We start from the raw sequence: 57265 nt of genomic DNA, 5'->3' as shown, positions 1-57265 counted from the left end.
GGCTCCGACGGCTATCCACGACGCGAAAGACCACGACGAAGGGTTTCGATGGCATAGCGCACCTTGGCCGGCTGCGCATCGCGCCGAGGGGTGACGATGTAGAGCCCCACAGGCTTGGGCTGCCACTCAGGCAGCAGCGCCAGCAGCCGACCGCTGGCCAGTTCTTCCCGGACCTCCGGCTCCGGCTGCAAGGACAGGCCCAGCCCTGCCAGGGTGAAGCTGCGCACGGCGAGGATGTTGTTGCAGGCCACTCGCGGCTCCAGGCGCAGCCGCTGCTCTTCCCCACCAGGGCCGGTGAAGCTCACCTGGTGTTGCTGGCGTTCGCCGTTGAGACTGATCCAGTCCAGCTCCAGCAGGCGTTCCGGGCGCTGGATCGGCCCACTACGGGCCAGGTAGGCCGGGGCACAACAGAGCACCGCCGGCCAATCAGCGAGGTGGCGGGCCACGAGGCTGGAGTCTTCCTGGCGGCCGACGCGGATAGCCAGGTCGATGCGCTGCTCCACCAGGTCGATCTGCTCGTCATGGAAGAACAGCTGGAGGCTCAGGCCCGGATGGGCCTCCAGCAACGGCGCCAGGGCCTCGGTGAGCATGCCGTTGGAGAAGCCGACCGGAGCGGCGATACGCAACTCACCCACCGGCGCATCACGCAGTTCGGCCAGACGCTGTTCGGCCTGCTGCGCCAGTTCCAGTACCTGGGCGCAACTCTTGTAGAACACCGCGCCCGCTTCGGTCAGGGTCAGCTTGCGGGTGGTGCGGTGCAGCAGGCTGACCTGGGTTTCTGCTTCCAGCTTGCGGATCTGCTGGCTGACCGCCGAAGCCGTCATGCCCAGCACCTCTGCCGCGGCCACCATGCTGCCGCGCTCCACTACCGTGGCGAACACGGCCATGCGCTTGAGCTGTTCCATTCGTAAGCTCCGCTTAATTGTGAAAGCGCTTTCAAGCACTTTTTCCATCGATTATCCAGCAGCGATTATGCGCCACCTCGCAACCCGCCTTGGAGATGCTCATGAAAATCGCCCTGATCGGCGCCAGCGGTTTCGTCGGTTCCGCCGTCCTCGACGAAGCCCTGCAACGCGGCCACCAAGTGACCGCCATCGTCCGCCACCCGGAAAAACTCCCCCAGCACGCCAACCTGACAGTCCTCAAGGGTGACGCCTATGACGCCGCCGCCATCGCCCAGGCCGTGGCCGGCCATGAGGCGGTGGTCCACGCCTTCAACCCCGGCTGGGGCGAGGCGAAGATTCGCGAGCTGTTCATCCAGGGCACCCAGGCCATCTTCGCCGGGGTCAAGCAAGCCGACCTGAAACGCCTGCTGGTGGTGGGCGGCGCCGGCAGCTTGTATGTCGCACCGAACCTGCAACTGATCGACACACCCGACTTCCCCGCCGCCTACAAGGAAGGCGCCGAAGGCGCGCGCCAGGCGCTCAACCTGATCCGCGAAGAACACAGCCTGGACTGGACCTTCCTCTCCCCACCCGCGCTGCTGGAGCCGGGCGAGCGCAGCGGCCGTTTTCGTATCGGCGGCGACCAGTTGCTGATGAGCGGCGATCACCCGGCACGCATCAGCGTGGCCGACCTGGCCGTGGCCATCATCGACGAGCTGGAACAACCCCAGCACATCCGCCAACGCTTCACTGTCGGCTACTGAGGAGAGTTCCCATGACCCTGACCGCATCCGCCCATGTCACCACCGCCACCCCGGCGCGCTACATCAGCCGCCTGTGCAAGCACTTCGCCCACCGTGTGCCAGTGAGTTACGACGAACAGCAGGGCCGCATCGAATTCGACCTGGGCCTCGGCCTGCTGCGCGTCGAAGGCGACGGCCTGGCCCTGGCCGTGGAAAGCCAGACGCCGGAGGGCCTGGAGCGCCTCAAGGATATCGTCGGCAGCCACTTCGTCCGCGTGGCATGGCAGGAGGAACTGAACCTGGAATGGAAGGCCTGAAGCGGCGGCTGCGTCCTTAGGGGGGACGCAGCCCAGACCTTCAGTAAAACCGGATCGCCCCGATACCGACCGACCCGAGCACCGCTGTAGATTCCCCCGCCCGTCCTCCCCCCCATTCGGTGTGCGGCTTGCCCCACCCCTGAGTGCAAATCCCCACTCCAATCACCTGAGAACCGCCGAAGCCCTTTGAAACGCGTGGGTTAGAGCACCCTAGGCGGTATGGCATAGCCATTGCTGAGACACGACTGCAACTGCGCGGTACCCAGGTGCAGGCCGGGAAGGCTGCAAGCGCGCGCACACGCTGGCGAGCAATAGGGAGGTTCTTTCGAATGACAGACGCAAGACTTCAGGCCGCCCCCGACCACCCCCAGGCCGACCATCCCTGGATCGAGTACGTGGCAGGGCAATGGGTCTTGGTACGCAAGCGCCGGGCTCCGGATGAGCGACGCTGCTATCACGCCATGCGCGCCCACATCGACTTGCTGCTCTATCTGGGATGGAGCATCACCGGACGCGACCCGGTGCGGCTTGAATTCGACCAGATGGTGAAGATCGTCAGGCGCGGCGCGCTGATCGACGGATAAGCGGGTAACGGCCCCAAGACCTGGCGCAAGGCAAAAAAAAGGGCGGCCCCGACATTGCGGGCCGCCCTAAATCACGGAGTTGCTTACATCACGTGGCGGCGATGACTTGCCGCCACGGGTATTGGATTACTTTTCCAGGATCGCAGTCACACCTTGGCCGCCGGCGGCGCAAATCGAGATGAGGCCGCGCCCCTCTCCGGCCACCGAAAGCAGCTTGGCCAGGTTGGCGACGATGCGCCCGCCCGTTGCGGCGAAGGGGTGGCCAGCGGCCAGTGAGCTGCCCTTGACGTTCATCTTGTTGCGGTCGATGGCGCCCAGCGGTTTGTCCAGGCCGAGGCGGGTCTTGCAGTAGTCGGCGTCCTCCCAGGCCTTGAGGGTACAGAGCACCTGGGCGGCGAAGGCTTCGTGGATCTCGTAGTAATCGAAATCCTGCAGGCACAGGTTGTTGCGCGCCAACAGGCGCGGCACGGCGTAGGCCGGCGCCATCAGCAGGCCCTCATTGCCGCTGACGAAATCCACCGCCGCCGCCTCGCCATCCTTGAAGTACGCGAGGATCGGCAGCCCGCGTGCCTTGGCCCATTCCTCGCTGGCCAGCAGCACCACCGAGGCGCCGTCGGTAAGCGGAGTGGAGTTGGCCGCCGTCAGGGTCCCGCGCGGGCCGCGTTCAAACACCGGTTTCAAGCTCGCCAGCTTCTCGGCATTGATGTCCGGGCGCAGGTTCTGGTCGCGATTGAGGCCACGGAAGGGACTCATCAGGTCGTTCTGCCAGCCTTCGGCATAGGCGGCCGCCAGCTTGTGGTGACTGGCGATGGCCAGCAGGTCCTGTTCATCACGGGGAATGGCCCAGGTCTGCGCCATCAGCTCGCAGTGCTCGCCCATGGACAGCCCGGTGCGCGGCTCGCCGTTGCGCGGAATGTGCGGCGCCAGGTGGCGCGGACGCACCTTCAGCAACGTCTTGATCTTGTCGCCTGTGGTCTTGCCGCGATTAGCTTCCAGGAGAATCTTGCGCAGCTCTTCATGCACGCCGATGGGCGCGTCGGAAGTAGTGTCCACGCCGCCGGCGATGCCGCTCTCGATCTGCCCCAGGGCGATCTTGTTGGCCACCAGGATGGCCGCCTCCAGTCCCGTACCGCAGGCCTGCTGGATGTCGTAGGCCGGCGTTTCCGGTGCCAGGCGCGAGCCCAGCACACACTCGCGGGCCAGGTTGAAGTCCCGGGAGTGCTTGAGCACTGCACCGGCCGCGAACTCCCCAATGCGCACGCCATGGAGGTTGAAGCGTTCCACCAGGCCTTCGAGGGCGCTGGTCAGCATGTCCTGGTTGCTCGCCGTGGCGTAGACCGTATTGGAGCGGGCGAAAGGGATGCGGTTGCCGCCGACGATGGCGACCCGGCGAAGCTGGGTCATGGTGACTCCTTGCGATGAGGGTTGGCAGGTTGCAGTGTCGGATACAAGACTAGACGCCTGGATTGGCCGCCTTGCCGGGCGGCAGGTCAGCGCGGTCAATTGCGCGCAACCTGCGTCTGCGTAGAGTGAGCCCACTTTCGATTTTCCAGCAGGAGCGCTACCCCATGAACGACCGTTACCTCGCCTTCGCCAACTCCAACGCCGGCCGGCGCCTGGTTGGCGCCCTCGGCCTGCCGGCGCCGGTGCGCCTGGAGCGCTGGATGGCGGGCCGCGCACGGCCGGTGGACGGTGCCCTGCTGATCGGTGGCCAGGGCGCCCTGGCGGAAGCCGCCAGCACCGTGCTGAACAGGATCACCGACCAGAACTTCGCCGATGAAGACGGCCGCTTCGGCCTGCCACGCTGGACCGCCGAGCACGGCCCGAAACTCAAGGCGCTGATCTTCGATGCCAGCAGCCTGACCCGCTTCGAGCAACTGATCGAGCTGCGCAACTTCTTCCAGCCGGCCATGAAAGGCCTGGGCAATTGCCCGAAAGTGGTGGTGCTGGCCCGCGCTCCGGAAACTACCAAAGACCTGGTGGCTGCCAGCGTGCAGCGCTCCCTGGAAGGCTTCACCCGCTCCCTGGGCAAGGAAATCCGCCGTGGCGGCAGCGTCCAGCTGGTTTATGTGGGCAAGGGTGCCGAGGACCAGTTGGAAGGCGCCCTGCGCTTCTTCCTCTCGCCGAAGTGCGCCTACGTCTCGGCCCAAGTGCTGCGCCTGACCGTTTGTGCCGAAAAGGTGCAGGACTGGACCCGCCCGCTGGCCGGCAAGCGCGCGCTGGTCACCGGCGCCTCCCGCGGCATCGGTGCCGCCATTGCCGAAACCCTGGCCCGCGACGGTGCCGACGTAGTGCTGCTGGACGTGCCCCAGGCCAAGGACGCCCTCGACGGTCTCGCCGCTCGCCTGGGCGGCTGGGGTATCGCCATGGACATCACAGCCGACGACGCTGCTAGCCAATTGGTAGAAGCCCTGCCCGAAGGCGTCGACATCCTGGTGCACAACGCCGGCATCACCCGCGACAAGACCCTGGCCAAGATGAGCGACGACTTCTGGAACTCGGTGATCAACGTCAACCTGCGCGCCCCGCACGTACTCACCCAGGCCCTGCTGGACGCCGGCAAGCTGCACGACAACGGCCGCGTGGTGCTGATCGCCTCCATCAGCGGAATCGCCGGCAACCTCGGCCAGACCAACTACGCAGTGAGCAAGGCAGGGGTGATCGGCCTGGCGCAGAACTGGGCGCCGGTCCTGGCCAAGCGCGGCATCAGCATCAACGCCGTGGCGCCGGGCTTCATCGAAACCCAGATGACCGCAGCCATCCCCCTCACCATTCGCGAAGCCGGCAGGCGCATGAATTCCATGAACCAGGGCGGCCTCCCCCAGGACGTGGCCGAAGCCGTGGCCTGGTTCGCCCAGCCGGGCTCTGGTGCCCTGACCGGGCAGGTGATGAGGGTGTGCGGGCAAAGCCTGATGGGGGCCTGACCACAAGCACTCCACGTGGATCAAATCCTTGTGGGGGCGAATTCATTGGCTATGTCTGCGTTAAGTGTTGCTAGAACGTCCTGAGCCAAGCTGCTTGCCGAGTTCTGCGGATGTTTCTGTTTTCGCCTTCCCAGGCGAGTCCCTTTCTCAAACGCCAGAAAGGAACCAAAGGGCTTGCCCCTGCATCCGGCGCCGGCTTCGCCGGGGTTCCCTCCCTCCATCGTTGCTACGGGGGCACGGCGCGAGGGGCCATCCATGGCCCCACACGCCTCTCGCGGCATCCATGCCGCTCGTCCCCCTGCGCAACGATTCCGCTCGGCCTCCTGAAGGGGCGTAGTCGCTGCCCCACCTCGTCTGCCCGGGTTCAGGCCCGTGTGGGCTTCAGGATGACTCATGCCTCGCCGACGCAAGTCACCCCTCGCCCTCTGGGGTGAAGAGGCACGCTTTCGGAAGCATTGCTTCCGGTGGCGATGAACGCATGAGCGCGAAGCGATCAGGCCGGGGCGCAGGGCGGGGACGGGGGTGAGGGTTGTATCCGGCTGGCGCGGAAGCCTAGAGGGCCCGCGCTAGAAGGCTTCACTCAACGTTGCAACAGCTAACGCAGACATAGCCAATTCATTCGCCGAAGGGCAGCGCAGCTACCCCAATAGGCTCCGCAGGGCAGACCTGCGGCCTGCTTGGCGAATGAATTCGCCCCCACAAAGGCATTAGCCCCGACCGGACGCGCGCGGGTTTCAACCCTCGCCCTTCCCCTTCCGCCGGAACTCCACCGGCGTCTCTCCGACCCAGCGCTTGAACGCCCGGTAGAAGGTACTCGGCTCGGAGAAGCCGGTGCGTTCGACAATCACCTCGATGCGCTCGTCGGTCTTCAGCAGCAGCTCCTTGGCCAACCGGCAGCGGTAGTCGGTGACCAGGTCGTTGAAGCGCACGCCGGCCATGGCCAGGCGTTCGCGCAGGCGGCGGGCCGGCATGTTCAGGCGGGCGGCCACTTGTTCGAGGGTGGCACCGCTGTCCACCAACAACTCACCGATCAGCTCGCGCACCTGGCGCACCAGGTCCAGGCGTTCCACCTCGACCAACTGGCGACGGGCCAGGGATTCGTGCATGCGCAGCAAGTCTGGCGCGGCGTGGCGCGAGGGTTTGTCCAGTACTTCGGCATCGAAAATCAGCGCATAACGCTCGGCGCCCAGGGTCGCCGGGCAGCCGTACACCGCCTGATAGCGCTCGGCGGGCGCGCCTTCGGCATGCATCAGTTGCACTTCACGGGCTTTGAACTGGCCCTCGGTGAGGGCGTGGAACAGGCGAATCACCGCACCGGCGAGCATTTCCGGGAAGTGGCGGTTACTGCCGGCGTGTCGGCCGAGGGACAACACGGCACGGTCGTCCTCCACGTCCAGATGGGCGTTCAGGGTATCGGAGAGCAGGCGCACATAGCGCAGGGCGTGGCGCAACCCCTCACCGAAGGTCCCACTGGAGAGGAACAGGTATTCCAACAGCAGCCCATGGAAGGCAGGCAGGTGACCGGCCAGGTAGAGGCCGACATGCTCCTCGCCGCATTCGTCGGCGGCAGCCTTCCAGAACTGGGTTTGCGCAGCATGGGGAAAGCGACCTGCGGGCAGCCCGCCAGGCGGCAGGCCCACGCGCACCAGTACCTTGTCCGGATCGGTGCCGCTGGCACGCAGGGCGTCGATCACCGGGCGCATCAGCGCCACATCGTCGGTCAGATCACGCATCATTTTCGGATAATTCTTATTGTCTGCGAGGCGCGGCCATCTTATGCAGCTTTGTCCCCGCCGCTCAAGGCCGTGATTGACTGCCCTGCCGTTGCCGCTGGACGCTCGGCCAATGTGCGTTGTACTGCGCTGGCTATGCTGAGCCCCATTCGCCTCCAGGAGATCATCCATGGCCACCGACTGGCTCGACCTGTCCGCTCCCCCCGCCCTCCCCGGCCTGTTCGCCCGTGCCGCCGTGCGCCGTGGCACGCGCGGCAAGGCCCTGCCCGAACTGGGCGTGCGTTGCCAGGTGAGCGTCGACCCCGGCCACCTGGCGCGCTACCGCGCCGTCTGTGGCTTCAGCGACAAGGGGCTGCTGCCGGCGACTTATCCACACATCCTCGCCTTCCCGCTGCAGATGCGTCTGCTTACCGACCCGCGCTTCCCCTTCCCGCTGCTGGGGCTGGTGCACCTGGAAAACCGTATCCGCGTATTTCGTGCGCTGGGCGGCCTCGGCCCCTTCACCGTCAGCGTGCAGCTGGATGATCTGCAGCCCCATGAAAAAGGCGTCACCTTCAGCCTGATCACCCGCCTGGAAGACCAGCTCGGCCTGGTCTGGGAAGGCGACAGCCGCATCCTCTTCCGTGGCCTGCGCCTGACTGGTCAGGCTGAACCGCGCGCCGCCGTGGAGACTTTGCCGCTGAACCATCTGGATCAATGGTATGCCTCCGGCGACATCGGCCGGCGCTACGCCCGCGTGGCCGGCGACTACAACCCCATCCACCTCTCGGCCATCAGCGCCCGGTTGTTCGGCTTCCCTCGCGCCATCGCCCACGGCCTGTGGAACAAGGCCCGCAGCCTCGCGGCGCTGGAAATTCACCTGCCCGCAGCCGGGTACGAGCTGGAAGTGCGCTTCCAGAAACCCGTGTTGCTGCCGGGCGAAGTCACCCTGCTGGCCAGCGCAGCGGCGCCGGAAGGCCAACTCGTCCTGCGCGGCCAGGGCGACACCCCGCACATGGCCGGGAGCTGGCGTCCCCTCGTCTGACCCTTGCGCCGGCGGGCGGCCGGCGGGACCATTAGCGGCTCCAAGGAGAGCCCAATGAACCTCGACGAACTCACCTCCCGCCTGCACGCCATTCGCGACCGCAACGACTGGCGGCAATTCCACAGCCCGAAGAACCTGGCCATGGCTGCCAGCGTGGAAATGGCCGAGCTGGTGGAAATCTTCCAATGGCTGACCGAAGACCAGTCGCGCCAGCTACCCCCTGAAAAACTCGCCCACGCCGGCCAGGAAGTGGGCGACATCATCCTCTACCTCCTGCTGCTCTGCGCCGAACTGGGCCTGGACATGGATGCCGTGGTGCGCGCCAAACTCGCCGACAGCGAAAGGCGCTTCACATGACCGACCGCCACTTCGACGAACTGGCGACACGCTTCGCTGAGAAGATCTACGGCGGCGCCAAGGGCGCCATCCGCCTCGCGGTACTCCAGGCCGACCTGGCCGAAGTGCTGCCCGAACGCCCATTGCGCGTGCTCGACGTCGGCGCCGGCCTCGGCCATATGTCCCTATGGCTGGCTCAGCGTGGTCACCAGGTAACCCTGGCCGAGCCCGCCGAACCCATGCTCGAAGGCGCTCGCCAGCGCTTCAACGAAGCCGGCCAGAACGCCACCTTCCTCCAGGCGCCTTGGCAGGAGCTGCTCGGCCAGCTCACCGAACCCTACGACCTGGTGCTGTGCCACGCCGTGCTGGAATGGCTCGCCGAACCCGAGGCCATCCTTCCGGTGCTGCACCAGCTCACCGCCAAAGACGGGTTGCTGTCGCTGGCCTTCTACAACAAGGACGCGCTGATCTACCGCAACCTGCTCAAGGGCCACTTCCGCAAACTGCGCAAACACAAGTTCGCCGGCGAAGGCCAGAGTCTGACCCCGCAGCAACCCCTGGACCCGCGTGGCCTGGCCGCGCAACTCGAAGGCCACTGGCAGGTCGAAAAACAGAGCGGCGTGCGGGTGTTCCACGACTACATGCCCCAGGAGTTCCAGGCCAAGGCCGAACTGGTGGACCTGCTGGAAATGGAGTTGGCCTATCGCCGCCACCCCAGCTATCAGGGACTGGGCCGCTATCTGCACTGGATTTGCCGCCCTCTATAAACGGAGGCCCTATGAAACTGCCCGCGCTGCTCGCCCTCGCCCTGCTGCTGTCCGCCTGCCAGAGCCCCAATCCGTACAAGGCCGAGTCCCGCCCGCTGCCGCCCGCGCCGCCGGGCGCGGCGACGACCTTTGATAGCAGCGCCTACCCTGCGCCGCCGCGCGACTTCGGCCGCTACCGCAGCTGGACCTGGTTCGACGGCCAGCTCCCCGCCGGCAACAACTGGGCAACCCCAGAGCAGATGGCCGACATGGTCAACGCTGGCCTCGACCAGCACGGCCTGCGCCAGGCCCGCGACCCCAGCCAGGCCGATCTCAAGGTCAGCGCCCGCCTGCGCTACGAAAAGCGCCTGCGGCAGTACGACGACTACGGCGGCGCCTACTACGGCAGCGGCCCCTGGCACGACCAGTACGGTGCCTGGGCCACCGTCCCCATCGTCCGCACCTACGAGGAGCAGGTGGCCGTGGTCTATCTGGAGTTCTATGACGCCCACGACAACCAGCCGGTGTGGAGTGGCAGCGGCGAGGCCTACGCCAATGGCGACCGCTCCAACAGCGTCAACGCATTGCGCCGGGCGGTGAAGGACGCGCTGGGCGACTATCCACCGAATTGAGACGCCCTCGCCCACCCCCCCAAAATCTCCTTGCCGGCGGCCCGGCCTTGCGCTTCGATAGAGGTCCAGGCAGAGGAGATCCGATCATGATCCGCCGCACGCTAGTCCTGTCCGCAGCACTGCTCCTGGCCGCCTGCCAGAACTACAACCTCAACCGCGATTACGACAGCACCCGCGACTTCGCGGCCTATCACAGCTGGAGCTGGAAAGAGCCTGCCCTGCAGTACAGCCCTGACGACCCACGCATCAAGAGCGACCTCACCGAGCAACGCATCCGTGAAGCCGTCGGCCAGCAACTCGACCAGCGCGGCCTGCGCCCCGCCGCCAGCGGCAAGGCCGACCTCAACGTCCAGTCCTGGCTGATCGTCGATGAACGCCAGCAACAGACCAGCTACAACTACGGTGGCGCCTGGGGCGGTTATTGGGGAGGTTACTGGGGCGGCCCGGCCTACACCGAAACCCGCATCTACAACTACAAGGTCGCCACCATTCAGGTGGACCTGTACGACGGCAAGGACGGCAAGCTGGTCTGGCGCGGCAGTGCCGAGCAGGTCATGACGAGCGCACCGCCAAGTCCTGCCGAACGTGAAGCCGCCATCCGCGAGACGGTCGCCAAGGTGATCGCCCAATACCCGCCGCACTGAGGACCTCATGCCCGCTGTTAATCCCCTGCTGCAACACCGCACCGCCAGCGCCGAAGACCTCCACGAGATCGTCCGCTTCCCCCAGGATGCGGACGAACTCTTCTTCGCCTATCCCAAGGCCAGTTGGCCGCTCACCGTTGGCCAGCTCGCCGCAGCCATGGCCGAGCGCCGCGGCAGCACCGTCGCCCTGCTGGAAGGCAAGGTCGCCGGCTTCGCCAACTTCTACCAATGGCAGAACGGCGAGTTCTGCGCCCTCGGCAACATGATGGTGGCCTTCTGGGCTCGCGGTCAGGGCGTGGCCCAGTACCTGATCGAAACCATGGAGCGCCAGGCCCGCGAGCAGTACAAGGCAAGGCTGATGAAAGTCTCCTGCTTCAATGCCAACGCCGGTGGCCTGCTGCTCTACACCCGCCTCGGCTACCAGCCCCGCGCCATCGTCGAACGCCACGCCCCGGACGGCCGCCGCATTGCCCTGGTGCAGATGGACAAGTCTCTCGCGGACTGAGCCTCATGACCCACTGCGAAACCATGGGCCACAACCCCGGCTGAACCGGTCGGCACCTGCCGCCCCCACTCGCCCGCCTCTCACTAAACTTATCCACAAGGCACCGGCCAACGTCGATGCCGGGTGGGGAGCGGGAGGCTCCTCCTTGCGTGCCGGCCCCACCGGCTTATCGGGAGCGACAAGCCGGCGCCTGGCAGGAGGTGTCTCATGACCATGATCACCCAGCTGCAAAGCAGTCTGATGCAGCACAAGACCCGCTTCGACGTGCTCAACCACGCCGCCTCCATGACCACCCGTGAAGCCGCCCGCCGCGCGGGCATACCACCGCAGCAGATGGCCAAGCCCGTCATCCTCGACGACTTCCAGGGCCACTGGCTGATGGCCGTGATTCCCGCCTCGCGCCATGTCGACCTGGAAAAGGTCCACAAACTCACCCACCGCCACTGGCGCCTGGTGCACGAACGCGATTTCGGCAAACGCTTCGGTGACTGCGATGTCGGCGCCATCCCGGCCGTGGGCAATCTCTTCGGCCTGGAAACCCTGGTCGACCAGTCCCTCACCGAACAGCCGGACATCTACTTCGAATCCGGCCGCCACGACGAACTGGTGCACATGAGCGGCAAGCACTACATGGCACTGATTCCAGAAGCGAAAAGCGGGCGGTTCTGCGAGTAGCCGCGCGCTCACACCTCCCTCCAGGGAGCCAGCCGCGGCGCTTCTGCAGGGGCGACTTCAATCGCCAGGCAGGCCAAGGGCCTGCGCCTCAAGCCGTCCTCACGCCCAATCCAAAAGGCTCCTTACCGGGAGCCTTTTCCAATGGCATGGCGCGTGCCTTACCGGATATCCCCACAGAAAATATCGTAACTGCCGTCCGCGGGCGTCGTGCGCAACACGAGGGAGTAATCGCCCGCGCGAAGCGTCGAGAGGGGAACCGGTACCGACTTCGACATTCGCCAGACATCACCCCGAAAGTGGCGGTCCGTCGTGACCGTTCTGTTCAGCTCATAGGCTGGAGAAGCCCCCGGATGCGCACAGCTTCCCGGGTAAATGAAGGTGTAAAGGCGAACAGGCCTGGTCGTGTTCGACGGTACGCCGCTGATCACCAGCGAAATGCTCGTCTCATCAGCCCGCGGCACCAGCGTCGCCTGGGCGATGCGCCCGGCGTTCTTCGGCGTAGCATTCAACCTGACTTCAAGCATCTCGTTGCTGGTGTCGCCTGCCGGGTTCGCGCATCCGCACAATCCGCAAGCAGCCATGATCAGTGCCAGATATCTCGCTGCGTTCATCGCTGGCCTCCTGCGGTAAGAAGCGCCGTTGCGAGGGTCACCTATCCACTATAAGCGCGAGATTGGCAGCAGCCGTGCGTCTCTACCCAGCGGTCGAGAGCGCAAAAAAGAGGGCGGAAAGCCCCATAAACTGGGGCTTTCAGAGGCAGGGCCGGCGGGGTGGAGGCCGATACGGACTCAGGGCTTGTACTGACTCTGCGCCACGCACCACTTGCTTGACGGGTCTTTCGACCGGGTGCAGGAGTTACGGAACACCACCTGCGCATGCTTCTGGCAATTACGGAACTGCGAGGAGCCTTTCTCGTTCTTGCTGCAGACGGAGTCCAGGGCGATTGCGCCGTTACGTTCCTGCCAGTTCAGGTAGTAGTTGTCGCTTTCTTTCTTGGCGGCAGGGGTGGCGGCAAACGAAACGCTTGCCATGAGTACCAGCATGCTACCCAGTGCGAATCGAATGGTCATATCAACTCCTGATAGTCGCTTGTGCGTAAGTCCGCCTTCTAAGAGGCGCTTTTCCTGATGCGGTGTTGCCCGTGAAGCTGCGTTACTTGAACAACCAGGTGGAAAGCCAATCGGGCTGCCCCCTGCTCATTAAAGCAACCGCCGAATGAACTGCAGCGCATAGTGCTGAGCGCCCTTGGAAGCCGCAAGGGCTCAGGGCCAATCTGGACTGACCGTCTGTCGAAACGTCCAGCTTACGAAGACAGTTCCCCTGCATGGCCCAGATCGTAGCCCGGATAAAATCCGGGAGCGGCGATTGGACTTTCCCCGGATTTCATCCGGGCTACTGAAAATTTGACTTCATCCTGCAAATCACGCATTTCGATCGTCACAGGCAGCGCCGATGACTCATGAACATGCCCTAAGGACGTGGTTTCCCACGTTCAAATGAAGAAATCGAACAGGCCAGCACTGGGCTCTATCGACGCCCTGGAGCGGAGCTACAAGCGCATCAGCCGGCATCCTGAATCGGGCTCATAGAGATACGCCCACGAGCTCGATCTGCCGGGACTGCGCTCCTGAGCGCTGAAGCGCTACCCCAACCTGGTCTTCTATATCGAGCGAGATGACCACATTGATGTGTGGCGTGTACCGCATGAGATGAGGGAGAACCCATCGCGGATGCTGGGCAACGACAGAAAATAGACTCGTCCCCGTTCCCCTCAGATTCGGGATTTCGACACTTTTTCGACACCTCGGCCAAGCCGGGGTCGGTCGATGCGCTGAAAGCCCCGTAATCCGGGGCCTCCAGAGGGGCGAATTGGCGGAAGGCAGTGGGAGTCGAACCCACCCAGGAACGGCTGCCGTCCCCCACCGGGTTTGAAGCCCGGCCACGCCACCGGGCGTGCTTGCCTTCCATGTTGATTTATAAGGCTTTTTCCATGCCTACCTGCTGTGCAAGCGGGGAGGTGTCGAAGAACTGTCGAAAATCCCTCGATGGGCCGAACTCTAGTACATCCTGGAAGTGCCCTGGTGCTAGGTGGGCATAGCGCATCGTCATCGACAAGGACGAGTGCCCCAGGATTTTCTGCAGAGACAGGATGTTCCCGCCATTGGCCATGAAGTGTGATGCAAAGGTGTGTCGCAACACATTCGCCCTTTGGCCAGTTGGCAGATTCAGACCTGTCTTCTCCACGGCCTCATCAAAGCTATTCCGGCAATTGGTGAATAGCCCACGCTTCGCGAAGTGGTCAAGGATGCGGGTTTCCAGCTCGGACGTGATCGGGATCGATCTGCGACGCTTTGACTTGGTTTCAGACGAAAAAGGGGACGGCGGATTCAACCAGTCAGTGCAACACCTCTCGATTCAGCTACTGATGAAGAGGGTTTAGCGAGGCGGTGTGCCCATATGCTGCTGATGCTGCATCATCTGATCCATCATCATCTGTTGCATGCCCATGTACCTGTCCATCATGTATTGATGTTGCCTCATCTGTTCAGGCGTCATCTTGGAGTAGTGGCTGCCCATTTGGCCCCAGCCCATCATGTGGCCGCCTGCCTTCATATGTCCGCCCATCTTGCCAGCTCCGCAGCACCCCATCATTCCGTCGCCCCACATCCCGTTCATCATTTGCATTCCATGCTGCATCATCGCTTGGTGCTGTTGCATCAGTTTCTGACGCTGCGCAGGGTCGGTCGTCTTCTGGATTAGGCTCATCTGCTCCTGCATGTTCTTCAGGTTTTCCTGCGCTTTCGCCATCTCTTGGTCAAATTGCTCGATGCTCATCGACTGCTGCATCGGCTTGGCGGGGTTAGCGTCCTGTTGCGCAAAAGTTAAGGCGGGGAAAAGCACAACTGCCAACGTGAGGACGGCGAATATGGATGCTTTCATTATTCAGTTCCTTGCAGCGGATGGTGGGCAGGGTATGGATCGCCACTATCAAATATAGGCCTCGATTGAGGGCACAAACTGATGTGAGTCAAACGAAAGCCCATAACGACGGGCTTTGTGCAATGCAATGAGCCGGCAATTTTCAGGGTTTGAAGCCCAACCCCGCCACTGGACGTGCTTGCCTTCCAAAACTTGTGATCAGGGCGTTGGCACTTGGGCCAATGCTGAGTCTTCCCTGATCTTGCGTTGGTCGCCGATACGGCGGGTGAAGCCGATGCGGTCGAAGTATTCGAGTAGCTGGATGCTGCGTTTGCGGCCGATGGCGAGGCAGTCGCGCCAGCGGGCGGCTTTGATGCTGCCGTGTTCGTCCTGCAGTTGCCGGGCCAGTGCGGCCAGTTGGCGGATGGTCGCATCCGGGTAAAACAGGTCCTTTACCACCTGGTGCAGTTGGCCGAGGCGGGCGAGCTTGCGTTCCAGCAGGCGTATGGCGCCCTCTTCCACAGTCAGTTCGTGGGCGAGTTCGCGGACCCAGGGTGGGTCGAAGCCGCCCGCTTCCAGCAATGGCCAGATGCGTTGGCGCAGGGCTTCGTCCTCAGGGCTGAGTTGTACGCGGTGGTCGGGCAGGTGCAGCCAGGGGCCGCTGGCTTGCACGGCGCCGCTGGCGAGGTGTTGTTCCATCAGGGCGATGAAGATGGGGCGTTCCAGTGCGCAAAACGCATAGCGACGCAGGCGGTCACGGTCGGGGCCAAGTTCGTCGGGCTGTTCAGCGTGGAAGCGTGCGAGGCCTTCGACCAGCTGTTGCGCCAGGGCCTGCCAGCGTTGTTGTGCAAAGAGGCGCGGGCCGATGCGGGTGGGGATTTCCACAGCGCCTTCGGGCAGCGCCCAACCTGTGCGGGGGCGGTTGAACTGGCGTTCCAGCCGTTGCGGGTCGAGGCCATTGTGGGCCGTGCTCAGCAAGGCTGGCAGGGCGGCTTCCAGCTTCTCTCCGCACAGGGCTTCAAGTTCGGCCAGGCGTTCGGGCGTGCGACGGTTGCGGGCGGGCGCGAAGGGGTCGAGTACGCGGCCACCGCCAAGGGTGCGTTGGGCGGACTGGTCGCGCAGCACCAGGCGATCGCCGTGGACCGCGTGTGCAGGCGCGTTGAGCAACAGTTGGGCGAAGGTGCGACGGCCGGGGGCAAGGCTGTTGTCCTCCAGCAGGGCTACTCGGCCAGTGACATCCTGGGCGCCAAGGTGGACGTGCACGGGCGTCCAGTGGGCGAGGTCGTGGGGCTCGCCGGGGAGCAGGCGCAGGTCGATGTCCAGTCGGGTGCTGGGTGCCAGCAAGGGCGGCGCCAGCAGCCAGTCGCCACGATGCAAATGTTCCAGCGCCAGGCGTTCTCCGGCGATGTTCAGGGCCACGCGCTGGCCGGCGCAGGCTTCTTCTGCCTGTTGGTTGCGGGCGTGCAGACCGCGTACGCGCACTGTCCTGCCGGATGGGCTGAGCACGAGTTCGTCGCCCACTTTTACCTGCCCGGCAAAGGCGGTGCCGGTGACCACCACGCCCGCACCGGACACGCTGAAGGCCCGGTCGATGGGCAGGCGGAAATGGCCGTCAGCCCCGCGCCCAGCCGTAAGGTTCGCCTCGGCCAACAAGGTGCTGCGCAAGGCGTCGATGCCCTTCCCGCTCAGGCTATCCACAGGGAAGAGTTCAGCCCCGGCCAGCGCACTGGGCGCCAGCAGCGCGACGACTTCGGCGCGCGCCTGATCGACGCGCTCGGGTGCCACCCGGTCGATCTTGGTCAGCGCCACCAGGGCGCGGCGAATGCCGAGCAGTTCTGCGATGGCCAGGTGCTCGCGGGTCTGCGGCATCACGCCGTCGTCGGCGTCGACCACCAGCAGCAGCAGGTCGATGCCGCAGGCGCCGGCCAGCATGTTGTGGACGAAGCGCTCGTGGCCGGGCACGTCAATGAAGGCGGTGGGCTGGCCGTCGCCGAGGTCGGCATGCAGGTAGCCGAGGTCGATTGTGATACCGCGCTCGCGCTCGGCCGGGCGGCGGTCGCCGTCCATTCCGGTGAGCGCTTTGAGGAGGGCGGTCTTGCCGTGGTCGATATGGCCCGCCGTGCCGACTATCACTCAACGGCCCCCTGCAAGTGCGGCAGTTGGGCGATGAAGGCCGGTTCGTCGTCGAGCTGGCGCAGGTCGAGCCAGAGGGCGTCGTCATCAAGTCGGCCAATCACGGGAATGGGCAAGGTGCGCAGGCTCTCTTCGAGTTGGCGCAGCGCGCGGCCGCGCAGGCGCTTGGGCTGCTGCGGACGCAGGCACAGGGCTGCGCTGGGCAGGCGCGCCACGGGCTGGGCGCCGCTGCCGATCATGCCCAGGGCCGGCTCCACGCTCACCCGCCAGGTGGCGCCGAGCTGGGTCGCCACTAGCGGGGCGATGCGTTCGGCCTGGGCGCGGATGTCGGCCTGTGGGCGGCTGAGCAGGCGCAAGGTGGTAAGGCGTTCGGCGAGGCGCTCCGGGGCGCGATAGAGGCCGAGCACCGCTTCGAGGGCGGCAAGGGTCAGCTTGTCCACGCGCAGTGCGCGTTTGAGCGGGTTTTTCTTGATCCGCCCGATCAGTTCCTTGCTGCCGAGGATCAGACCGGCCTGGGGGCCGCCGAGCAATTTGTCGCCGCTGAACGTGACGATATCGGCGCCGTCGCGCAGCGCTTCCTGCACGGTGGGCTCCTTGGGCAGCCCCCAGCGGGTGAGGTCGACCAGGGTGCCGCTGCCAAGGTCTTCCAGCAGCGGCAGACCGTGGCGGTGGGCGATGGTGGAGAGCTCTGCCGTGGGCACGCTGGCGGTGAAACCCTGCACGCTGTAGTTGCTGGTGTGCACGCGCATGAGCAGGCCGGTGCGTGGGCCGATGGCGGCCTCGTAGTCCTTGGGATGGGTGCGGTTGGTGGTGCCCACTTCCACCAGCTTCACGCTGGCGCGGGCCATGATGTCGGGGATGCGGAACGCGCCGCCGATCTCGATCAGTTCCCCTCGGGAAATCACCCCTTCCTTGCGTGCGCCCAGGCTGTTCAGCGCCAGCAGCACGGCGGCGGCGTTGTTGTTGACCACGGTGACCGCCTCGGCGCCGGTGAGCTCTCGGATCAGCCCGGTGATGAGGTCGTCGCGGTCGCCGCGCTTGCCGGTGGCGAGGTCGAATTCCAGGTTGAGCGGGAAGCGTGCGGCGAGGGTGATGGCTTCGATGGCCTCCTCGGGCAGCAGGGCGCGGCCGAGGTTGGTGTGCAATACGGTGCCGGTGAGGTTGAACACGCGCCGCACCCGACGGGTATGCCAGGCGGCGAGACGTTCGCCAGCGCGACCGGCGAGCACGGAGTCGGTCAGTTCGATGGCAGCGAGCTGGCCATGACGCGCCGGTTCGCGCAGCTCGTCGAGCAGGTCGCGCAGGGTCTTGAGCAACGCCTCGCGGCCGTATCGCTGTTGCAGGAGCGTGCAGGCCGGGCTGCGCAGCAGGCGGTCGACGGAGGGCAAGCGAGCGGCCGACATGGGCATTCCTTAGCGTGGGGCAATCAGGTCCGTTGTTGAGTCTAGGTGCTTAATCCGATCCGGGGGACAGCAAGAGGTTGGGCGCGCGGCGCAGGTAGCCCTCTTCGCTCAGGCGCAGGTCGAGATCGAGGCTGGCCAGGTCGTCGGCCTGGGCTTCGGCGCCTGAGTCGAACTCCAGGTAGCACTGCTTGAGGTAGCCCTGGCAGTTGGGGCAGGCCTCGGCACGGATCGGCGCCTGTTCGCCCTTCACGCCGTCACGGTCGAGCGAGAGATGGGCCAGGTGCTTGCTTTCCTGGCAGTGGCTGCATTTCAGCCGCACGTAGTGCCATTCGCAGGAGCACAACGAGCAGGCGAGATAGCGCAGGCCGTTGTACTTGCCGCGATGACGGACCATGCCGGCCACTGGGGGTGAGCCACAGGCCGGGCAGAGGACCTTGGCCTCGCTCTCCACGATCACGTCATTGGGCAGGGCCAGCAGCCAGTGGCTGAAAGCGACTTGCAGGGCGGCGCCAACGAAGGGGGCGATGGCGGGTGGCAGCAGGTCGAACTGGCCACTGAGCAGCGCCACGCCCCAGGTCTTGCGTTGGGCTGTGTCGGCGATCTTGAGTTGCTGAACGGCTTCGGCAACGGCGGGATTGGTGATGGCCTCTACGCGAACCAGCAGCGCGTCCAGAGCGGCCAGCCAGCCATCGGCGCGCACCAGGGCTTCGAAGGCAATGGGCGGCATGCCGTGTTCGCGGCTACGGGCGAGGGATTCGGGGGCCGGACCGGGAAGCGGCGGCGGGTTATCCAGCACCTGCTGCTGGGCCTCGCAGAGTGCCGCTACCAGCAGCAGGTAGCCGGCCAGCGGATGGTCCTCAGCGAGCTGGCGCAGGCGTATCGCGCGGACGCGGAACAGGTCGCGTCCGGGCAGGTGGAGGAAGGGTGGGATGTTCGCCGCGGCCTCGATCTGGCCCGGTTCGAGTATCTGGCCTGACACGCAGGACTCCTTGTGTCGGTGGAAAGGGGGGCAGCTTGCGCTGCCCTTGGCGAATGAATTCGCCCCTACAGGAAGCCGCCCGTGAGCCAGCGGCTCAGCGTTTGCCGCCCTCCTCCTTGCTGACTTGCTTGTACCAGGCGCCGTGGTGCTTGCGGGCCCAGCCCTTGCTGACCCAGCCGTGAAGCATGGCGCTGATGGAGCCCTTGATCCAGATGCCTGCGTAGATGTGGACGATGATGCTGAGGATGAGCACCCAGGCGGCGAAGGCGTGCAGCAGGGCGGAGATGCGAATCAGCTCGATGCCGAACAGGTGGCTGAAGTACTCCCGCCAGATCACCAAGCCAGTCAGCAGCAGCACCAGCATGCAGAGCAATAGCACCCAGAACAACAGCTTCTGGCCTGCGTTGTAGCGGCCGACTTCGGGCAGTCTGTCCTCGCGGTTGTTGACCACGTCCTTCCACTGTTTCAGCCATTGGCTGTCGGATTTTTCCCAGCGGTTGTGCCCGGCGAAGCGCATGGCCAGCCAGATGAAGAAGAGGAACATGGCCACGCCGAGAAAGGGGTGCAGGATGCGCGTCCAGGGGCCGCCGCCGAAGAAGTTGCTCAGCCAGAACAGGGACGGGTGGAACAGTGCCAGGCCGGAGAGCCCGGCAAGGAAGAACAGGATGGCCACCGCCCAGTGATTGCTGCGCTCGGAGGGGGTGTAGCGTTCGATGTCTTTGTTCATGTCCAACTCCTGATCAGGGTGACGTTCCCTCACCCCGGCCCTCTCCCAGAGGGAGAGGAGGCGTTTATCTCAGCTCGGCGATTTCGGGTCGACTTTGTGCACCGCCGTATCGCCACGTGGCGCTTCGTCTTCTTCCACCTTATTCGGGCCGACCCGCACGTAGTGGAAGAAGCCGAACAGCGCCACCACGCCCATGGCCAGCAGGCCCAGGGGTTTGGTGACGCCTTTCCACAGGCTGACCATGGGGCTGATGGCGGGCTCGTCAGGTAGGCCGGCGTAGAGCGAGGGCTTGTCGGCGTGGTGCAGCACGTACATGACGTGGGTGCCGCCGACGCCCGCCGGGTCATAGAGTCCAGCGTTCTCGAAGCCGCGTGATTTCAGGTCGACGATGCGCTCGGCGGCGTGTTCCTTCATGTCTTCCTTACTGCCGAAGACGATGGCGCCAGTCGGGCAGGTTTTCACGCAGGCCGGCTCCAGCCCCACGGATACGCGGTCGGAACACAGCGTGCACTTGTAGGCCTTGTGGTCCTTCTGCGAGATGCGCGGGATGTCGAAGGGGCAGCCGGTGATGCAGTAGCCGCAGCCGATGCATTTGTCCTGGTTGAAGTCGACGATGCCGTTGGCGTATTTCACGATGGCGCCGGGGCTCGGGCAGGCCGCGAGGCAGCCCGGTTCGTCGCAGTGCATGCAGCCGTCCTTGCGGATCAGCCACTCCAGGTTGCCGGCCTCGGTCTCATGCTCGGTGAAGCGCATCAGGGTCCAGGTGTTGGCCGTGAGGTCTGCCGGGTTGTCGTAGGTGCCGTGGTTCTGGCCGACCTCGTCACGCAGGTCGTTCCATTCCGAGCACGCCACCTGGCAGGCCTTGCAGCCGATGCACTTGGAGACGTCGATGAGCTTGGCCACCTCGTCCATCTGGCGCACGGATGGCATGGGCGTGGTGGTGGCGGAGCGGGCGATGATGTCTTGTGATGCCATGGCTCAGCTCCTCATGCCTTTTCCACTTTCACCAGGAACGACTTGAACTCCGGTGTCTGCGTATTGCCGTCGCCGACGAAGGGAGTAAGCGTGTTGGTGATGTAGCCGGGGCGCGCCACACCGGAGAAGCCCCAGTGCAGCGGAATGCCGACCTGGTGCACGGTCTTGCCGTCCACGGTCAGCGGTTTCAGGCGCTTGGTCACCACTGCCACGGCCTTGATAAAGCCGCGGTTGGAGGAGACCTTGACCCGATCACCCGCCGCAATGCCCAGTTCCTTGGCCAGCACTTCGCTAATCTCGACGAACTGCTCCGGCTGGGTGATCGCGTTCAGCCGGCAGTGCTTGGTCCAGAAGTGGAAGTGCTCGGTGAGCCGGTAGGTGGTGGCGGCGATGGGGAAGTCGGCCGCCTTGCCGAACGCTTCCCAGTCGCCCTTGAACACCCGCGCGGCCGGGTTGCTCGTGACCTTGGCGTGCTCCGGGTGCAAGGGGTTGCGCCCGATGGGGGTCTCGAAGGGTTCGTAGTGCTCGGGGAACGGGCCTTCGTTCATCTTGTCGAGAGCGAAGAAACGCGCCACGCCTTCGGGGTTCATGATGAACGGGCTCATGCCCGCTTCCGGCGCGACGTCAGCCTTGTAGTCCGGCACATCGGTGCCGGTCCAGGCCTTGCCGTTCCACCACACCAGGCGTTTCTTCTCCGGGTTCCACGGCTTGCCGGAGGGGTCGGCCGAGGCACGGTTGTAGAGGATGCGCCGGTTCGCCGGCCAAGCCCAGGCCCAGCCGAGGGTCTGGCCCATGGCATAGGGGTCGGCATTGTCGCGGCGAGCCATTTGGTTACCGGCGGCGGTCCAGCAGCCGGCGAAAATCCAGCAACCGCTGGCGGTACTGCCATCGTCACGCAGTACGGCGAAGCCCGGCACTTGTTCGCCGGCCTTGAGCAGCACGGCACCGGTGGTCGGGTCGGCTAGGTCGGCCAGGGCCTTGCCGTTGAACTCACGGGCGATCTCATCGGGGCCTGGTTCATCCGGCCGCAAGTAATTCCAGTCCAGCCCCAGGATCGGGTCGGGGAAGGCTCCGCCATCTTTCGCGTAGGCGGCGCGCAGCCGATGCAACAGGCCGCCCATGATGGCGATGTCGGTACGCGCCTGGCCCGGTGGTTCAGCGCCCTTCCAGTGCCATTGCAGCCAGCGTCCGCTGTTGACCAGGGAGCCGTCTTCCTCGGCGAAGCAAGTGACGGGCAGGCGGAACACCGTGGTCTGGATGCTGGCGGTGTCGACGTCGTTGAACTCGCCGGCGTTGCGCCAGAACTCGGAGGTCTCGGTGGCCAGCGGGTCCATGACGACCAGGTACTTCAGCTTGCTGAGGCTTTCAGTGACCTTGGCCTTGTTGGGGAAGGAGCCGATTGGGTTGAAGCCCTGGCAGAAGTAGCCGTTCACCTTGCCCTGGTGCATCAGGTCGAAGTAGCGCAGCACGTCGTAGGCCGGCACGTCGAGCTTGGGCAACCAGTCGTAGCACCAGTTGTTCTCGGCAGTGGCCGACTTGCCGAACCAGGACTTCATCAGGCTGACGTGGAACTTGCCGTAGTTCTGCCAGTAGGACATCTGCCCCGGCCGCACGGGCTTGGCCGCACGTTTGTCGATGTACGCGGCGTAGTCCTGCTCGGCATCAGCCGGCAGGGTCAGGTAGCCCGGCAGGGAATTGGAGAGCAGGCCGAGGTCGGTCAGGCCCTGGATGTTGGAGTGGCCGCGCAAGGCGTTCATGCCACCGCCCGGCATGCCGATATTGCCCAGCAGGAGCTGCACCATGGCGCCGGTGCGGATCATCTGCGAGCCCACCGAGTGCTGGGTCCAGCCCAGGGCATACATGATGGTCATGGTCTTGCGCGGGTCGGAGGTTTCCGCAACCTGGCTCCATACCTTTTCCAACTGTTCCTTCGGCGTACCGCAGATGCTGCTGACCAGGTCCGGCGTGTAGCGGCTGTAGTGCTGTTTCATCAGCTGGAACACGCAGCGCGGGTCCTGCAGGGTCATGTCGGAACGAACGTAGCCGTCCTCACCCTTGGCATAGCTCCAGCTGGACTTGTCGGGATAGGCGCGCTTGGCCTCGTCGTAACCGCTGAACAGGCCGTCCTGGAAGGTGAAGCCGTCGTTCACGATGAAGGGCGCGTCGGTGTAGTTGCGCACGTACTCGTGCTGGATCTTGTCCTGGCTGATCAGGTAGTTGATCAGGCCACCGAGGAAGGCAATGTCGGTGCCAGTACGGATCGGCGCGTAGTAATCGGCGACAGACGCCGAACGGGTGAAGCGCGGATCGACCACGATCAGCCGGGCATTGTTATGCGCCTTGGCTTCGGTGACCCACTTGAATCCACACGGGTGGGCTTCGGCGGCGTTGCCACCCATGATCAGCACCAGATCGGCATTCTTGATGTCGGTCCAGTGGTTCGTCATGGCTCCACGGCCAAACGTCGGGGCAAGACCTGCCACCGTCGGGCCATGTCAGACACGCGCTTGGTTATCGAACCCCAGCATGCCCAGGGAACGCACCACCTTGTGGGTGATGTAGCCGGCCTCGTTGGAGGACGCCGACGCCGCGAGGAAGCCCGTGGTCAGCCAGCGGTTCACCGTCTGGCCCTGGTCGTTCTTCTCGACGAAGTTGGCATCGCGGTCGGCCTTCATCAGCTTGGCGATGCGATCGAGGGCGTCATCCCACTCGATACGCTTCCACTCGCTGGAGCCGGGCTCGCGAATCTCCGGGTATTTGAGGCGGTTGGGGCTGTGGACGAAGTCCAGCAGACCGGCGCCCTTCGGGCAGAGGGTTCCACGGTTCACCGGGTGATCCGCGTCGCCTTCGATATGGATGATGTTCTGCGCGACGTTTTTCGCCGCGTCGCCCTGGCTGTACATGATCAGGCCACAGCCGACCGAGCAGTAAGGGCAGGTGTTGCGCGTCTCGACAGTACGCGCCAGTTTGAAATGGCGCACCTGGTCGGCGAAGGCTTCCGGGGGCGCTACCCCCAGAGCCGCCAGGCTCGATCCTCCAAGGCCCACGGCACAGACCTTGAAGAACTGACGACGATTCATGTCCATCGTGTTCTCCCTCATCAGGCAGGCCCTGCCCAGTACATAGCTGGACAGGCATATCCAATAAAAGGGTAGTCAGGTTCGGGGGTAATGCCAGAAGGCGGGCCTGGACTTCCGCGGGTGGACAACCGATTCGCAGACTGTCGAATCCCGCCAGGTCTGCAACCGAGCGCCAACATACCCAAGGGAGAAACGCAGTGGCCTTGAAGGAACTACCGGCGACGATCGGGCATACTACGCGCCCCTATTTTCCCCGGAGATCGCCATGCCCAAGGCCTGGTGGCTGCTCGCCCTGCCCTTCGTCGCCGGCTCATTCCTGCCCTTGCAGGCCGGCATCAACGGCCAACTCGCCAAGCAGGTATCCAGTGTCATGAGTGCGGCGCTGGTGTCCTTCATGGTGGGCACCCTTGCGCTGCTCACCGTGGTGCTGATGCAACGCGACCTGCCAACGTTCGAGGCGCTCAAGGGCGTGACCTGGTGGCAGTGGAGCGGCGGCCTGCTGGGCGCCGTGTTCATCGCGACCGCCGCCTTCGCCGGGCCGCGCATCGGTGCGCTGCTGTTCATGGCGCTGGTGCTGGCCGGCCAACTGAGCATGGCGCTGATGCTGGATCACTTCGGCTGGGCCGGTTACCGCGAAGCACCCATCAGCATGGGCAAGCTGGCCGGTCTGGCGCTGATCATCTGCGGCGTCTGGCTCATTCGTCGGGGATAAACGAAAGCAATATCAATCTGATGTCATTGACGCAATGGAACGGCTAAGCTCAGCCGACCTCTGCTGTATCTGTGATCACAAAAAGATGACCGACGCCGATCTACCTCATTCCCCAGAGCGATTCAGCCTCTGGCGCGAAGTGCAGGACACCCGCACACGCACAAGGCTTGGCGGCGTCTACTACTTGCTGGCCTGGCTGCTCTGCTGGCTGTTCAGTGCAGCCCCCATGCAGCACCTGGCCATGGGACTGGCCGGCTGCGCCTTCTTTACCCTGATGCTGGCTGCGCGCGTGCTGCACCATCCGCCCGCAGCGGGCAGCGAGCCAGAGCTCCAGAGCTGGCTGGATCGTCACTGGGGCGTGATCCTGGTGTCGTCCATCGGCTGGGGCCTGGCCCATGCCTGGGTGCTGTTGTCGCCCGAATTCCTGTCGTCCAGGTTGATCGGCACCCTGGCCACCGTCGCATTCAGCACCGCCATGGCCTTCAACTTCGCCATGCGCCGACGCCGCGCAATAATGGCCATCCTCCTGCTGTACCTGCCGGGGCTGGTGGCGTTGAGTGTGTCGCCAGACAGCACGCGCGCCGAGCTGATCACGCTCATCTTCTACCTCAGCTACTTGCTGCTGGCGCTGAACCGCAGCCACCGCGAGTACGTCACCATGATTGCCCTGGAGCTGCAGTTGCTGGAACAACGCCAGCGCCTGGATACGCTGAGCCGCACCGACGGCCTGACCCAACTGGGAAACCGCTACCAGTTCAACAACCTGTTCCCGGCGATGTGTGCCAGCGCCCAGCGCCATGGCGGCGAGTTGTCGCTGCTGCTGATGGATATCGACTTCTTCAAGCGGGTCAACGACGAACACGGCCACAGCATGGGCGATGCCTGCCTGCGGGCGTTCGGCGAGCGCATGCGCGCGTTCTTCCGCCGCGACAGCGACGCCTTACTGCGCCTGGGCGGCGAGGAATTCGGCGTGCTGATGCCAGACACCAGCATGGAGCAGGCCCGCCAATTGGCCGAGCTGTTCCGTGAAGACCTGGCCAATCGCGGCTTCGAACTCGACGGCCAGTTCTTGCCGGTTACCGCGAGCCTGGGCCTGGGCTGTTTCGACGAGCGCGACGGTGGCAGTGCCGAGGCCTTCTTCAAGCGCGTGGACGATGCGCTGTACCGCGCCAAGGCACTGGGGCGGGACCGGCTGGAGATGGCTGAAGGCTGACCGTGCAGGAGCGAGTTCATTCGCGAATCAGGACGCAGCCCACTCCCTGAGGGAGAGGGTGCTGCTCAGCCTGCGGGCTTTTCCTTTGGGGGCGATTTCAATGGCTATGTCTGCATGACGTGTTGTAGGAAGCTGCAGTGCCCGTAGGAGCTGGCTTGCCAGCGAATGGCCCCGTTTCGCTGGCAAGCCAGCTCCTACAAGGCTCTTGGCCGGATGGGAAATCTCTCGCAACCGCTAACGCAGACATAGCCAATTCATTCGCCAAGCGGGACAACGTCCCGCCGCCCGCTCCCCTTACAACCTGAATCTGCCCACCTGTTGCGCCAGGTCGCCAGCCAGGCGGCTGAGGGTCTGGCATTCCTCGCGGCAGCCACGCACTTCGCTGGCAGTGGCGTGGGCCAGGTCGGCGATGCCCTGGACATTGCGGTTGATTTCCTCGGTCACCGAGGACTGCTCTTCGGTCGCCGCCGCCACCTGGTGGTTCATGTCGCTGATGCGCTCCACCTGATCGGTGATGGCACCCAGGGAGGTGCCGGTGCGCTGGCTGGCTTCGACACCCGTGCCGGTGGCGGCCTGGCCGGCGTGCATGGAGTGCACCGCGGTTTCGGCGCCGTGCTTGAGGCGCTGGATCATCTGCTGGATTTCATCGGTGGAGGACTGGGTACGACTGGCCAAGGTGCGTACTTCATCGGCAACCACGGCGAAGCCACGGCCCATCTCACCGGCGCGGGCGGCTTCGATGGCGGCGTTGAGCGCCAGCAGGTTGGTCTGTTCGGAGATGCCGCGGATTACGGCCAGAACCTGGTCGATGGACGCCACCTGGCTGGCCAGTTCGCTCACCGCCGAGGCCGCGACGCCGATCTCGTTGGACATCTTCTCGATATGCCCCACCGACTCGCCCACGACTTGGCGCGCCTGCAGGGACTCATCGCGTGCATGCTGCGACGCTTGGGCGGCTGCACCGGCGTTACGGGCGATCTCCTGCACGGTGAGCCCCATTTCGTGCACAGCCGTGGCCACCATGTCGGTCATTTCCTGCTGCTGGCCGGCGCGACCGGCAGTGTTGTCCACCACCTGGGCCACCTGGCCGACCACCTTGTGCAGGCGCTCGCTGGTGTCCAGCACTTCGCCGATCAGGCTGCGCTGGCTTTCCAGGAAGCGGTTGAAGCCGCGGGCGAGGTCGCCCAGTTCATCTGCGCGGGATTCATCCAGGCGACGGGTCAGGTCACCACCACCGCCGCCGATTTCCACCAACGCCGCGGTGACCTGGCGGATCGGCCGCACCAACCCGCGCGCCAGCACCACCACCAGCAGCAAGCAGACGGCGAGCACGCCGAAGCCGGCAAAGCTGCTGGTCCACATGGCCTTGCGCGCTTCGGCATAGATTTCCGCCTCTGGCACTTCACTCACCAGCAGCCAGCCGACGCTTTCCAGCGGGCGGGCCAGGGCGAGGTAATCCTCGCCGTCACGGCTGAAGCGAATGGCTTTGCCAGCGGAGGCCAGCAGTTCGGTAGCTGAGCTCGCGCCAAACACATCCGCCAGGCGCGCGCTGCCGTTCAGCGCGGCGTCCGGGTGGACCTTGATACGGCCTTCGCGGTCCATCAGGAACACGCGACCGCGCTCACCAAATCGGAAGTCGCGGATCATCTCGGACATGGACTGCAGGCTGTAGCCCAGGCCGGACACACCGAGCGTTTTGCCATTGCGGCTGATGCGCTGGTTGATGAACAGGGTCGGCAGGCGGGAGCCCTTGTCGATGTCGATTTCCAGCACCCGGTTACGGTCGCTGACCACCAGCTTGTAGAACCACTGGTTCTCCGGCTGGCTGCGGTCAATGGTGCGTGCCAGGCCCTGGCCGGTGTAGTAGTGGCCGCTGTCCATCACGGCGATGGAGGTGGTGGTGGCGTTCTGCTGGGCACGCACACCTTCCAGGTAGCGGGCGAAGGCTTCGGCTCGGGCCGGATCTTCACCTTCGCTCAGCCAGTCCTGCACCAGCGCGTTCTCGGCGATACCGGCGTTGGCGGTAATGGGCGCCGCGAGGGTGCGCTCCAGGGAATTGCCAATGGCCTCTACGCGGGCAGGCAAGGCTTCATCCAGCAGGAAACGTTCGGTCAGGCGGTTCATCAGTACCGAGTAGATGCCGATGACGATGAGGATGCCGGCGAGCAGGGCTGTACCCATGCTGAAGATCAGCTGCCACTGAATGCTGCGTTGCCAGAGGCGCATGGAGTTGTCTCCTTGGAATGCTTGTTGGAGTCGAGACGAGGGCGGGCGATTGTATACAAATCGTTCGACAATTTTCCCACTCTTTGCCAACAAGGCATATCGGCGGCCAACGTCAAAAACTTGAACGAGCGGTCAGTCCGTGACGGTGAACTCCAGACGAGTGGTCTGTCCGGCCTCATCCAGCACGCTCAGCTGGTGCCGGCCACTGCGCCGGAACGCCTGGCTGAAGCTCTCCTCCGGCGCCGTGGTGACAAGCGGCGCGCCATCGAGGAACCACCAACGCCGGCCGCTACCCCCCAGAGTCGAGAGTTTGAGCCGCAGCGGCCCGGCGATGCCCGACGGGCGGCGCAGCTGGTCTCCCTCGCGCACCCCGACGATGGACAACGGTGCAGCCGGTGGCGGCAACTGCGGCGGGCAGGCCGGGTCCACCACGGGCAGGCGCGCCGCACGCCGCTCGCGGCGCGGCAGCCAGGGCTCCAGGGGCGCCGGCCAGAGCACCAGCTCGCGCGCCTGGGCGCCACTGCACCCCGCCGCGACCTGACGACCTTTGGCGTCCACCCAGAGCGGCTGGCGCAGCCCCAGCCCGAGGGGTTGGTCGGCCGCCAACAGTGTTGGCGGCGTGGTGCCCTCCAGGGTCCAGGCGAAACGCTGACGGCGACAGTTCGGGTCGCCCTTGGCCATGGGCTGGCCGAGGGGCCAGCAGATGGCAGCCACACTCACCTCCAGCGGCTGCGGGTCCAGAGGCTGGGCGATGCCGAGCTGGGTGTCGCGGTTCATCAACAGGTCATGCACCTGCAGCAGCAGCGGCGCGGCCGAGGCCAGGCCGAACTGGCCAGGCACCGGAGTGCCGTCGGGGCGGCCTATCCACACGCCGATCAGGTGACGCGGGCCAACGCCGATGGCCCAGGCATCGCGGAAGCCATAGCTGGTACCGGTCTTCCAGGCCAGCACCGGGCGCTGGGTCAGCCTTGCACGCGGGTCGCGGTCCGGGCGAGCCTGGCCGGCGAGGATGCGGCGGATGATCCAAGCGGCGCCGGGCGACAGCAGCCTGCGTTCCTGCAGCACGTCCTGGGGTTGCAGCCGCAGGTGCGCGACGCGTCCCTGGCGGGCGAAGGCGCTGTAGCCGCTGACCAACTCCTCCAGCTTGCTGCCGGCACCGCCGAGGATCAGCGCCAGGTTGGGTTCACCGGCCGCCGGTAGCACCAGCGGTACGCCGACGTTGCGCAATTCCCCGGCGAAGCGCTTCGGCCCATAGGCCTCCAGTAACTGCACCGCGGGCAGGTTGAGGGACATGCCCAGCGCCTCGCTGGCCGACACCGGGCCGGTGAACCCCGCGGCGAAGTTGCCGGGACGGTAGTCGCCGTAGCGCCGCGGCACATCCTGCAGCAGGGATTCGGAATGGATCAGCCCGGCGTCCAGGGCCATGCCGTAGAGGAAGGGTTTGAGGGTCGAGCCGGGGGAGCGCAGCGACTCGATCATGTCCACATGGCCGAAGCGGCGCTCATCGGTGATGTCGACCGACCCCAGGTAGGCACGCACGGCCATGGTCTGGTGCTCCACCACCAGGATCGCCGCCGAGGTGCGCTCTGGCAGGCGCGCACGCCAACCCAGCAGGAGATCCTCCAGGCGACGCTGCAAGGCAGCGTCGAGGGTGGTGCGGATCAGCGGCGGGCTGTCGGGTTTGTTCAGTCGCCTCGCCAGCAATGGCGCCAGGCTGGGCTCCTGGCGCGGCGCCAGGAGCACCGGCTCCTCCATGGCCTCGTTCACGGCGCCCTCTGGCCAGACCTGGAACTGCGCCAGACGCCGCAGCACCTTGTCGCGCGCAGCCTGGGCGCGTTCGGGATGGCGGTCCGGGCGCAGCCGACTGGGGGCCTGGGGCAGCACGGCAAGCAGCGCAGCCTCAGCGCGGGTGAGTTGGGACGGTGGCTTGCCGAGGTAGGCCCAGCTTGCCGCCGCGACGCCCTGCAGGGTGCCGCCGAAGGGTGCTCGGTTGAGGTAGAGGCCGAGGATTTCATCCTTCGACAGGTGCCACTCCAATTGGGCCGTGCGCCAGAGTTGACGCAGCTTGCCGGTGTAGGTGCGCGGGTGCGGATCGAGCAGCCGCGCCACCTGCATCGACAGGGTGCTGCCGCCGGAAAGTACGCGCCCGCCGGTGAGGTTGAGCCAGGCGGCACGGGCCAGGGCCAGCGGATTCACGCCGGGATGCTGGTAGTACCAGCGGTCCTCATAGGTGAGCAGCGCTTCCAGGTAATAGGGCGACACCTGGTCCAGGCTGACCGGGTAGCGCCACACGCCCTCGGCATCGGCGAAGCGCCAGAGCGGTGTTCCGTCCTCGGCCAGCACCACCCGCGCCAGGTCGTCGCCCGGCAATGGCAAGGGGAACAGGCGGTCGGCCGACCAGAGCAGCGCCACCGTCAGCAGAGGGATGGCGAGCCAGGGCGATCGCCAGGGGCGCATTAGCCATCTGCTGCTCATAGATCCGGACTCGCCTGATAGGTGGCTTCCCCGGATTTCATCCGGGCTACGTGGGTGGGCAGATCGTAGCCCGGATGAAATCCGGGAGCGACTTCACTCTCCGGCACTGGCTACATCCAACTCCGCACCTCCGGCCCAATCCACAGGGAGAAGCCCTTGCCGTACGAAGCGATGAAAGCTGGAAAGCGGCCAGTCACGCACGGCGTTCACAAGCCCATGTCTGACCGGATTGAAATGGATGTAATCCATGTGGGCGGCATAGTCCCGCTCATCGCGAATCATGTGCTCCCAGAAGCGCCGCTGCCAGACATTGGCCTCGCCTTTGGAGTTGAACACCAGGCCAGCGCCAGGTTTGTCTCGCAGCAGCGAAACGAACCCCGATTTCAGTCTGCGCACTCGGGAGGAGAAATCCGCGTCCTCCGCAGGCAGCTCCATCAGCAGATGCAGGTGGTCAGGCAGCACCACTATGGCTGGCAGTCTGAAAGGCAATCGCACCATGGTCTGCCTCAGGGACTGACGCAACTCGTCCTGGTAACAGACGAGCAAGTCGCGCCGACGGTCCTTGAGTGCCAGAGTGAGGAAATAACAGGCGCCGGATACGCGCGCCCGTCGATAGTTGACCATTGCACGACCTCCTTGTCGCACGATTCCCGGATTTCATCCGGGCTACAGAAACATCGTCTACCGTAGCCAGGATGCAATTTGGGGAATACTCCCCTACTCCCCCTACTTCCCTCTCACCACCAACTGCTCCGGCGCATCGCCCAACGCCTGCCAGTTCGGTCGGTACATGGACTCCACCGTGGGCGGCGGCACGCGGTAGGTGCCGGGGCTAACGGCACGGGCCAGGTAGAGCAAGTGGGTAGTGCCGTACTCGCCAACATCAAGGGCGGCCACGTAGCGGTCGTCGCGGAACTCCTGGTGTTTGATGGCGGCGTTCTGCATGGACTTCTGCCATGCCTTCACCGCGCTGCTGGCGTCGTCCAGGCTGGCGGCGCTCTGGGCGAGGTTCTGGTTTTCCAGTTCCAGGCCGGCCGGCAGCAGGTCCACCACCAGGGCGTCGGGGACCCGTTCCTTGGCTTCGATGGCCAGGTGCACCAGCACCAGTTCGCCGCTGTCCAGGGCCTTGAGGTCGAGGCGCTGGCCATCCACGCCGAGGAACTCGCGGCGAATGGTGAGGTTATCGCCTCCGGCAGGCGGTGCCGCCAACGGATAGCCGGACAACGTCAGCTGCTGATAAAGCGGTTCACTGCCGCCAGAGGCGATGCGAAGCGGCTCGGCCAGCAGGGCGCCTTCCAGCTTGAGCCCCGGCTGCTGGTTGTTCAGTTCGCGCTGCTGGTCACCCGCGGTGAGTTGCGCGCTCCAGTTCGGCTCGGGTTTACCTAGCAGGCCACGGCCAGCCAGGTACAGGGCGTTGCGTTCCTGGGTGGACAGCCAGCGCTCGCCGGCCACCAGGTCGGCCAGGTCGAACAGGCGCTGCTCGCGAACGTCGGCAGCCAGATCATGCTCCTCCAGCACGGCGAGAATCAGCGCTTGGTCGCGCAGCGGGCTGCCGTAGTCGGCCAGCCAATCGCGGCTTTCGCGTTGCACGCGCAGTCCCAGTTCGAGGGCCTGGTCGGCGCGAGGCGCGTCGCCCATCAGCTTGAGGGCCACCGCCAGCTGCACCAGCGGCAGGCCGGAGCGGACATCGGCGCGACGCTCCCACAGGCTGCGCAGGGCGCCCAGGGGCGCCTGCTGGCTGCGCGCCAGGACGTAACCGGCATAGGCCTGCACGGCGAAGCGCGTGTGGTCGGCATTCTGGCTGTAGCTGATCTCGATCAGGCTGCGCTCCTGCAGGTAGCGCAGCAGCCGCTCACTGGCCTTCTTCAAGGCTTCCGGCGGCACGGCGAACCCCTGGTCGCGGGCGCGCAGGAGGAAGTCGGTGACGTAGGCGGTCAGCCAGTATTCCTCTTCACCGTCCGAACTCCACAGGCCGAAGCTGCCGTTGTAGCGCTGCATACCCAGCAGGCGCTCGATGCCCAGTTCGATGGACTTGCGGCGCTTGTCGTCCGGTTCGCCTTCCAGGCCCAGGCGTTTGAGGGAGGCGGCATCGGCGTAAAGCGACGGGTAAAGACCGCTGGTGGTCTGCTCGGCGCAGCCGTAGGGGTAGGCCTTGAGGGCGCGCACCTGCTCACCCAGATTCAGCGGCGGGCGGCTGGAGAGTTGCAGCAAGGCCTCGCGCCCATCAGGCTCGTAAGCATCCAGGGTTCCAGCCGGCAGGCTCCAGCTATCGCCCTTGAGTACCGCACGGAACTGCCTGAGCTGTGCCGGATAGGCCGGGCGCACGCCAAGGGTCCATTCGCGGCTGAACGGCGGCAAGTTCTCGCCCGGCAGTTCCAGGCCGTTGACCGTCACCTTGAAGCTACCTTGGCCGTAGCCGCCCACGGCACGCACCGGGATGCGCAGGGTGGTGCGCTGGCCATCGGCGAGCTGGACGGGCGCAGTCTGGGCGCCACCGCTCTGGGCAAGGTCCAGTTGGCCGCTGCTTTCCAGGTTGATGTCCAGGCGCTGCGGCTTGCCGGAGAGGTTGGTCAGGTCCAGCGCCAGGGTGGTCTGGTCGCCACCGGCGAGGAAGCGCGGCGCAGCCAGTTCCGCTACCAAGGGTGCGGCCACAATGGTCTTGGCCTCCGCCATGCCGTAGCGCTCATCGGTCCAGGCCTGGGCCATCAGGCGCAGTTCGCCGTTGAAGTCGGGAATATCCAGGCTGACCTCGCCCTGGCCCTGGTCGTCCAGGGTTACCGGCACGCTTTGCAGGGCGACGATGGTGATGCTGGTCTGCGGGCGTTTGCCTCCGCCGGCCAGGGCGGCGTCGCCACCGAAGGCCAGGGACGCCAGGCGCCCCTGCCCGGCTTCGATCAGTTGGCCGTAGACGTCCAGTTGGTCAGCACCGTACGCCTTGCGGCCGAAGAGCGTGGCGAAGGGATCAGGCGTGGCGTAGCGGGTGATGTTGAGGATACCTACGTCCACTGCGGCCACCAGCACGTTCACCTGCTTGGGCATGCTGCCATCGGCGTTCTTCGCCTGTACCTGGACCTTCAGCGGCTGCTTGGGCCGCATCGTCTCAGGCGCGGTGAGGGTGAGGGCCAGCTTGCGCGGCGCCCGTTCCAGCGGCAGGTGCAAAAGGCCCACAGCGCGCTTGGGCGTGACGCTGGCCTTGCGCTCGCCGGGGCGGATCACCAGCGCGCTGACATAGAGGTCGTGACGCGCCCAGTCCTTGGCCACCGGGATATCGAAGCGCTTGCCTTCAGCCGGTACTTCGATGGGTTGCCACCATAGCGGCCCCTCGGCGGACTCCACCAGCAGGTAGCCGCTGCCGGCGCTGGGCGGGGTGACGGTGACTTTGGCGGTTTCGCCGGCGGCATAGGCCGGTTTATCCAGCGCCAGCTTGACCTGATCCGGGCGCACTGCGCCGCCTTCGGCGTTGTCCTGCCAGCGGTAGCCGGCCCAGAAGCGCAGGCTGCTGGTGATGCCGGTCTGCGCGTCTTCCACTTCCACGCGGTAGGGGCCCCACTCCACCGGGAAGCTGACCTTGGCGGTGCCGCCGGCAGACACCTGCACCTGTTCTTCGGAGAGGTTCAGGTACTTCTCGTTGAAGTGGTAGGTCCAGCCATCGTTGTTGGAGTAGTTCCAGTAGTAGTCGCGGCGCTCGCGCACCAGGCGCACCTTGAGGTTGTCGGCGGCCAGCTTGTTGCCTTCGGGGTCAGCCACCAGCAACTCGAACTCGGCCAGGCTGTCGGCGTCGGTTTCCTCGCCATCGAACAATGCGCGCAGGCCCGGCAGGCGCTCGGCCGGCCATACCGGCTGCACCAGGCGACGGGTGATCGGGCGGCCGCCGGACTCCTGCAGGCTGGCCTGGAGAATCAACTGCAGCGGCGATTTGGCCTCGGCCCAGCGGGTTTCGATGTTCAGCTCGGTCTTGCCGTCGGCGTCGAGCTGGGTATCGTCGAGTTCGATGTCCTGTTTCAATTCGTCCTCGGTCACCGAGCCGAACTGGTAGCCGGGCAGCCCTTTCACCGCTTCACGCAACGGTCGCACGTAGAGCTGGCCGGTCAGGCGGTTGCCGGAGGCCGGCGCGCCATAGAGGTAACGGCCGGTGACCTGGAAGCGCGCGCTATCACGGGGCGCGAAAGGCTGGTCGCTGCCCTTGAGCTCCAGGGCCATGCGCTCGGGCAGGAAGTCTTCGACGAGGAATTCGTAGAGCTGCGGCTTGCCGTCACCCAGATCGAAGAGCAACTGCCAGCGTCCGGTGGGTGCTTCAGCGGCGAGCTGCAACGGGTACTGGTAGAAACCGCCCTCCCCGGCTTCCCAGACGAAGCGGCGGCTGACCTGTTCGTCGGGGCGGCGTACTTCCACGGTCACCGGCTGGCCCGCCACCGCGCGGCCATCGGCATCGCGCAGCAGGGCGTTGAGTAGCACGGTTTCACCAGGACGGTAGAGATCGCGCGGGCCGAAGACGAAGAACTGCAGCGCGTGGCTGGTCGGACCGGCGATGTCGAACTCGGCCAGGTCCAGCGCAGGCGCTGACAGGCGCAGCAAGCTGGTCTGCTCATCCTTGCGGGCTATCAGCACTTCGGCCTTGGGCGGCAGCGGCAATTCGGCGTGGCCTTTGCTATCGGTCTTGCCTTCGGCCAGTACGCGGCCGTCGCCGTCCAGCAGTTCCAGGTCGATATCGGCCTGGGCGGCGCCCCCTTCCAGGGCCTGGGTGAAGACATCCAGGCGGTCGCTGTAGCGGTGGGCGGAGAGGCCGATGTCGCTCAGGGTGAAGAGCGTCGCCGGGTTGGAATAGGTGTAGCTGCCGGCTTCCTTCATCACCGCCAGGTAGACACCGGGCTGCTTCATCGGATCGAGGTTGGCAATGGGCAGCAGCAGGGTTTCGCGGGTGTTGCGTGCAGGCTTCAGGTCGAAGCGGCCGGTGTAGACCAGGTCGGCCATTTTCAGCAGTTCGCGGGCTTCCCAGACGTCCAGGGCACCGCGTTTGCCCCAGCGGGCGAGGAAGCCCGGCAGGGACTCGGTCTTCACGCGGAAGAAGTCCACATCGACCCTGTCGACGTTCAGCGCGATCACCGGCAGGCCTTCGGCCAGGCGGGTGGGCAGCAGCGAGCCACGGCTGGCGAAGCCGACGGTGGCTTGCAGGTCGCGGGTTTCCAGGCGGGTGATGTGCTCCTCGGCCAGGCGCGCATCATTCACCGCACGCAGGCCGGGGTCGATGGTCAGTACCAGCTTGCGCTTGGGCTCCAGGTGGCGCAGGCGCAGCTCCATCAGGTTGTCGGAAAGCTCCCAGGCGCCGTCTACCTTACCGTCCTTGCTGTCCACAAGGTGCAGGCGCTCGGCGAACGTCTGCTCCGGGTCCAGCGGTATCGAGAAGGTCACCGACAGGGCGCTGGCGCCGTCGAGCTGCACTTCGGATACGTCGATCACCTTCAGCTCACGGCCGGCGTAGCGCGTGGCCAGGGCCGCAGTATCGACGGCCGGGCGCGCCGCCTGCTCGACTTCGGCAGGTCGCGACTTGCTCGCCGCTTGCTCGGGGGTGGAGGAATCGCAGGCGCTGAGCAGGCTCAGCACCACGGCCAGAAGTAGTCCTTTCTTCGGCATGGCAGGCTCTCGATGGGGAGTGCATATAAGCGGCGAACTATAGACCAGCCCGGCGTTCCAGTGGCATCCGTATGACGGCAGGGGCGATACACCTCTCGAAACGCCGCGCCGCTATACTGCGCCGCCTGACTGGAGCCCTGCATGAGTCCGTTCCTCGACGCCTGGCGGCATTCCCCGACCCACAGGAAGGTCTGGGCCCTGGCCGCCCCCATGATCCTCTCGAACATCTCCGTGCCCCTGGTCGCCCTGGTGGACAGCACCGTGGTGGGCCACCTGCCCCACGCCCATCAACTGGGCGCCGTGGCGGTGGGCAGCACCCTGTACATGCTGTTGCTCGGCGTACTGGGCTTCCTGCGCATGGGCACCACCGGCTTCGCCGCCCAGGCCGCCGGACGCGCGGACGGCGGCGCCCTGCGCCAGGTGTTGCTGCAGGGGCTGGGCCTGGCCTTGGGTCTGGCCCTGCTGCTGGGGCTGCTGGCAGTGCCTTTCAGCGACCTGGCTCTGGCGCTGATGAATCCCTCTGCCGAGCTGGACGCACTAACCCGCGAATTCTTCCACCTGCGCCTGCTCGGCCTGCCGGCGGCGCTGGCCAACTATGCCCTGGTCGGCTGGTTCCTCGGCACGCAGAACGCCCGCGCGCCCCTGGCCATTCTGCTGGGCACCAACCTCGCCAATATCGCCCTGGCGCTGTGGTTCGTCCTCGGACTGGACTGGGGCGTGGCCGGTGCAGCGCGGGCAGCGGTGATTGCCGAGTGGAGCGGCGCGCTGATCGGCCTGGCGCTCACCCGCGGCGCCCTGCGCCGCCACCCTGGCCGCATCGACTGGCCGGCGCTGCGGCTGTGGTGCAACTGGCGGCCGTTGCTGGCGGTCAACCGCGACATCTTCATCCGCTCCCTGGCACTGCAACTGGTGTTCTTCCTACTGACAGTGCAGGGCACTCGGATGGGCGACGCCACGGTGGCGGCCAACGCCTTGCTGCTCAACGGCCTGCTAGTCACCGCCTACGCCCTGGATGGCCTGGCCCATGCCGTGGAAGCCCTGTGCGGGCACGCCATCGGTGCCCGCGACCGCCTGAGCCTGCGCCGCTCCCTGCTGGTGGCCGGTGGCTGGTCGCTGCTGGCGAGCCTGGCCTTTGCGCTGTTCTTCGCCGTTGGTGGCGGCCTGTTCATTGATATGCAGAGCGATATTACCGCCGTGCGCGAGGTGGCTCACACCTACCTGCCCTACCTGGCGCTGCTGCCGCTGATCGCGGTCTGGAGCTACCTGCTGGACGGCCTGTTCATCGGCGCCACCCGTGCCCGGGAAATGCGCGATGCCATGCTGGTGGCGGTCGCCCTTAGCCTGCCACTGGGATGGGGGCTACAGTTTCTCGGCAACCACGGACTCTGGCTGGCCTTCCTCGCCTTCATGGCAGTGCGCGGGCTCAGCCTCGGTACACTGGCATGGCGTCTGAACAAGCGCGACGCCTGGTTCGCCGGTACCCACGGATAAGGAGTAGACAATGCTGGCCGCCCCCTGCCATCCCGATGAACCACGACGCCTTCAGGCACTGCAGAACCTGGATATCCTCGACACACCCGCCGAGCACTACCTCGATACCCTGGTGCGACTGACCCGCGACTTGTTCAACGTGGCCACGGTGCTGATCAGCTTGATCGACCAGGATCGCCAATGGTTCAAGGCACGCATCGGCCTGGCGGCACAGGAAACACCGCGGAACATTTCCTTCTGCGGTCACGCCATCCTCCAGGACGACCTGTTGCTGGTGGAGGACGCCCGCCGCGACCCGCGCTTCGCTGATAATCCGATGGTGCTGGGCCCGCCCTACCTGCGCTTCTACGCCGGCCAGCCGATCTACTCCGCCGACGGCCAACCCATCGGCACCCTCTGCCTGCTGGACCCGACCCAGCGCGCCTTCAGCCGCTTCGAGCGCACTCGCCTGCGCGACCTGGCGACCCTGACCCAGGGCTATCTGCAGATGCGCATGCTGAGCCAGCAGACCCGCAACCTGCGCGAGGCGGTGGACCGCGAACAGCGCAAGGCGCTGATGGACCCGTTGACCCAGCTGTGGAACCGAGGCGGCTTCAACCAGTTCTACCCGCTGGAACTGGCCAAGCTGCTCGGCAGCGACCTCAAGCTGGGGGTGATCTACTGCGACCTGGACCATTTCAAGAAGGTCAATGACCAGCATGGCCACGGCGCTGGTGACCAGGTGCTGTGGGAAAGTGCCCGCCGCATGAGCGCAGCGTTGCGGCCCCAGGACTTGCTGGCACGCCTGGGCGGCGAAGAATTCGTCGCCCTGATAGCGGTGCATGACGAGACCGAGTTGCTGCAGGTGGCCGAGCGCCTGCGCCGAGCCATCGAGCAGGAGCCCATCCCGCTGGAAGGCCACGCCCTGGCGCAGACCGCCAGCTTCGGCGCGACCCTGGTACAGCCCGGCGATACCCAGGCCACCGCCCTGGAACGCGCCGACCGCGGGCTGTACCTGGCCAAGCAGAATGGCCGCAACCGGGTGGAGTACCTCGCCCGGCAAGGATGACCACAACGACAACGAACCTGATGACCTGAAGGAGTTCCCATGGGACAAGCTATTGCCGCGTACCTGCATTTCCTGTCGATCTTCGTGCTCTTCGCCCTGCTCGTCCTGGAGCATCGACTGTTCAAGCTGCCGCTGGACCTCGAACGCGCCCGCAGCCTGGTGAGCATCGACATCGCCTACGGCCTGGCCGCCGGTGCGGTGCTGGCCACCGGCCTGGCGCGGGTGGTCTGGTACGGCAAGGGCCTGGACTACTACCTGGGCAACTCGATGTTCCACGCCAAGATGGGGCTGTTCGTGCTGATCGCCCTGCTCTCCAGCTTCCCGACCTTCGTCTTCCTCAACTGGCGCAATATGCTGAGCGCCGGGCAAGTGCCGGAGATCAGCCCCGGCAAGGCCAAGGCAGTGATCATGGTGATCCGCCTGGAGCTGCTGCTTGCGCTGCTGCTGCCGCTGTTGGCGGTGCTGATGGCGCGTGGCTACGGCGTGATCGGAAGCTGAAGGCAGGCGGTGCAGGCACCGCCTTGTTGGACTTCGCTTCGCGCTGCACCAACCTACAGTTGTACGTCGGGGAAAGGTTCGGGGGCGAAGACCGGATTGAACGACAGGCGCTCCCGCGCCTGTTGCAGGGCCGCTGCCACCGCTTCGTCGCCGTCGGCCAGCCCCTGCAGGTGGACGTACTCCACATGATGCAGACCGATGATGCCGAGCACATGACGCAGGTAGGGGGAAAGGAAATCCATCTGCTTGGCCTTGGCCCCCAGGTAATGCCCGCCCGAACTCAGCACCACGAAGGTGGGCCGGTCCTCCAACAGGCCATCGCGCCGGCCGTCGTGTATCTCGAAAGTGCGATGGATGCGCACCACGTAGTCCAGCCAGAGCTTCAGCGCCGCCGGCACCATGTAGTTGTGCATCGGTGTCGAGATGATCAGGTAGTGGCTCGCCTCCAGTTCACCGATCAACTGCTCCGAAAGGGTGAAGGCTGCCTCCGGGCAATCCGACTTGCCCACCACCGCCTCGGCATAACCTGCACAGAGCGGCGGCAGCGGCTCGCGCACAAGGTTGCGCACGATCACTTCGGCCTTCGGATGGATGCGCCGGGCCATTTCCCGGGCCAACTGGCCGCCGGGGGATGCCAGGTCGTTGGGGCTACATTCGAGCAGGAGGACGCGCGGCATTTGAGGTGCTCCGGACAAACCAGAATTGGCTGGCGGAAATGAAAGCGCCGGATCGGGGATTTTGCCAGGGGGTTGGTCGGATCGCGGCCCAAGAAAGAGCCTGGCGCAAGGCCGGGCTCCTTCATTCACTGGCCCATCAGAGCCGGTTCACGATTGTGCGAGCTGGAGAACAACAAGGCGCAACTGGCTGAGGAAACGGAGTTTACGACTGTAAATGAGCATTCCGAAGCCAGTTTCAACGCAGTTTTTCCGACGCGCAGCCAATCGTGGGCCGGTACTCAGGATGACAGGTAAGACGAGCGGGTCAGCCCCAGCCGCAGGGCATCGATGTACTGGGTGCGCTCGCGCGGGCTCAGTTTGGCGCTGGCCACCTTGTCGCGGTAGTGCGCCATCAGTTCCTCAGGAGACAGGTGCACATAGCGCAGCATGTCTTCAATGGTGTCGTGGGTTTCGATGCCGGCGTGATACGCGCTGCCGTCATCATTCTGGTAGACGTTCACCGAGTCGGTGTCACCGAACAGGTTGTGCATGTCACCGAGGATCTCCTGGTAGGCACCTACCAGGAACACGCCGAGCAGGTAGTCCTCACCCTCGCGCACCTCGTGCACCGGCATGCTGGTCTCGATGCTCTGCTCGTCCACGTACTGGTTGATCTTGCCGTCGGAGTCGCAGGTCAGGTCCTGCAGCACGGCGCGGCGCAGGGGCTCCTCGTCCAGGCGGTGCAGCGGGATGATCGGCAGCACCTGGCCGATGGCCCAGGTGTCCGGCAGGCTCTGGAACACCGAGAAGTTGCAGATGTACTTCTCCGCCAGCTTGTCGTTCAGCTCGTCGAGCACCTGGCGATGGGAACGCTGGCGCGCCTTGAGCTGGTTATGCAGGCGACGGCAGATGGCGAAGTAGGTCTGCTCGGCCAGGGCCTTCTCGGCGAGGGTCAGTTTGCCCTCGGCGTATTGAGAGGCGGCATCCCCCATGTAGTGAGTGGCGCGCCAGTAGGTCTCGGTGACCATCTCGGCATCGGTCGGGCCGAGCAGGTCCATCAGCCAGCGGACGATCTCCGGCTGTTCGGCGACGTTGTCGATCTGCGGCACGGCGTCGTTGTGGCGTTCGACGTCAGTCACCTGCATCACCAGCACGGCGTGGTGCGCGGTCATGGCGCGGCCGCTCTCCGAGAAAATGTGCGGGTGCGGCAGGCCCTGGGCGTCGCAGAACTCCTTGAGCATGCCCACTACCACGCCGGCGTAGTCGTCCATGTCGTAGTTGATGGAGCTGGCGTTGCGCGAGTGGGTGCCGTCGTAGTCGACGCCGAGGCCGCCGCCAACGTCGATGTGGTCGACCGGCAGTCCGAGGTTACGCAGCTCCGCGTAGTAGCGGATGGCTTCCTTGAAGCCGTGCTGGTAATCGGCCAGGTTGGCGATCTGCGAGCCCATGTGGAAGTGCAGCAGGCGCACGCCCTGGTCCAGGCCAGCCTTGCGGAAGCGCTCGACTACGGAAAGAATCTGCGCGGCGGAAAGACCGAACTTGGATTTCTCGCCACCGGTGTCGGCCCACTTGGAGGACGCCAGGGACGACAGGCGCACGCGCAGGCCCACCTGGGGGGCGACCTTGAGCTCGGCGGCGATGTCGATGACGAACTCCACCTCGGCTTCCTTCTCGATCACGATGAAGACGTTGTGGCCGAGCTTCTGGCCCATCAGTGCAAGGCGAATGAACTCACGGTCCTTGTAGCCGTTGCAGACGATGGTGCCGCCCTTCGGCGCCAGTGCCAGCACTGCCAGCAGCTCGGGCTTGGAACCGGCTTCCAGACCGATGGAGACGTTCTGGGTGGCGATGATGTTTTCCACCACCGCTTCCTGCTGGTTGACCTTGATCGGGTACAGGGCGGTGTAGCGGCTCTGGTACTCCAGGCGCTCGATATTGGCGTCGAAGGCGCCGGTCAGTTGGCGCACGCGCTCTTGCAGGATATCCGGGAAACGCACCAGCAGCGGCAGGCTGAGGCCTGCTTCGCGCAGGGTGTCGACCTGCTCGAAAAGATCGATCGGCGCACTGCCGGGACCGCGCGGGCGTACTTCGACTCGACCCGATTCGTTGATCGCGAAAAAGCCGGCCCCCCAGTGGCGAATGCCATAGACACTGCGGCTGTCGGCCACGGTCCAGCTGGTGCCATCGTCCTTGCGCGTGCGTCGTGCAGACATCGGTTTCCCCCTATGGGATAGAAAAGGGCCATGCCCGCCGGATCGTACCGGGCGGGCGCGGACAGGTTAATTCGGTCGTGTGACGTTGGAGTGTTGACCGCTGCTATGACGGTCAGTTTAGAAAGCCGTGGCTCAGCCGCCGGATTTCTTGGCCTTGAAGCCGCGCTTGGCGAGTTCTTCAAGCAACAGGTCCACGTGGTCGCCCTGGATCTCGATCACGCCGTCCTTCAGGGCTCCACCGGTTCCACAACGACGCTTGAGCGCACTGGCCAGGTCCTTCAGGGCATCTTCGGCCAGCGGTACGCCGCTGACGGTGGTGACGGTCTTGCCGCCACGGCCCTTGGTTTCACGGCGCACACGGGCAATGCCATCGCCAGCAGGCACGGCGGCTTGCTTGCAGACACAGGCGTCGAGAGGCTGGCGGCAATCCGGGCAGTGCCGGCCGCTGTCGGTGGAGTACACCAGGCCGCCCAGGGCGGCAAAGGACGAAGCTTTCTTGACCACCGGCTTTCCTCGTAGGGGTCAGGATAGCGACTGGTCGGCGGGGCGCCGACCGCGAAGCCCCACTCTGGCAGGGGCAGCGCTGCCTGGCTGGGAGGCCAGGGTTGAAAGGCGGCGAAATTTAGCAGTTATCGCAGCGAATGCTAAGTACGAAAATGCGCCATTGATCGACAGATTGGCGACCTCGTGCAGCATCCCGCACGAAAGGGTCCGGGATTCTGCACAAACCCGCGCCTGGCGCGGGTTGAGAAGGTGTTCGGGGCGTTTTCAATGTAGGGGCGAATTCATTCGCCAAGCAGACTGAAGGTCTGCCTACCGAGACTGCAGGGCTGCTGCGCAACCCTTGGCGATTGCAATCGCCCCTAGCGGATGGAAACGCCACCTAGCGGGAAGCGAGGTAAAGCTTCAGCGCCTTGAGGGAGTCCGGGCAGCAAGGCTGCTGGACCAAAGCGTCCTGCACGTCCATGAACCGCGCATCCATCACCTCCTCCGGCTGCAGCTTGAGCGGCGCGTCGGAAACGGCGGAAAACACGGCTCCCCAGAGACGGTTGCCCGGCTCGTCGAAATAGAAGCGGCCATGCTCGCGCAGCGGCACGCCGCCGATCCCGAGCTCCTCTTCCAACTCGCGGGCCGCGGATTCCGCGTACTCCTCGCCCTCCTGCACCATGCCCCCGGCGGCCACATCCCAGTAGCCCGGATAAAGCGCCTTGCTCAGGGTGCGGCGATGCACACAGAGTTGGCCGGCGGAGTTGAACAGCAGGATGAAGGTGCCGCGGGAGATCAGTCCGCGCTCGCGCAACTCGGCGCGAGGCAGACCGCCGAGCGGGCGGTCATCCTCATCGACCCAGGCCACCCGCTCGGCGTCGGAGGCGGCACGATGGGCCGCCTCGCGTTCATCGATCACCATCAGCCCTGCTCCAGCAACTGGCGCAGGTCGATGACGGCGGCATTGGCGCGGGAGATGTAGTTGGCCATCACCAGCGAGTGGTTGGCCAGGATGCCGTAGCCGCTGCCGTTCAGCACCATGGGGCTCCACAGCGGCTCCTGGGCAGCCTCCAGTTCGCGGATGATCTGCCGCACGCTGATGGTGGCGTTCTTCTTCGCCAGGACGTCGGCGAAGTCGACTTCGATGGCGCGCAGGATGTGCGACAGCGCCCAGGCCTGGCCACGGGCTTCATAGAAGACGTTGTCGATCTGCAGCCAGGGCGTCTCGACGATCTCTTCGCTCACGGCTGGCACCTGGCCACTGGCCGCGGCAGCTTCCGGGCTGATATCGGTATTCAGGCGCACTCGGCCAACGCTGGCGGACAGGCGCTGGGACAGCGAGCCGAGACGGGTGGCGACGTCGCCCAGCCAGTTGTTCAGGTTGTCGGCACGAGAATAGAACTGCGCGTTGGGCTGCTTGGGGTCGGACAGGCGGGCCAGGTAGCGGTCCAGGGAACGGATACCTTCCTTGTACTCGGCCTCTGAGGCGGGCAAGGCCCAGCTCTTGTTATCGAAGTTGAAGCGCGGCTCGGCCTTGGCCAGGTCCGGGTCCTCGGTGGACTGGGACTGGGAGCGGGCGAAGTCCTTGCGCAGGGCGCGGGACAGGTCGCGCACCTGAACCAGCACGCCGTATTCCCAGCTGGGCATGTTGTCCAGCCAGAGACCGGGCGGGGCCAGGTCGTTGGAGAGGTAGCCGCCGCTCTTGTCGAGCAGGGTCTGAGCCACGGTCTTGAGGGCTTCCACCGTGGTGTAGCCGTTGACCATCTGACGACCAGCGCGTTCGGCGGCCGCCTGGGCGTTCTGCTGCACGGGGAAGAGGTCGGGTTCGCGGCTCCAGTACCAACCCACCACCACACAGGCGATCAGGTAGATCACCAGCAGGCTGCCGAGGGCGCGGCTCAACCAGATACCGCCCAGGTAGCTGCGCACATCGTCAACCGAATCATCGACGCGCTCGCGTGCGTCGCCCATACGCTTCTTCCAGTCCAGCATGGCAGTGTCCTTCGAGTTTCGATCAGCAAGGAAAGGTTCGACCACGGTCCTTCGCGGTGGTTGTGGCCGAGTTCAGCACTATAAGGGATGAGCACGCGCGGCGCAGTGGCCGAGAGCCAAACCATCATCCGGTATGCGTGTCCCTGTCGGTTTCCTCCAACCCGCTGACGCTTTTATCCAGCAGGTCAGCTGAAACGGGACAGATGGCACTGGCGTACCGCTAACAAGGTGATAGCATGGAGCCATCATTTAGATCGTCTCCAGGCGACACCTCCTGCCATGACCGAGCACGAAGATCCCAGTCGCGACAGACTCAAGAACCACTTCGCCCAACGGGTGATCAACCAGGCGCGACATGTCCTGGAGATCTGGCAGCGCCTGCAACGCAGCGAGTGGAGCGCAGCCTGCATGACCGAGCTGGCCGAGGCCAGCCTCTACCTGCAGCGCTATGCCGAACGCTTCGAGCAGCCCGAGCACACCCGCCTGGCGATGGCCATCGGTAATTGCCTGCGTGGCGTCGAGGAGAATCGCGGCCGTCTGTCCAGCGACCTGATCACTGAACTCAGCCTGCTGATGCAGCGCCTGTCGCGCACCGGCCTGCGTCATGGCGACCAGTTCGAGCAGACCTTCCTGCCGCCCTTGCGCAAACCGGTGTACCTGGCACTGCAAAGCAAGGAGCGCGCCGAGCGCCTGACCCAGCAACTGGAGTTCTTCGGCCTCAACGCCCAGCTCTGCGAGAGCGCCAACGCCTTCCGCTCGGCCATGGCCGAACGGCATCCGGCGGCCATCGTGCTGGAAGTGGACTTCTCCGGTGCGGGCCAGGGGCTGGAGCTGGCACGCGAGGCCCAGCAGGGACTGGAACAGAAGCTGCCGATCATCTTCTTCAGCCATGACGAGGCCGACGCCCCGACCCGCCTGACCGCCGTGCGCGCCGGCGGCCAGGAGTTCTTCACCGGTGCCCTGGACGCGTCCAGCCTGTTGGAGAAGCTGGAAACCCTTACCCGCACCGCTCACTACGACCCGTTCAAGGTGCTGGTGGTTGACGACTCCCGAGCCCAGGCCACCCATACCGAACTGGTCCTCAACTCGGCCGGAATCGTCACCCGCGTCATCACCGAGCCGGTACAGGCCCTGTTGGCCCTGGCCGATTTCCAGCCAGACCTGATCATCCTCGACATGTACATGCCCGAATGCCTTGGCACCGAACTGGCCAAGGTCATTCGCCAGCACGAGCGTTACGTCAGTGTGCCGATCATTTATCTGTCGGCCGAGGACGACCTGAATAAGCAGCTGGACGCCATGAGCGAGGGCGGCGACGACTTCCTCACCAAGCCGATCAAGCCGCGCCACCTGATCGCCACGGTGCGCACCCGCGCCAAGCGTGCGCGCAGCCTGAAGGCGCGTATGGTGCGCGACAGCCTCACCGGGCTGTTCAACCACACCCACACCTTGCAGTTACTGGAAGACGCCAGCTCCCGGGCACGCCGGGAAGGCAAGCCGCTGTGCTTTGCCATGCTCGATATCGACCACTTCAAGAAGGTCAACGACACCTACGGCCACCCCATGGGCGACCGGGTGATCAAAAGCCTCGCGCTGTTCCTCAAGCAACGCCTGCGCAAGACCGACCACATTGGCCGCTACGGTGGCGAGGAGTTCGCCGTGGTACTGCCCGATACCGACCTGGCGGCTGCGCAGCGTGTGCTGGAAGAAATCCGCCGACGCTTCGCCGAGATCCGCTACCCGGCGCAACCCCACGACCTGTCCTGCACCTTCAGTTGCGGTATCGCCCAACTGCAGGACGATCTGGACATCAACCAGTTGTCCAAGCTGGCCGACGAAGCGCTCTACCGCGCCAAACACGGCGGGCGCAACCGGGTGGAGTTGCACAAGGATTGACCTCCCCGTCGTCACGGGACTGTCACTAAACAGCAATATCATCTGGCCATCCCTCAGAAGTCTGTCGAGGACAGGATGCGCCTGAAACTGCTCACCAACCTCATTACCCTGCTGCTGGTCACTGTGTGCTTGGCATTGGGGGCCACCCTCTGGTGGTCGCAGAAGGCCCTGCAGCGGCCCTACCAGCTAATGGAGCAGTACCTGGAACTGGCCCAGCACTTCCGCGGTGAAGTGGCGGACAATGTCCAGGCCTATCTCAACAGCGGCGACGCCCTGCGTCACAGCGCGGCCAGCCAGGGCATCGACAGCCTGGAACAGCGCCTCGGCCAGCTTCCCGACGAGTTCACCCGCGACCTGCTGCCCAGCTTCGTCGAGCTGCGCGAATTCACTCGCGGCGAACTGCTCGCCGCCGGCAAGCTGGCAGGCGACCCCCAGGGCCTGCTGATCCAGGCCGAGCGGGAAATCGCCGGCTCCCTCGACCAGCTCGCCCAGTACGCCGACTCCGCCAGCACCCCGACCGCAGACGACTACCGCGCGCCGCTGTTCGCCGCCGCCCAGCACCTCAATCGCCTCAGCCAGGCCCGGGCCAAGCTGGTTGCCAGTGGCCGCGACGAGTTAGCCGCCGATGTCGAGCGCGAACTGGAAGCCTTGGGCCGCGACAGCGCCCAGCTGGAACAACTGCCCCTGCTCGGCGTAGCCGACAGCAGCAACTCGGCCGCCAACGACTTCGCCGCCATGATGGGACTGGAAAGCAGTAGCGAAGCCAGTCAGGCCGAGGACCGGGGCATCGCCCTCAAACGCGAGCTGGCCGGCCTGCTCAAGCGCTACCCCGGTGAACTGACACGCACTCGCGAACTGATCCAGCGTCGCTCCGAACTGGCCGCCGCCACTGTCCAGCGCGTGGATGCCCTGCAGGCCGCACTGGCCGCGCTGGAGCCGCAGGTGCGCGCCGAGCACGGCCGCATCCAGGGCGAAGTCCGCCTGATGCAGGGCCTGATGATCGGGCTGATCCTGCTCATCGCCCTGTGCATCGATCGCATCCAGCGTCGACTGACGCAGGTCCTCGGCCGCCTCGTGGTCGCCCTGGGTGCCTGGGCGGCCGGCGATTTCAGCCGCCCCATCGCCCTGAGCTCCAGCACACTCGACCTGCGCCGCATCGAAGACTCGCTCAACCGCTTGCGCGATTACCTTGGCGAACTGGTCGGCACCATCCGCCAGCACGCCGAACGGGTGGCCGGCAGCAGCAGTGCCCTGGCCGACCTGAACAACGGCTTGCACGCCGGCGCCGAAGACCAGGCCGGCGGCACCGCGCAAATACGCGATGCCCTGGGCGAACTGGAAAGCACCATCCAGCAGGTGGCCGGTGACGCCAGCCTGGCCGCGGATGCCAGTCGCGACGCCGGGCTTGCCGTGGAGCAAGGCCAGAGCGTGATCGACCAGAGCCTGGCCGGCCTGCACCAACTGGTGGGCGAAGTGCAGAACAACGCCCAGGCCGTGGAGCGCCTGGCCGAAGAGACCGAAACCATCGACAAGGTGCTGACGGTGATCCGCGGCATCGCCGAGCAGACCAACCTGCTGGCACTCAACGCCGCCATCGAAGCCGCCCGCGCCGGTGAAATGGGCCGCGGCTTCGCCGTCGTTGCCGAGGAAGTGCGCTCCCTGTCCCAGCGCACCACCGGCGCCACCACGGAAATCCAACAACTGATCGCCCGCCTGCAACAGGCGGCACGGCAGTCGGTGGAAGCCATGCGCATCCAGGTGGAGCACGCAGAAGCCAGCGCCGAGCAGGCCGCCGCCGCCGACGGCGCGCTGGTGGAAGTGGTCAGTGCCATCCGCACCATCGCCAGCATGGCCGAGCGCATCGCCGACGCCACCGCCCAGCAGAGCGGCGCGGTCAGCGACATCCGTGACCACAGCGAGCAGATCCATCAACTGGGCGGCGACAACCTGGCACGCATCAGCGAAAGCCGCAGCCAGGGCGAGCGCCTGCTGCAGCTGGGTGGCGAACTGCATACGGCGGTGCAGGCCTTCCGCGTCTGACGCCATGGCGCGACGGATTGTCGCGCCGGAGCCTTCTGTAGGAGCGAGCTTGCTCGCGAACCCATTGGCACCGAGGTGTTCGCGAGCAAGTTCGCTCCTACCATTCGACACCCGACCTTTCAGCCCAAGGACAAAACCGCTTACAGCAGCAACCCTGCAGGAAGGCGCCGAGGTTCGCTATGATGCGAGCACTTTCTGCCCAAGAGACTTCCATGCGCCGCCTGCTTAGCCTGATCCTGCTGCTGGTGGCCCTGCCCGCTGGCGCAGGGTTGCTGGACAACCGCCCGAGCCCGAACCTGGGTGCTTCCCTCAATAACAGTGGCGATTTCCTGCCGGTGCGCGAGGCCTTCCGCCTCAGCCTGGTAGAACGCACGCCTACCTCGGTGAAGCTGCGCTTCACCAATGCCGAGGGCTACTACCTCTATCGCCATCGTTTCCAATTCCGCGCCGAACCCGCCGACAGCGGCCTGGGACAGCCGGTGCTGCCCGCCGGCGAGCACAAGACCGACGAGTACTTCGGTGATGTGGAGGTCTATTACGGCGTGCTGGACGTGGACCTGCCGGTAGACCCGGCCCGCAAGGCAGCAACCGAGTTACGCGTGACCTACCAGGGCTGCGCTGACAAGGGCCTGTGCTATCCGCCGGAAACCGAGGTGCTGAAGCTGGCCGATGGCGCCGCGGGCGGCGACGCGTCCGGGATTGGCGGCACCGCCACAGGCAAGAGCTGGAGCTGGCACGAACTGGCGCTGTTCTTCCTCGCCGGCCTGGGCCTCACTTTCACCCCCTGTGTGCTGCCGATGCTGCCGATCCTCTCCGGCGTGGTACTGCGCGGCCAGGCGGGTGGCAGCCGCGGCCTGGTGCTGTCATTGGCCTACGTGCTGCCGATGGCCGCCTGCTTCGCCCTGCTGGGCGCACTGATGGGCGTGTTCGGCGCCGAGCTCAACCTCCAGGCGCGACTGCAATCCCCCTGGGTACTGGTGCCTTTCGCCGCCTTCTTCACCGCCTTTGCCCTGGCCATGTTCGGCCTCTACGAACTGCACCTGCCGCGCTTCATCAGCGGCCCGCTGGATACCCTGGCCGGAAGCACCAAGGGCGGTTCGATCTGGAGCGCCGCACTGCTCGGCGTAATTTCCAGCCTGCTGGTTTCCCCTTGTGTTTCCGCACCGCTGGCCGGAGCGCTGCTCTATATCAGTGCAAGCGGCGATGCCCTGGGTGGCGGCCTGAAACTCTTCGCACTCGGCCTGGGCATGGGCGCTCCCTTGGTGCTGTTCGCCACTGGCGGTGGCGCGCTTCTGCCCAAGGCCGGCCAATGGATGGTTGCCGTACGCAACGCCTTCGGCGTGCTATTGCTGGCGGTGGCGGTGTGGATGCTCGAACGCGTCCTGCCCGGCCCCCTGGCCCTGGGCCTCTGGGGTCTGCTGGCCGGCGGCGTGGCGCTGTTCCTCGGGGCCCTGGAGTTCACTCCCAAGGCGCCCCGCGAGCGCCTGGCACAGCTCGGCGGCCTGGTCCTGCTGGTGTACGCCGTGGCCGCCTGGGCCGGCGCCCTTCAGGGTGAAACCGACCCGTTGCGCCCGCTGGGCCGCACGCACCTGGTTGGTGCGCCGTCCGTCGCGCCAGCCACCGGGCAATGGCAGACCATCAAGACCCCGGCGGAACTCACCGGTGCCCTGGCCGAAGCCAAGGGCTCTGGCCAGCCGCTGCTGCTGGACTGGTATGCCGACTGGTGCATTAGTTGCAAGGTGATCGAGCGTGAAGTCCTTACTGCCACGGAGGTTACCTCGCAGCTGGGCGGCTACCGCCTGATCCGCTTCGACATGACCGAGAGCAACGCGGAACAACGCGCATTGCTCGACCGCTACAAGCTGTTCGGACCGCCGGCCATCCTGTTCTTCAACGGGCAGGGTGACGAACTGGCCGATCTGCGAGTCGTAGGTGAAGTCGATGCCAAGGCCTTTGCCGCTCGTCTGCAACAGGCGAATGCATCGCGCTGATGCATGCAACGTCATATATTTGCCGTAAACACCGGGCATCTTGTCGACTATTGTTGACAACTGGACAGCCTTTCCGGCTATCCGGCATAGTGCCGCCTGGCCTCCAATAAGGAACAAAACAGCATGGCCACCCTGCTCGTCCTGCATGGCCCCAACCTCAATCTGCTGGGGACCCGCGAACCCGACAAATACGGGGCTACCACCCTGGCCGAGATCAACCAGGACCTGGAGCGCCGCGCCCGCGAAGCCGGACACCATCTGATGTACCTGCAGAGCAATGCCGAGTACGAACTGATCGACCGAATTCATGCCGCCCGTGGTGAAGGAGTGGACTTCATCATCATCAATCCTGCGGCTTTCACGCATACAAGTGTCGCCCTACGTGACGCATTGCTCGCAGTGAGCATCCCATTCATCGAAGTGCACCTGTCCAACGTGCACAAGCGAGAACCTTTTCGCCATCACTCCTACTTTTCCGACGTTGCCGTGGGAGTGATCTGCGGTCTGGGTGCCACCGGCTACCGCCTGGCCCTGGACGCGGCGCTAGAACACCTTGAACGCCCCTGACCTCACCCTTGGGAGTTGATGATTAATGGATATCCGTAAAGTCAAGAAACTGATCGAACTGCTGGAAGAGTCCGGTATCGACGAACTGGAGATCCGCGAGGGCGAAGAGTCCGTGCGCATCAGCCGTCACAGCAACAAGGCCTTCGCGGGTCAACCCATTTACGCTGCCGCCCCCGCGCCGGTAGCTGCTCCGGTCGCTGCTGCCCCGGCCGCCGCTGCTGAGTCCGCTGCCCCGGCTGCACCGAAGCTGAACGGCAGTGTCGTGCGCTCGCCGATGGTCGGCACCTTCTACCGCTCGCCGTCCCCGACGACTGCTTCCTTCGTCGAAGTCGGCCAGAGCGTGAAGAAAGGCGACATCCTCTGCATCGTCGAAGCCATGAAGATGATGAACCACATCGAGGCCGAAACCAGCGGCGTGATCGAATCCGTCCTGGTGGAAAACGGTCAGCCGGTTGAGTACGACCAGCCGCTGTTCACCATCGTTTGAACCGCGGAGAGCCTGCGATGTTGGAAAAAGTCCTGATCGCCAACCGTGGCGAGATTGCCCTGCGCATCCTGCGCGCCTGCAAGGAGCTGGGCATCAAGACGGTGGCAGTGCACTCCACGGCCGACCGTGAGCTGATGCACTTGTCCCTGGCCGATGAGACCGTCTGCATCGGCCCGGCTTCGGCAGCCCAGTCCTACCTGAGCATCCCAGCGATCATCAGCGCCGCCGAACTCACCGGCGCTACCGCGATCCACCCGGGCTACGGCTTCCTCGCCGAGAACGCCGATTTCGCCGAACAGGTGGAGAAATCCGGCTTCGCCTTCATCGGCCCGAAAGCCGACACCATTCGCCTGATGGGCGACAAGGTTTCGGCCAAGGACGCCATGAAACGCTCCGGCGTTCCGACCGTACCGGGCTCCGACGGCCCGCTGCCGGAAGACGAGGAAACCGCACTCGCCATCGCGCGCGAAGTGGGTTACCCGGTCATCATCAAGGCAGCCGGTGGCGGCGGTGGTCGCGGCATGCGCGTGGTGCATGACGAAGAAGAACTGATCAAGTCGGCCAAGCTGACCCGTACCGAAGCTGGTGCGGCGTTCGGCAACTCCATGGTCTACCTGGAGAAGTTCCTCACCAACCCGCGCCACGTCGAAGTCCAGGTCCTGTCCGACGGCCAGGGTAACGCCATCCACCTCGGCGACCGCGACTGCTCCTTGCAGCGCCGTCACCAGAAGGTGCTGGAAGAAGCCCCTGCCCCGGGCATCGACGAGAAGGCCCGCGCCGAAGTACTGGACCGTTGTGTCCAGGCCTGTATCGAAATCGGCTACCGCGGCGCTGGCACCTTCGAGTTCCTCTACGAGAACGGTCGCTTCTACTTCATCGAGATGAACACTCGCGTACAGGTGGAGCACCCGGTTACCGAAATGGTCACCGGCATCGACATCGTCAAGGAAATGCTCAGCATTGCCGCTGGCAACAAGTTGTCGATCAAGCAGGAAGACGTGGTCATCCGTGGCCATGCGCTGGAATGCCGGATCAACGCCGAAGACCCGGACAACTTCATGCCGAGTCCTGGCAAGGTGACCTACTTCCACGCCCCGGGTGGCAACGGCGTTCGCGTCGATTCGCACCTGTACAGCGGTTACGCGGTTCCGCCGAACTACGACTCGCTGATCGGCAAGCTGATCACCTACGGCAAGGATCGCGACGAAGCCATGGCGCGCATGCGCAATGCGCTGGACGAGATCGTCGTCGACGGGATCAAGACCAACATCCCGCTGCACCGCGACCTCACGCGCGACAAGGGTTTCTGCAAGGGTGGTATCAACATCCACTACCTGGAAAAGAAACTCGGCATGGACAAGCACTGATCACCGTCGGTGCCTGATCCACGACACAAGGGCTGCCAACTGGCGGCCCTTGTGTTTTTCCAGCCTGTGCTCAAGTAAGCTTGCGCGCCTGCCGCGTGTGCACGCTGAATATTCAAGAGGTCCCGCCATGCCCTGGTTACAAGTTCGTCTCGCCATCACCCCGGAACAGGCGGAAATCTACGAAGACGCCCTGCTGGAAGTGGGAGCGGTCTCAGTGACCTTCATGGATGCCGAAGACCAGCCGATTTTCGAGCCGGACCTGGGCACCACCCCGCTCTGGACCCACACCCACCTGCTGGCCCTGTTCGAGGCCGACACCGACGAAACCAGCCTGGTAGCGCACCTTGAGCTGCTGACCGGCGGCACACTGCCGGAGCACCTGATAGAGCGCATCGAAGACCAGGATTGGGAACGCAGCTGGATGGACAACTTCCAGCCCATGCGCTTCGGCCGTCGCTTGTGGATCGTACCGAGCTGGCATGAAGCGCCCGAACCGGGCGCGGTGAACCTGCTGCTGGACCCAGGCCTGGCCTTTGGCACCGGCACCCACCCGACCACCGCCCTGTGCCTGGAATGGCTGGACGACCAGAAACTCGACGGTTGCGAAGTACTGGATTTCGGCTGCGGTTCGGGCATCCTCGCCATCGCTGCGCTGCTGCTGGGCGCGCGCCAGGCCGTGGGCACCGACATCGACCCCCAGGCCCTGGAAGCCTCCCGCGACAACGCCTCGCGCAACGGCATCGACCCGGCACGCTTCCCGGTCTACCTGCCTGCCGACCTGCCGGCCAGGCCCGCCGAAGTGGTGGTGGCAAACATTCTCGCCGGCCCGCTGGTGTCCCTGGCGCCGCAGATCACCAGCCTGGTGGCACCGCGCGGACGCCTGGCCCTGTCCGGTATCCTCGCCGAGCAGGCCGAAGAAGTACGCGCCGCCTACGCCGACGCATTCGACCTCGACCCCACGGCAGAGAAGGACGGTTGGGTACGCATCAGTGGCGTGCGCCGCTGAAGCGCTGGAAACCCAATAGATCGAGTAAAATAGCCTTTAGTTTCGACCGGATCGCCGCATGACCGACAGTTTCGTCACCCAATGCCCACAATGCCAGACCAGTTTCCGCGTCAGCCGCGCCCAACTGGCCGTGGCCCATGGCGCCGTGCGCTGCGGAGCCTGTCTGCATGTGTTCAATGCGGCGCAACAGCTGTTGGCGGCGAAGGGCCAGGCGGCTCCGACGGCCAGTAAACCCAAGGCCCCAACCCCGCCCCCTGCGCCCAGGACAGAAGCACCCCAGGTTGCGGCCCCCAGTGTCGCCACCGTGCTCAAGCAGCCGTCTGCACCGCAGGCGCAGGCCAAACCGGCCGGCAGCGAAACCCTGTGGATCCACGACGACCTGGACCTCGACAGCCTCGACCTGGATGAGGAGCTGGCCAAGCTGGAACAGGAAGAACAACGCCTGTCCCGTGACCTGCTCGGCCCGAACGCACCGGCACGCGCCGAAGCGCAACCTGCACCCCGTCATGATGAAGGCTGGGCCGAAGCCCTGCTGGAAGCCGAAGAGCACAAGGCCCCTTCGGCACCCGCCCCCGAACCGGAGCCAGCACCAGAGCCCGAATTCGAACGACGCGCCGAGCCCAGTGCCGAACCGGTCAGTCGCACCCCGGTGGAACCACCCAAACCGGCCCCGCGCACCGAGCCCAGCCTGTCCATGGACCTGGTGGAAGACGAGCCCGGCCCGGACTTCAGCCTCGGCTCCGCTCGCGACGACGAGCCTGACGACCTGGACAACGAACTCGACGATGACCTCGACGAGCCGCAGACCGCAGCCCCCACACGCCAGCAGCCCCAGCGCAGCGAGCCCGGCCTGCGCGAAGGAGGCCTGCTTGACCTCAGCGACGAGCCCCTGCAACTCGACTGGCAGGAATCCAGGCGCCCCTGGGGCCGCTGGATCGGCTGGACCCTGCTGAACCTGTTCGGCGCCTTCGCCCTGGCCACTCAGTACATCTGGTATCACTTCGACGAATTGGCGCGACAGGACCAGTACCGCCCCTGGTTCCAGCAAATCTGCCCGGAGATCGGCTGCCAGCTGCCCTCCAAGGTGGACATCGCCCTGATCAAGAGCAGCAACCTGGTGGTCCGCAGCCACCCCGAGTTTTCCGGCGCCCTGGTGGTGGACGCGATCCTCTACAACCGCGCGGCCTTCGCCCAGCCGTTCCCGCTGCTGGAGCTGCGCTTCGCCGACATCAATGGCCAGTTGCTGGCCAGCCGCCGCTTCAAGCCCGGCGAATACCTCTCCGGCGAACTGGCCGGGCAGGCAGAGATGCCGCCGCAGACCCCCATCCACATCAGCCTGGACATCCTCGACCCGGGCACCAAGGCCGTGAACTACAGCCTCAGCTTCCACTCCCCTGAATAAGCCGCAAGCGCCGGATTCCGGCGCCTCCAGGGCATTTCTAACTCTCAGCAATAAGCGCAGGGCTGTTCAGAATTTGTTCAAAACAGCCTTTATCCAGTCATCGAGAGCGGGTATCATGCCCACCCTTTTTCGAACTCCCCCAGCACTCATCTGAGCAGGCCCCAAACAGGGAAGACCTATGTCGGCGGTTAGCATTGGCCCTTATGCCTTGCCCAATCAGGTGATACTCGCCCCCATGGCGGGTGTGACCGACCGGCCGTTCCGTCTGCTTTGCCGCCGCCTCGGCGCCGGCATGGTGGTATCGGAAATGGTCACCAGCGACGTGCGCCTGTGGAACAGCCGCAAGTCGCGGCTGCGCCTGCTCCACGAGGGGGACCCGGAGCCCCGCTCCGTCCAGATAGCCGGTGGAGACCCGGACATGCTGGCAGAAGCGGCTAGGGCCAATGTTGAACTCGGTGCGCAGATCATCGACATCAACATGGGCTGCCCGGCGAAGAAGGTCTGCAACAAGGCCGCCGGCTCGGCGCTGATGAAGGACGAAGCCCTGGTGGCCGATATCCTCAACGCCGTGGTCAAGGCCGTCGACGTGCCCGTCACCCTGAAGATCCGGACCGGCTGGGACCGATCGAACAGGAACGGCATCACAGTGGCGAAAATCGCCGAACAGGCTGGTATCCAGGCCCTGGCCGTCCACGGCCGGACCCGCGCCGACCTGTACACCGGTGAAGCGGAGTACGACACCATCGCAGCGATCAAGCAGGCGGTGTCGATTCCGGTCTTTGCCAACGGCGATATCGATTCGCCACAGAAAGCCAGACAGGTCCTCGACGCCACCGGCGCCGATGCCCTGTTGATCGGTCGAGCGGCCCAGGGGCGACCCTGGATTTTCCGCGAGATCGCGCACTACCTGGCGACCGGTGAACTACTGCCGGCGCCGGGCTTGATCGAGGTGGAACGGATACTGCTGGAACACCTGGCCGCACTGCACGCCTTCTACGGCGACGAGATGGGCGTTCGCATCGCTCGCAAGCATGTCGGCTGGTATCTGGCAACCCTGCCCGGCGCCAGGGAGTTTCGCGCCAAGTTCAATCGTTTGGAGTCCACGGACGCGCAGTGCGCCAACGTTCGGGAGTTCTTCGCCGAGCGTCACAACGAAGGGGAAAAGGCCGCATGACGACGATGACCGAGAATTTTTTTGATGGGGCAACACCCGTGAGCGACAACGCTAACCTGAAACAGCACCTGACGGCGCCCACCGCAGAGGGCCAGACCCTGCGTGGCAGTGTCGAAAAGGCACTGCACAACTATTTTGCCCATCTTGAGGGCGCCGCCGTCACGGACGTGTACAACCTGGTGCTTTCCGAAGTGGAAGCGCCGTTGCTGGAATCCGTGATGAATTACGTCAAGGGTAACCAGACCAAGGCTTCCGAGATGCTCGGCCTCAACCGGGGCACGCTGCGAAAGAAGCTCAAGCAATACGACCTGCTCTGAAGGTCGGGAGCTGGAAGCCGGAAGCTTGAAGCGGGACGCTCCCCGACGGTCAAGCTTCCGGCTTCCAGTTTCAGGCCTAGCCGCTAAATCCTCTCCCACTCGAATGGTTCCGAAATGACCGACCAGACCACCCGCCTTCCCGTTCGCCGCGCCCTGATCAGCGTCTCCGACAAGACCGGCATCGTCGAATTCGCCCGTGAACTGGCTGCCCTTGGCGTGGAAATCCTCTCCACCGGCGGCACCTACAAGCTGCTCAAGGACAACGCCATCGCCGCCGTGGAAGTCGCTGACTACACCGGCTTCCCGGAAATGATGGACGGTCGCGTAAAGACCCTGCACCCGAAGATCCATGGCGGCATCCTCGGCCGTCGCGACCTCGATGGCGCGGTGATGGAACAGCACGGCATCAAACCG

Annotated in this window: 48 protein-coding genes, 1 tRNA gene and 2 pseudogenes (1 of these 51 cut by a window edge); 27 read left to right on the top strand and 24 right to left on the bottom strand. The window is 65.2% G+C overall.

Annotated elements, in window-relative coordinates; all coding sequences use genetic code 11:
- Positions 1–11: 11 nt before the first annotated feature.
- Positions 12–905: a LysR family transcriptional regulator gene (locus AAHM40_RS05790; RefSeq protein WP_028630775.1), complete on the bottom strand. Its 894-nt coding sequence runs from the start codon at positions 903–905 to the stop codon at positions 12–14.
- 101 nt (positions 906–1006) lie between these two features.
- Here AAHM40_RS05790 and AAHM40_RS05785 point away from each other — a divergent pair, with 101 nt between their 5' ends.
- From AAHM40_RS05785 to AAHM40_RS05775, 3 genes are all read left to right on the top strand, one after another.
- Positions 1007–1648 carry an NAD(P)-dependent oxidoreductase gene (locus AAHM40_RS05785; protein WP_342243815.1) on the top strand — a complete coding sequence of 214 codons (642 nt, stop codon included), beginning with the start codon at positions 1007–1009 and terminating at the stop codon, positions 1646–1648.
- Between the two features lie 11 nt (positions 1649–1659).
- Entirely contained in the window at positions 1660–1944 is a 285-nt protein-coding gene (locus AAHM40_RS05780; protein WP_342243814.1) for a DUF2218 domain-containing protein, read from the top strand.
- Positions 1945–2273: 329 nt separating this feature from the next.
- Complete coding sequence (locus AAHM40_RS05775) at positions 2274–2528, top strand: hypothetical protein (protein ID WP_342243813.1); 255 nt, start codon at positions 2274–2276, stop codon at positions 2526–2528.
- A gap of 126 nt (positions 2529–2654) precedes the next feature.
- On the opposite strand, the gene AAHM40_RS05770 is transcribed toward AAHM40_RS05775, so the two are convergent.
- Positions 2655–3932: an acetyl-CoA C-acetyltransferase gene (locus tag AAHM40_RS05770; RefSeq protein ID WP_342243812.1), complete on the bottom strand. Its 1278-nt coding sequence runs from the start codon at positions 3930–3932 to the stop codon at positions 2655–2657.
- A gap of 164 nt (positions 3933–4096) precedes the next feature.
- Here AAHM40_RS05770 and AAHM40_RS05765 point away from each other — a divergent pair, with 164 nt between their 5' ends.
- Complete coding sequence (locus AAHM40_RS05765; RefSeq protein WP_342243811.1) at positions 4097–5452, top strand: 3-oxoacyl-ACP reductase; 1356 nt, start codon at positions 4097–4099, stop codon at positions 5450–5452.
- A 734-nt stretch (positions 5453–6186) separates the two neighbouring features.
- Here the strand turns inward: AAHM40_RS05765 and AAHM40_RS05760 are convergent.
- Positions 6187–7185 carry an AraC family transcriptional regulator gene (locus tag AAHM40_RS05760; protein ID WP_342243858.1) on the bottom strand — a complete coding sequence of 333 codons (999 nt, stop codon included), beginning with the start codon at positions 7183–7185 and terminating at the stop codon, positions 6187–6189.
- A 169-nt stretch (positions 7186–7354) separates the two neighbouring features.
- Between AAHM40_RS05760 and AAHM40_RS05755 the strand changes: the two genes are divergently transcribed.
- From AAHM40_RS05755 to AAHM40_RS05725, 7 genes are all read left to right on the top strand, one after another.
- Positions 7355–8209 (top strand): MaoC family dehydratase, encoded by an 855-nt coding sequence (locus tag AAHM40_RS05755; RefSeq protein WP_342243810.1) that lies wholly within the window; start codon positions 7355–7357, stop codon positions 8207–8209.
- A gap of 54 nt (positions 8210–8263) precedes the next feature.
- Positions 8264–8566 carry a MazG-like family protein gene (locus tag AAHM40_RS05750; protein WP_342243809.1) on the top strand — a complete coding sequence of 101 codons (303 nt, stop codon included), beginning with the start codon at positions 8264–8266 and terminating at the stop codon, positions 8564–8566.
- Positions 8563–9312: a methyltransferase domain-containing protein gene (locus AAHM40_RS05745; RefSeq protein ID WP_342243808.1), complete on the top strand. Its 750-nt coding sequence runs from the start codon at positions 8563–8565 to the stop codon at positions 9310–9312. The genes AAHM40_RS05750 and AAHM40_RS05745 overlap by 4 nt, the downstream gene beginning before the upstream one ends.
- Before the next feature lie 11 nt (positions 9313–9323).
- Positions 9324–9923, top strand: coding sequence for a DUF4136 domain-containing protein (locus AAHM40_RS05740; RefSeq protein WP_342243807.1), 600 nt, complete (start codon positions 9324–9326; stop codon positions 9921–9923).
- Between the two features lie 86 nt (positions 9924–10009).
- Complete coding sequence (locus AAHM40_RS05735) at positions 10010–10567, top strand: DUF4136 domain-containing protein (RefSeq protein WP_342243806.1); 558 nt, start codon at positions 10010–10012, stop codon at positions 10565–10567.
- Positions 10568–10574: 7 nt separating this feature from the next.
- A complete protein-coding gene (locus tag AAHM40_RS05730; protein ID WP_342243805.1) occupies positions 10575–11072 on the top strand; it encodes a GNAT family N-acetyltransferase in 498 nt (165 codons plus the stop codon).
- A 207-nt stretch (positions 11073–11279) separates the two neighbouring features.
- Entirely contained in the window at positions 11280–11747 is a 468-nt protein-coding gene (locus tag AAHM40_RS05725) for an aminoacyl-tRNA deacylase (RefSeq protein ID WP_342243804.1), read from the top strand.
- Between the two features lie 158 nt (positions 11748–11905).
- Here the strand turns inward: AAHM40_RS05725 and AAHM40_RS05720 are convergent, their stop codons facing one another.
- From AAHM40_RS05720 to fdnG, 11 genes and pseudogenes are all read right to left on the bottom strand, one after another.
- Positions 11906–12358: a hypothetical protein gene (locus tag AAHM40_RS05720; protein ID WP_342243803.1), complete on the bottom strand. Its 453-nt coding sequence runs from the start codon at positions 12356–12358 to the stop codon at positions 11906–11908.
- Positions 12359–12535: 177 nt separating this feature from the next.
- Complete coding sequence (locus AAHM40_RS05715; protein ID WP_342243802.1) at positions 12536–12817, bottom strand: hypothetical protein; 282 nt, start codon at positions 12815–12817, stop codon at positions 12536–12538.
- Between the two features lie 800 nt (positions 12818–13617).
- A tRNA-Sec gene (locus AAHM40_RS05710) sits at positions 13618–13713 on the bottom strand.
- 8 nt (positions 13714–13721) lie between these two features.
- Positions 13722–14108: pseudogene (locus AAHM40_RS05705) on the bottom strand (tyrosine-type recombinase/integrase); the annotation flags it as partial.
- A 75-nt stretch (positions 14109–14183) separates the two neighbouring features.
- Positions 14184–14687, bottom strand: a complete 504-nt coding sequence (locus AAHM40_RS05700) for a hypothetical protein (RefSeq protein ID WP_342243801.1) — start codon at positions 14685–14687, stop codon at positions 14184–14186.
- Positions 14688–14885: 198 nt separating this feature from the next.
- The gene (gene selB / locus AAHM40_RS05695; protein ID WP_342243800.1) at positions 14886–16799 is read right to left on the bottom strand and encodes a selenocysteine-specific translation elongation factor; all 1914 of its coding nucleotides are present in this window, start codon (positions 16797–16799) and stop codon (positions 14886–14888) included.
- On the bottom strand, positions 16796–18202 hold the full coding sequence (selA, locus tag AAHM40_RS05690; protein WP_342243799.1) for an L-seryl-tRNA(Sec) selenium transferase: 1407 nt from the start codon (positions 18200–18202) through the stop codon (positions 16796–16798). The genes selB and selA overlap by 4 nt, the downstream gene beginning before the upstream one ends.
- Positions 18203–18251: 49 nt before the next feature.
- Positions 18252–19181 carry a formate dehydrogenase accessory protein FdhE gene (gene fdhE / locus AAHM40_RS05685; protein ID WP_342243798.1) on the bottom strand — a complete coding sequence of 310 codons (930 nt, stop codon included), beginning with the start codon at positions 19179–19181 and terminating at the stop codon, positions 18252–18254.
- Between the two features lie 94 nt (positions 19182–19275).
- Entirely contained in the window at positions 19276–19908 is a 633-nt protein-coding gene (locus AAHM40_RS05680) for a formate dehydrogenase subunit gamma (RefSeq protein WP_342243797.1), read from the bottom strand.
- A gap of 69 nt (positions 19909–19977) precedes the next feature.
- Positions 19978–20883, bottom strand: a complete 906-nt coding sequence (gene fdxH / locus AAHM40_RS05675; RefSeq protein WP_342243796.1) for a formate dehydrogenase subunit beta — start codon at positions 20881–20883, stop codon at positions 19978–19980.
- An 11-nt stretch (positions 20884–20894) separates the two neighbouring features.
- Complete coding sequence (gene fdnG / locus AAHM40_RS05670; protein ID WP_342243795.1) at positions 20895–23969, bottom strand: formate dehydrogenase-N subunit alpha; 3075 nt, start codon at positions 23967–23969, stop codon at positions 20895–20897.
- Positions 23970–24228: 259 nt separating this feature from the next.
- Between fdnG and AAHM40_RS05665 the strand changes: the two genes are divergently transcribed.
- Positions 24229–24675, top strand: a complete 447-nt coding sequence (locus AAHM40_RS05665; RefSeq protein WP_342243794.1) for a DMT family transporter — start codon at positions 24229–24231, stop codon at positions 24673–24675.
- A gap of 85 nt (positions 24676–24760) precedes the next feature.
- Positions 24761–25888 carry a GGDEF domain-containing protein gene (locus tag AAHM40_RS05660; protein ID WP_342243793.1) on the top strand — a complete coding sequence of 376 codons (1128 nt, stop codon included), beginning with the start codon at positions 24761–24763 and terminating at the stop codon, positions 25886–25888.
- Between the two features lie 294 nt (positions 25889–26182).
- Here the strand turns inward: AAHM40_RS05660 and AAHM40_RS27200 are convergent, their stop codons facing one another.
- The 5 genes and pseudogenes from AAHM40_RS27200 to AAHM40_RS05640 all read right to left on the bottom strand — a co-directional run bounded on the left by AAHM40_RS27200 (position 26183) and on the right by AAHM40_RS05640 (position 36220).
- The gene (locus AAHM40_RS27200; RefSeq protein WP_446731540.1) at positions 26183–26911 is read right to left on the bottom strand and encodes a methyl-accepting chemotaxis protein; all 729 of its coding nucleotides are present in this window, start codon (positions 26909–26911) and stop codon (positions 26183–26185) included.
- Positions 26912–27046: 135 nt separating this feature from the next.
- Positions 27047–28012 (bottom strand): annotated as a pseudogene (locus AAHM40_RS27195) (HAMP domain-containing protein); the annotation flags it as partial.
- A 234-nt stretch (positions 28013–28246) separates the two neighbouring features.
- On the bottom strand, positions 28247–30571 hold the full coding sequence (gene pbpC / locus AAHM40_RS05650) for a peptidoglycan glycosyltransferase PbpC (protein ID WP_342243791.1): 2325 nt from the start codon (positions 30569–30571) through the stop codon (positions 28247–28249).
- A 111-nt stretch (positions 30572–30682) separates the two neighbouring features.
- The gene (locus AAHM40_RS05645; RefSeq protein WP_342243790.1) at positions 30683–31213 is read right to left on the bottom strand and encodes an REP-associated tyrosine transposase; all 531 of its coding nucleotides are present in this window, start codon (positions 31211–31213) and stop codon (positions 30683–30685) included.
- Positions 31214–31315: 102 nt separating this feature from the next.
- Positions 31316–36220 carry an alpha-2-macroglobulin family protein gene (locus AAHM40_RS05640; RefSeq protein ID WP_342243789.1) on the bottom strand — a complete coding sequence of 1635 codons (4905 nt, stop codon included), beginning with the start codon at positions 36218–36220 and terminating at the stop codon, positions 31316–31318.
- Between the two features lie 141 nt (positions 36221–36361).
- On the opposite strand from AAHM40_RS05640, the gene AAHM40_RS05635 reads away from it, so the two are divergent.
- The 3 genes from AAHM40_RS05635 to AAHM40_RS05625 are packed head-to-tail and all read left to right on the top strand — an operon-like array spanning position 36362 to position 39257.
- Positions 36362–37711, top strand: a complete 1350-nt coding sequence (locus AAHM40_RS05635) for an MATE family efflux transporter (protein ID WP_342243788.1) — start codon at positions 36362–36364, stop codon at positions 37709–37711.
- A 10-nt stretch (positions 37712–37721) separates the two neighbouring features.
- Positions 37722–38759 carry a GGDEF domain-containing protein gene (locus AAHM40_RS05630; RefSeq protein ID WP_342243787.1) on the top strand — a complete coding sequence of 346 codons (1038 nt, stop codon included), beginning with the start codon at positions 37722–37724 and terminating at the stop codon, positions 38757–38759.
- A 39-nt stretch (positions 38760–38798) separates the two neighbouring features.
- Positions 38799–39257 (top strand): DUF2214 family protein, encoded by a 459-nt coding sequence (locus tag AAHM40_RS05625; protein WP_342243786.1) that lies wholly within the window; start codon positions 38799–38801, stop codon positions 39255–39257.
- Positions 39258–39310: 53 nt separating this feature from the next.
- Here the strand turns inward: AAHM40_RS05625 and AAHM40_RS05620 are convergent, their stop codons facing one another.
- From AAHM40_RS05620 to AAHM40_RS05600, 5 genes are all read right to left on the bottom strand, one after another.
- Positions 39311–39934 (bottom strand): FMN-dependent NADH-azoreductase, encoded by a 624-nt coding sequence (locus AAHM40_RS05620; RefSeq protein ID WP_342243785.1) that lies wholly within the window; start codon positions 39932–39934, stop codon positions 39311–39313.
- A gap of 278 nt (positions 39935–40212) precedes the next feature.
- Positions 40213–42126, bottom strand: coding sequence for an arginine decarboxylase (gene speA / locus AAHM40_RS05615; protein ID WP_028630739.1), 1914 nt, complete (start codon positions 42124–42126; stop codon positions 40213–40215).
- A 132-nt stretch (positions 42127–42258) separates the two neighbouring features.
- Positions 42259–42630: a translation initiation factor Sui1 gene (locus AAHM40_RS05610; protein WP_342243784.1), complete on the bottom strand. Its 372-nt coding sequence runs from the start codon at positions 42628–42630 to the stop codon at positions 42259–42261.
- 379 nt (positions 42631–43009) lie between these two features.
- Positions 43010–43534 carry an NUDIX hydrolase gene (locus tag AAHM40_RS05605; protein WP_342243783.1) on the bottom strand — a complete coding sequence of 175 codons (525 nt, stop codon included), beginning with the start codon at positions 43532–43534 and terminating at the stop codon, positions 43010–43012.
- Complete coding sequence (locus tag AAHM40_RS05600) at positions 43534–44604, bottom strand: DUF2333 family protein (protein WP_342243782.1); 1071 nt, start codon at positions 44602–44604, stop codon at positions 43534–43536. The genes AAHM40_RS05605 and AAHM40_RS05600 overlap by 1 nt, the downstream gene beginning before the upstream one ends.
- A 279-nt stretch (positions 44605–44883) precedes the next feature.
- Here AAHM40_RS05600 and AAHM40_RS05595 point away from each other — a divergent pair, with 279 nt between their 5' ends.
- From AAHM40_RS05595 to purH, 11 genes are all read left to right on the top strand, one after another.
- On the top strand, positions 44884–46500 hold the full coding sequence (locus AAHM40_RS05595) for a PleD family two-component system response regulator (protein WP_342243781.1): 1617 nt from the start codon (positions 44884–44886) through the stop codon (positions 46498–46500).
- Between the two features lie 75 nt (positions 46501–46575).
- Positions 46576–48540, top strand: coding sequence for a methyl-accepting chemotaxis protein (locus AAHM40_RS05590; RefSeq protein ID WP_342243780.1), 1965 nt, complete (start codon positions 46576–46578; stop codon positions 48538–48540).
- Between the two features lie 212 nt (positions 48541–48752).
- The gene (locus AAHM40_RS05585) at positions 48753–50531 is read left to right on the top strand and encodes a protein-disulfide reductase DsbD (RefSeq protein ID WP_342243779.1); all 1779 of its coding nucleotides are present in this window, start codon (positions 48753–48755) and stop codon (positions 50529–50531) included.
- Between the two features lie 123 nt (positions 50532–50654).
- Positions 50655–51098 (top strand): type II 3-dehydroquinate dehydratase, encoded by a 444-nt coding sequence (gene aroQ, locus AAHM40_RS05580; protein ID WP_028630732.1) that lies wholly within the window; start codon positions 50655–50657, stop codon positions 51096–51098.
- Between the two features lie 25 nt (positions 51099–51123).
- Complete coding sequence (accB, locus tag AAHM40_RS05575; protein WP_342243778.1) at positions 51124–51585, top strand: acetyl-CoA carboxylase biotin carboxyl carrier protein; 462 nt, start codon at positions 51124–51126, stop codon at positions 51583–51585.
- Positions 51586–51602: 17 nt separating this feature from the next.
- Positions 51603–52952, top strand: a complete 1350-nt coding sequence (gene accC / locus AAHM40_RS05570) for an acetyl-CoA carboxylase biotin carboxylase subunit (protein WP_342243777.1) — start codon at positions 51603–51605, stop codon at positions 52950–52952.
- A gap of 127 nt (positions 52953–53079) precedes the next feature.
- Complete coding sequence (prmA, locus tag AAHM40_RS05565; RefSeq protein WP_342243776.1) at positions 53080–53958, top strand: 50S ribosomal protein L11 methyltransferase; 879 nt, start codon at positions 53080–53082, stop codon at positions 53956–53958.
- A 58-nt stretch (positions 53959–54016) separates the two neighbouring features.
- Positions 54017–55360, top strand: a complete 1344-nt coding sequence (locus AAHM40_RS05560) for a DUF3426 domain-containing protein (RefSeq protein ID WP_342243775.1) — start codon at positions 54017–54019, stop codon at positions 55358–55360.
- Positions 55361–55538: 178 nt separating this feature from the next.
- Complete coding sequence (gene dusB, locus AAHM40_RS05555) at positions 55539–56534, top strand: tRNA dihydrouridine synthase DusB (protein WP_028630727.1); 996 nt, start codon at positions 55539–55541, stop codon at positions 56532–56534.
- The gene (gene fis, locus AAHM40_RS05550) at positions 56531–56851 is read left to right on the top strand and encodes a DNA-binding transcriptional regulator Fis (RefSeq protein WP_028630726.1); all 321 of its coding nucleotides are present in this window, start codon (positions 56531–56533) and stop codon (positions 56849–56851) included. The genes dusB and fis overlap by 4 nt, the downstream gene beginning before the upstream one ends.
- A 114-nt stretch (positions 56852–56965) precedes the next feature.
- Positions 56966–57265, top strand: the start of a protein-coding gene (gene purH / locus AAHM40_RS05545) for a bifunctional phosphoribosylaminoimidazolecarboxamide formyltransferase/IMP cyclohydrolase (RefSeq protein ID WP_342243774.1). The gene runs 1308 nt beyond the window's last position; only the first 300 of its 1608 coding nucleotides appear in the window; its start codon is at positions 56966–56968; its stop codon lies beyond the right edge, outside the window.

This window comes from Pseudomonas sp. OTU5201 (assembly GCF_038440135.1).
Classification (GTDB): domain Bacteria; phylum Pseudomonadota; class Gammaproteobacteria; order Pseudomonadales; family Pseudomonadaceae; genus Metapseudomonas; species Metapseudomonas resinovorans.
This window is presented reverse-complemented; position numbering and strand designations above follow the sequence as displayed.

Coding starts and splice junctions, on each gene's coding strand:
- AAHM40_RS05790 (WP_028630775.1), bottom strand. CDS start 905: ATGGAACAGCTCAAGCGCATGGCCGTGTTCGCCACGGTAGTGGAGCGC.
- AAHM40_RS05785 (WP_342243815.1), top strand. CDS start 1,007: ATGAAAATCGCCCTGATCGGCGCCAGCGGTTTCGTCGGTTCCGCCGTC.
- AAHM40_RS05780 (WP_342243814.1), top strand. CDS start 1,660: ATGACCCTGACCGCATCCGCCCATGTCACCACCGCCACCCCGGCGCGC.
- AAHM40_RS05775 (WP_342243813.1), top strand. CDS start 2,274: ATGACAGACGCAAGACTTCAGGCCGCCCCCGACCACCCCCAGGCCGAC.
- AAHM40_RS05770 (WP_342243812.1), bottom strand. CDS start 3,932: ATGACCCAGCTTCGCCGGGTCGCCATCGTCGGCGGCAACCGCATCCCT.
- AAHM40_RS05765 (WP_342243811.1), top strand. CDS start 4,097: ATGAACGACCGTTACCTCGCCTTCGCCAACTCCAACGCCGGCCGGCGC.
- AAHM40_RS05760 (WP_342243858.1), bottom strand. CDS start 7,185: ATGCGTGATCTGACCGACGATGTGGCGCTGATGCGCCCGGTGATCGAC.
- AAHM40_RS05755 (WP_342243810.1), top strand. CDS start 7,355: ATGGCCACCGACTGGCTCGACCTGTCCGCTCCCCCCGCCCTCCCCGGC.
- AAHM40_RS05750 (WP_342243809.1), top strand. CDS start 8,264: ATGAACCTCGACGAACTCACCTCCCGCCTGCACGCCATTCGCGACCGC.
- AAHM40_RS05745 (WP_342243808.1), top strand. CDS start 8,563: ATGACCGACCGCCACTTCGACGAACTGGCGACACGCTTCGCTGAGAAG.
- AAHM40_RS05740 (WP_342243807.1), top strand. CDS start 9,324: ATGAAACTGCCCGCGCTGCTCGCCCTCGCCCTGCTGCTGTCCGCCTGC.
- AAHM40_RS05735 (WP_342243806.1), top strand. CDS start 10,010: ATGATCCGCCGCACGCTAGTCCTGTCCGCAGCACTGCTCCTGGCCGCC.
- AAHM40_RS05730 (WP_342243805.1), top strand. CDS start 10,575: ATGCCCGCTGTTAATCCCCTGCTGCAACACCGCACCGCCAGCGCCGAA.
- AAHM40_RS05725 (WP_342243804.1), top strand. CDS start 11,280: ATGACCATGATCACCCAGCTGCAAAGCAGTCTGATGCAGCACAAGACC.
- AAHM40_RS05720 (WP_342243803.1), bottom strand. CDS start 12,358: ATGAACGCAGCGAGATATCTGGCACTGATCATGGCTGCTTGCGGATTG.
- AAHM40_RS05715 (WP_342243802.1), bottom strand. CDS start 12,817: ATGACCATTCGATTCGCACTGGGTAGCATGCTGGTACTCATGGCAAGC.
- AAHM40_RS05700 (WP_342243801.1), bottom strand. CDS start 14,687: ATGAAAGCATCCATATTCGCCGTCCTCACGTTGGCAGTTGTGCTTTTC.
- selA (WP_342243799.1), bottom strand. CDS start 18,202: ATGTCGGCCGCTCGCTTGCCCTCCGTCGACCGCCTGCTGCGCAGCCCG.
- AAHM40_RS05680 (WP_342243797.1), bottom strand. CDS start 19,908: ATGAACAAAGACATCGAACGCTACACCCCCTCCGAGCGCAGCAATCAC.
- fdxH (WP_342243796.1), bottom strand. CDS start 20,883: ATGGCATCACAAGACATCATCGCCCGCTCCGCCACCACCACGCCCATG.
- AAHM40_RS05665 (WP_342243794.1), top strand. CDS start 24,229: ATGCCCAAGGCCTGGTGGCTGCTCGCCCTGCCCTTCGTCGCCGGCTCA.
- AAHM40_RS05660 (WP_342243793.1), top strand. CDS start 24,761: ATGACCGACGCCGATCTACCTCATTCCCCAGAGCGATTCAGCCTCTGG.
- AAHM40_RS27200 (WP_446731540.1), bottom strand. CDS start 26,911: ATGGTGGCCACGGCTGTGCACGAAATGGGGCTCACCGTGCAGGAGATC.
- pbpC (WP_342243791.1), bottom strand. CDS start 30,571: ATGCGCCCCTGGCGATCGCCCTGGCTCGCCATCCCTCTGCTGACGGTG.
- AAHM40_RS05645 (WP_342243790.1), bottom strand. CDS start 31,213: ATGGTCAACTATCGACGGGCGCGCGTATCCGGCGCCTGTTATTTCCTC.
- AAHM40_RS05640 (WP_342243789.1), bottom strand. CDS start 36,220: ATGCCGAAGAAAGGACTACTTCTGGCCGTGGTGCTGAGCCTGCTCAGC.
- AAHM40_RS05635 (WP_342243788.1), top strand. CDS start 36,362: ATGAGTCCGTTCCTCGACGCCTGGCGGCATTCCCCGACCCACAGGAAG.
- AAHM40_RS05630 (WP_342243787.1), top strand. CDS start 37,722: ATGCTGGCCGCCCCCTGCCATCCCGATGAACCACGACGCCTTCAGGCA.
- AAHM40_RS05625 (WP_342243786.1), top strand. CDS start 38,799: ATGGGACAAGCTATTGCCGCGTACCTGCATTTCCTGTCGATCTTCGTG.
- AAHM40_RS05620 (WP_342243785.1), bottom strand. CDS start 39,934: ATGCCGCGCGTCCTCCTGCTCGAATGTAGCCCCAACGACCTGGCATCC.
- speA (WP_028630739.1), bottom strand. CDS start 42,126: ATGTCTGCACGACGCACGCGCAAGGACGATGGCACCAGCTGGACCGTG.
- AAHM40_RS05605 (WP_342243783.1), bottom strand. CDS start 43,534: ATGGTGATCGATGAACGCGAGGCGGCCCATCGTGCCGCCTCCGACGCC.
- AAHM40_RS05600 (WP_342243782.1), bottom strand. CDS start 44,604: ATGCTGGACTGGAAGAAGCGTATGGGCGACGCACGCGAGCGCGTCGAT.
- AAHM40_RS05595 (WP_342243781.1), top strand. CDS start 44,884: ATGACCGAGCACGAAGATCCCAGTCGCGACAGACTCAAGAACCACTTC.
- AAHM40_RS05590 (WP_342243780.1), top strand. CDS start 46,576: ATGCGCCTGAAACTGCTCACCAACCTCATTACCCTGCTGCTGGTCACT.
- AAHM40_RS05585 (WP_342243779.1), top strand. CDS start 48,753: ATGCGCCGCCTGCTTAGCCTGATCCTGCTGCTGGTGGCCCTGCCCGCT.
- aroQ (WP_028630732.1), top strand. CDS start 50,655: ATGGCCACCCTGCTCGTCCTGCATGGCCCCAACCTCAATCTGCTGGGG.
- accB (WP_342243778.1), top strand. CDS start 51,124: ATGGATATCCGTAAAGTCAAGAAACTGATCGAACTGCTGGAAGAGTCC.
- accC (WP_342243777.1), top strand. CDS start 51,603: ATGTTGGAAAAAGTCCTGATCGCCAACCGTGGCGAGATTGCCCTGCGC.
- prmA (WP_342243776.1), top strand. CDS start 53,080: ATGCCCTGGTTACAAGTTCGTCTCGCCATCACCCCGGAACAGGCGGAA.
- AAHM40_RS05560 (WP_342243775.1), top strand. CDS start 54,017: ATGACCGACAGTTTCGTCACCCAATGCCCACAATGCCAGACCAGTTTC.
- dusB (WP_028630727.1), top strand. CDS start 55,539: ATGTCGGCGGTTAGCATTGGCCCTTATGCCTTGCCCAATCAGGTGATA.
- fis (WP_028630726.1), top strand. CDS start 56,531: ATGACGACGATGACCGAGAATTTTTTTGATGGGGCAACACCCGTGAGC.